A 44,851-nucleotide genomic window follows, 5' to 3' on the forward strand; every position below is an offset into this window, starting at 1 on the left:
GAAGGATGGTGTCGGTAATGGTGACGTTTTCGGCTGTGCTTGGGCCGTTATTGACTGTGGAAATTGTGTAAGTAACTATTTCACCCGGTGCTGCTGCCGTAGTCCCGGTTTTGGTGGTAACTACATCGGCACTAGCAGCAACAATTGTAGTTGGGGCTTGAGATATTAGTAGGGAACCGTTGTTGTTACCTAGTATGGGGTCATAAGTGCTGGAGTTGCTAAAGGCGGTGTTGGTTATGGTTGTGCCGATCGCTGTCGCTGCGGGGACAGTTGCGGTTATGGTGCGGGTAGTGCTAGCGCCGTTAGCCAGAGTCGGAATCGTCGGCCAGGTGACAATCTGCGTTTGAGGGTCGTATACGCCATTGCCAGCGGTATCGACAGCGCTGACGAAGGTTAAGTTTGCCGGCAGTTGATCTTGAATCTTAACGTCTGCGGCGCTACTGGTTCCGTTATTAGTGGAAATAATTGTATAGGTAATGGTGCTGCCGGGGGTGGCGAACGAGGGGCCTGTTTTAGCAACGGAAATGTCGGCTGAAAGTGCGGGAGGGTTGATAGTTTCGACAGCGAGATTAGCAATCTCATGAATGTTTGTAGACGCGCCTGTCGAACTAGCAAAACCAAATTTCAAAGTAGCCGGTATTGCTCCGTTTGCAGTGACCAAATCCGGTATGGTGATAAAAGTTTCGTTCGTCTCAAATACGCCGTTGCCGTTATCGTCTAGAGCAACTGAAAGACTGTTTGAACCCGGCAGTAATGTAATTTGGACTGTTTTTTTTACATTAGCAGCGGTGCGAGTGGTTGCCGAAAGATTATCTATGCCGCCGGGAACGGTAGCGGTACCTAAAAAGCTATATGTTGTGGCTGCGCTGCCTCGAATTGTTATTGAATCAGGTCGCGGCCCGGGGCCATCTTTGCCCGCTTGAGCCGGATTGGAAAAATTGCCAAACTCGTCTAATCCAATACCTAAATAACCTCCTACAATACCAGGCGTTATGGGGTCCGAATTTCTCCTTGCATAGCCGAGACCGCCGCCGTAGCCTCCCGCTGCTGTTGGCGTAGTTGTTCCGTCAATTAGGAAAAAACTAACGCCATCCGCACCACCTGCTCCGCCATAGGCAAATAAATTAAAGGTAACTTTTAGCCCCTCAGCGGAAGAGATGGGGCTGTTGTAGATGACAAAAGCTGCTTGGTTCCCATTTGCTGATGTTAATCTCAAAGCGCCGCTGCCTACTGGATCGATGCGCCCTCCCACTACACCGGGAATAATGCCGGGGCCGGTGCCTGCGGTTAAGCCAGGAGGGTTTGATGAAGCGTCGCTAGTTCCATAAATCCAAGGCCCTAGTGCTGTTGAACCTTCAAAGGTTTCGGCAACTAAGGTAGCCAGGACTGATGTGTAGGCTTCTAGGACTTCTTTTTCAAAGGCTAGTTCGGTATTTATTTGTCCTGTAGTAATTTCTAATTCCCAGTTGCCACCTAATGCTGCACTCCCTGTTAGGTTATTGGAAGCAGCAATATTTGCTCCTGTTATTTCACTGAGTTTTTGTATGAATTTAATGCCGGATTCGCCGGCGGCTATGTTACAGCCGTAAAGTAGAATGCTGCCGGATTCGTTAAGGCCTTTTCCCCACTGCTGCAATTGGTTGCTGTAGGTTTCTAGATTATCAATATTAAGTTCTGCCCGGCCGATTTCTACTGCTGCTTCTCTGCCGTGAGAAACTATGTGCAGGCTGGTGATGCTGCTGCGCTGACCCAGAATTTCGGTGATTTGCTCGATCGCCTCCCTAGTAGGATTGAGTACAAATACTTCCGTTCCTGCTTTAATACCACCGATCAATTGCTGGTAGTTTTCTACTCGGGGGTCAACAATCACTAGAGATTTTTTCGCGTCCGGTTCTGCTGTAGAGCTTGCTTTTTCAATAAAAAAGTTGTTCTTAGTGGCAATATTCGTAGATTTAGGTATTTTTACGGCAGACAAATTCGGCAGATTGGAGATCATTTTCATTATTCCCTGATTTAGTTATTAGTTATAACCTAATCAGCTTGACAAAATTCAATAAACACCCACATATAAATCTTAATAAATTATTTATAGAAAAATAATTTATTACTTATGTATTTTTTTGGTTGAGATTTTAGGAAAGAATGGGATGGGGACTGCAGCGGGCGATCGCGCGTGGCTAGGGCGAAAAATCACCGCAACTCTTACGCAAGCGTTTTCGGGCTTTGACTGCGCTAGTTAAGTCTTTTTGTTTGAGAAGGGGCTATCCCATAACTGGGAGATTGCGATCGCCAATTAATTATTGACGCCTTGCTGAAAAAAAGGCAATGGTTCCGGTACGGCGAGGATTCTCAGTACGGTTGTAGGGAGAATTTTTTGTTGAATCTTCACCGTAAGTCAACTTAAAGTCAACTTAGAAAATTGGTTTCCCAGAATAGGAAAATTTTTAATTTTCAATTCTATTTACTACTGTTACTCATGGACATCGCCGTCAAGTTTACCAAGAAATTGGGTCTAAAGCCCCGTCCTTCGCTCGACGGCTTTAATTAATTATCAACTTTTGTTAAGTGTTTTCTTGAACTTTCTTGCATTGTGTTCATTGTAGAGTATAGTAACTATACTACAGGTAGAATAACCGCCGATACACATGAGACACCACGCTCAAACGCCTGGTCCCAAAACAATAATGGTTAGTGGGTGGCGAAAACCACGAAAAACATAGCTGGGCTAACTAATGTAAGCCAAAATCAGAGACTAAACTTTTTATTTCTAAAATGTACTGTCTAAAATGTACTGTGGGGCACACAGAAAAAAGAGAAGCAATTCTCGAAAGCTTGGGGAGACAAACCCTCGCTCGGCTATCTAAATTAAGCTCGATATTTGGTTCCTTTGAACGGATACCTGGTTTAAACACTGCCGCAAGGATAGATAGTTTTAAGGTATGTCGCAGAACCAAGAATCCCCTCGCCTTCAGGCAGGGGAGTGTCAATTATCGTAAGATAATATCCAAAAAATCTTAGAAAGACCTCTAAAGTATACAAAAATTTACATAGCGTAAGGCAAGTTAACACCCCCTGGGAGTTGACAAGTTGCACTAATCTATGATTTAAATTTTCGGGTATCTGCCGCCAAAGGCAGTAGACCTCTTGCAAAAGTCCTTTTCATAAATTTATTGGACGGGCTCTGGGGCCCATTCCACAAGAAAAAATAACTCTTGTGGGATGGGCCGAAGAGCCCGTCCTAGTTATTTTTGCAAGAGCTCTAGTGAAGCGATCGCAGGATTTGAGAATTCAACGCGAGATAGGCGCAAAAAATTCCAACACTAGGGTGAGAGACGTTGTGCTGGGTGCGTACCCTACGGGAGATGCGGAAAAATTGAGGGTGGCGCGATCGCACTTTCTCGGACTCGGCAACCCCCAATTCCGCGCTTTTTCAACCTTAGTCAATATCGAGTTCCCGCACTAAAAAAGCCCATTCATCAGCCAATTCTTCAATCACTTTAGCAGTAGGTTTGCCGCCCCCGTGTCCCGCTTTAGTTTCAATGCGAATTAACACGGGTTTTTCTCCGGCGTGGGTTTCTTGCAAAGCAGAAGCAAACTTGAAACTGTGGGCCGGAACCACCCGATCGTCATGATCGGCAGTTGTAATCATTGTCGCCGGATAAGCGGTTCCCGGTTTGAGATTGTGCAACGGAGAATAGCCGTGAATTGTGGAAAATTCTTCGGGATTTTCCGGCGATCCGTATTCAGAAGTCCACGCCCAACCAATGGTAAATTTGTGGAAGCGCAACATATCCAAAACGCCGACTGCGGGCAATGCTGCACCGAACAATTCCGGCCGCTGAGTCATGCAAGCCCCTACTAATAAACCACCATTGCTACCGCCTGCGATCGCCAATTTTGCAGGTTTGGTATACTTGTTTTCGATCAACCATTCAGCGCCAGCTATAAAGTCATCAAACACGTTTTGCTTATTCAACTTTGTGCCTGCTTGGTGCCATGATTCGCCGTACTCGCCGCCTCCCCGCAAACAGGCTGTTGCGTAAACTCCGCCCATCTCTAACCACACTATCCTGCTAACAGAAAAACTCGGAGTTAGCGAGATGCCAAAACCACCGTATCCGTACAGGTATGTGGGGTTATTGCCATCCAAGTGCAAGCCTTTCTTGTGGGTGATAAACATGGGTACTTGCGTACCGTCTTTGCTTGGGTAAAAGACTTGTTTTGTCTCGTAATCGTCGGGATTAAAATCGACCTTTGGCTGCCGATAAATCGTACTTTCATCTGTCACCAGATTATACCGATAAATGGTGTTTGGCGCAGTGAAACTGGTGTAAGCATAAAAGGTTTCGGTGTCGTGGCGCTTGCCGCCGAATCCTCCCACCGAACCGATTCCCGGCAAAGCTATTTCTCGCGCGAAACAGCCGTCTAAGTTGAAGATTTTAATTTGGGTGTAGGCGTCTTTCAGATAAGAAGCCACAAATTGATTGTTGAGGATGCCAATACCTTGGAGGGTTTCGGCTGCTTCGGGGATAATTTCTGTGAACCCCCCCTGAATCCCCCCCTTACCAAGGGGGGGCGACGGGGGGGTTTCGTCACCAGCGAGGGATGAAGGAGGGGGGTTGTTGGTGTCGATCGCAATTACCCGGCCGCAAGGTGCATTTAAGTCAGTTTGAAACCAGAACAGAGGGCCTTCATTGTCGATGAAGCTGTACTCTGCCTCGAATTCGTTAATGAGTTCTACAACAGGCGATTCAGGGGCTGTTAAGTCTTTATAGAAAATCAGGTTTTTTGTTTCAGTTCCCTGCCAAACTGATATAATTAGATATTTGCCGTCTTCAGTGACGCCGCCGCTAAATCCCCATTCTTTTTGGTCTGGGCGATCGTAAATCAATACGTCTTCAGATTGGGCTGTTCCTAACTTGTGATAAAACAGTTTTTGGTAATAGTTAACGTCTTCGTGCTTGCTTTTTTCGTTGGGTTCGTCGTAGCGGCTGTAAAAAAAGCCTTTACCGTCGTGAGTCCAGGATGCGCCTGAGAATTTCACCCACTTTAAATGATCCGATAAATCTGCACCTGTTTCGATATCGCGGACTTTCCATTCTTGCCAGTCGGAACCGGAAGTTGACAAACCGTAAGCCATGTATTTGCCGTCTTCGCTGATAGCTATCCCACCCAAAGCAACAGTTCCATCTTCTGAGAGAGTGTTGGGGTCAATTAATACTTTGGGTTCGTCGTCGAGGGATGTTAACGTGTAGAGTACGGATTGATTTTGCAGGCCGTCATTCTTGTAGTAGAAATAGCGAGATCCTTCTTTGAAAGGTATGCCGTATTTCTCGTAATCCCAAAGTTGAGTCAGGCGCTGCTTAATTTTTTCCCGCGCCGGAATTTCGTTGAGGTAGGCAAAAGTGACTGCGTTTTGGGCTTCCACCCAAGCTTGGGTTTCCTCCGAGTCGGGATTTTCCAGCCACCTGTAGGGGTCAGATACTTTGACGCCGTGGTAGTCGTCTGTTTGGTCGATTTTGCGGGTTGTGGGGTAGCTTAAAGGTCGATCGAATTTGGTCATGATTTTTTACTACTCTCGGTAACTTTGTCCAGTTTACCCTTTCGCGGCAGTGACGACAGGGAACAACGACACCAAACACCAAATACCAAATACCAAATACTCGACAGGTTGAAACCTGTCGCTACACAGACAAAACCCGCGGACGCGGGTTTCATATCTTACAAATTAGTCATGGCGAGCCTCTACGAAGCAATCGCAAAAGCTTAGTATATAACTATCGTCACATCAATTGTGAACTCTTCCTCCTCTCTTCTCTTCCTTCGTGTCCTTCGCGTCTTCGCGGTTAGTTTCTCTTATTTTTAAATCAGGTATCACCACCCGTTTTCAACTAATCCAACTCCCTCCTTCCTTCCAAAGCACGAGCCAATGTAACTTCATCGGCATATTCCAAATCTCCCCCCATCGGCAAACCAAAAGCTATGCGCGTCACTAGGGTAAAAGGTTTTAATAAGTGACCGATATAAAGAGTAGTAGTTTCGCCTTCCACGCTGGGACTAATAGCAATAATTACTTCCTTAACCTTTTGCTGGCTGACGCGCCGCACTAACGGTTGAATGTTCAATTGTTCTGGGCCAATTCCATCCATCGGCGAGATAACGCCGCCAACAACGTGATATTTACCCATGTATTCCCGCGTTTTTTCTAAAGCGATTACATCGCGAGATTCTGACACTACACAAATGGTATGAGTGTCGCGGTTGGTATTACGGCAAATTTCGCAAACAGGGTCAGCAGATAAGTGAAAGCATACTTGACAGAAACCTACTTGCTGTTTGGCATCAATCAAAGATTTAGCTAGGGCTTGCACTTCTTCTTCCGGCCTCTTCAAAATATGTAAAGCGAGCCGCTGGGCTGTTTTTGGGCCGACTCCGGGCAAGCGCTGCAATTGTTCGATTAAACGAGCTAAAGGTCGAGTGTACATTAAAAATTAGCGGTAATTGGTAATATCATTTCTGGTTGATTCGCGACAATATAATTTGTGCGATGTAGGGGCGGGTTTTACCAACCATCTATGTTTTAAACTAAGTATATCATAAACTCGTCCCGCCCATACACTGAGGAATATTGACTAATTTACCCTCCACTAATTTTAGCTTTGTAGCCTAACTTTGTGATAATTTCTAGCAGCTTTTGCTTGTGTTCGCCTTGAATTTCGATTTCATTATCTTTGACTGTGCCGCCAGTACCGCATTGGGCTTTTAGCTGCTTGGCTAAAGTTGCTAATGTTTCGGGTTTTTCCTGAAAGCCGCTGATGACTGTAACTGTTTTGCCGCCGCGTCCTTTTCGGGATGCTTCGATTTTGAGGTTTTGTTGATTGGGGGGAACTTCGGCAACTCCCCGTTGGAGGGCGGCGGAGTTGTCAACGTTGCCAAATTCGGAGTAAACAATGCGTTTTCCTGATGGGGTATTGGTATCGGAGTCTTTGCGTTTTGATGTACTCATATTAGTTTATTGTTGGTCATTTTGAGTTTTTAAGTCTTTGACTAAAAAAATCTCAGTTGGGACTGGAAACTGGGAATTGATAATTGGTTGGGTTGGTTGTATTAACAAAAATGATGCTATCTGATATTATATCATATTAGTTGCCGATCGGCCGGGTTTCAACCCCTGCCTCAAAGTTAAAGTCCTCGCTATGAGGACTTTAGAATGTGTTTGAGAATGGTTTATTTAAGTGAATTTTAAGGGAATATAATCTATTGGCTTTGAGGTTGGTTTTTAATGTGGCAGGTGCGATAGCATCGATCGTACTTGATATTAGCAGTCAGTTTTAACTGACTTTAGCTATGAGACAGGGAATTAATTCTCTGCCGACCCAAAGGCGATCGCGACTTCCCCGAGTTCGATTGAATTAGTTGCAGCTCTAACTCAATCTAGCGAATCGCGTATGTTTTCTCGTGCCTGTGAAAGAATATTTATGTAGTCTTTATCAAAAGTTACTGATATAACTTTCTCCAACACTGCTTTTAGATCCCAAAGAACACGTTCTTCCGCTTGGTCTTGGAACAACGAAGGATGTTCTTCTTCAATAAAATTACATAACCATTCAAGCAATACAAGGGCTTCGTCATCGCTAAGGCTTACAGACACATTTTTATTTCCTTTTGTAGATTCCATGCTTGTAACCCTCCGTGTTCAAGAACATTTTGTAGTTTTGCAGAATTAAGTTTCCAGCCACTAATAAATTGACCCGACGGAGAAACCCTTACCCAGCAATATATCGAGGGGGTCAACGACCGAATCGACATTTCAGCGATTTGCCTACCCCCTCGCGAGATAGCCCGATCGCCCACAGCCCCATCGACTAGATATAATAAAATCTGTCCCATTATCCCAAGAAAGTCCGTGACTGTCACCCCCCTGCATCTCACCACCGAAACCAGCGCCCAACGCCCCGACTCCCTCGGCAGATTCGGCAAATTCGGCGGCAAATACGTCCCCGAAACCCTGATGCCCGCTTTATTTGAACTAGAAGCCGCTTTCCACAAATACCGCAGCGAACCCGAATTTCAACAGCAACTCCAACAATTGCTCAAAGATTATGTCGGCCGCCCCAGCCCTTTGTATTTCGCCGAACGCCTCACCGAACACTACGCTAAAGCAGACGGAACTGGCCCGCAAATTTACCTCAAACGCGAAGATTTAAACCACACCGGTGCTCACAAAATCAACAACGCTTTAGCTCAAGCATTGCTGGCAAAACGTATGGGCAAAAAGCGGGTAATTGCTGAAACTGGTGCCGGTCAACACGGCGTTGCTACTGCCACAGTTTGCGCTCGTTTTGGTATAGAATGCGTTGTCTACATGGGCGTTCACGACATGGAAAGACAGGCTTTAAATGTGTTTAGAATGCGCTTGATGGGAGCCGAAGTGCGGCCGGTGGCGGCGGGTACGGGAACGCTGAAAGATGCGACTTCGGAAGCGATTCGCGACTGGGTGACAAACGTGGAGACAACTCATTACATTCTCGGTTCCGTAGCGGGCCCGCATCCTTACCCGATGATGGTGCGCGATTTCCATGCGGTAATCGGTGAAGAAACGCGGGCTCAGTGTCAGGAAAAGTGGGGTGGTTTGCCGGATATTTTATTAGCTTGCGTCGGCGGCGGTTCTAATGCAATGGGTCTTTTTCACGAGTTTGTCGGGGAAGAAACTGTCAGATTGATTGGTATTGAAGCGGCGGGCGAAGGTGTGGATACGGATAAGCACGCTGCTACTTTGACTAAAGGAAGTGTGGGAGTTCTGCACGGGGCAATGAGTTATTTGCTGCAAGATAATGAAGGTCAAGTGATTGAGCCGCATTCGATTAGTGCGGGTTTGGATTATCCGGGTGTGGGGCCGGAACACAGTTATTTGAAGGATGCGGGCAGGGCTGAATATTATAGCGTAACTGATGCAGAAGCGCTGGAAGCATTTCAGCGGCTTTCGCAGTTGGAGGGGATTATTCCGGCTTTGGAAACTTCTCACGCGATCGCCTATTTGGAGACTCTGTGCCCGCAGCTAACAGGCAATCCGCGCATTGTGCTTAACTGTTCCGGACGCGGCGATAAAGACGTGAACACTGTGGCGAAGGTTCTGAATATCTAGGTTAGCGGAATGTGGGGCGATCGCCCTGTAGGAATTGGTAACAATTAATTGGTGTTAACTTAAGACTAAAATCCTTTGTATCTCTCGTTTGTATCGAAGTCTAGATCCCCCCTAGCCCCCCTTAATAAGGGGGGAACTGGAAGCGTTCTTTTGTCCCCCTTATTAAGGGGGAGTAGGGGGTATGCGAGGGGGATCTAGAGGCTTATCCTCAGACGGTATACTCATATTACTTTTGGCATTAAGTTGACACTAATGGTAACAATTAACTTTATTTTTCGTTTGATTTCATGTCCAAAGGTTTGATTTCGATTTGCTTGGGATTGTTGACAATCCTGCCAAAGTGTGATACCTCCATTCCTACGCGATCGCTGCCACAAACTCCCATGAATACTAATGTTGCTTCGAGTGCTATCACTGACTTAGAAAAAGCGGTTAACCAACAGATAAATCAATACCGAGCATCTAAGAAGTTGCCGCCGCTGAGTGTCGATCCGCGAATCAGTCAGATAGCAAGAATTCACAGCGAAAATATGGCTAACGGTAAAGTACGTTTCAGCCACGATGGATTTGAAGGGCGGGCGAAAGCAATTACGATTCCTTATCAAAGTGTAGCTGAAAATCTTGCTTACAATATGGGCTACAGCGACCCGGTACGCAATGCTGTTGAGGGTTGGATTAAAAGTGAGGGCCACCGTAAGAATATGGAGGGTCAGTTTAATGTGACCGGTATTGGGGTTGCGAAAAATGCCAAAGGCGAGTATTATTTTACTCAGCTTTTTGTTCGCAGTCGGTAAGCGGGAGGAAGGCACGACACGGATTCGGACACGGATACACGGATTAATTATCGAGTGTGACGTAGATGCTGAAGTTAGAAGGAAGAGGGAAGAGGGAAAAAGGCAGTCAACAGTCAACAGTCAACCGTCAACAGTCAACAGTCAACAATTACTAATAATGGAATTTGCAGATTTTCAAGTGTGCGATCGTGATATTCCCGATTCTCTCTTATCTTATTATTTGACTGCGCCGGCGATCGCCGTTGATACGGAAACAATGGGTTTGCTACCGTGGCGCGATCGCTTGTGTTTGGTGCAGTTGTGCAATCCAGAAGGTAAAGTTGCAGTGGTGCGGATTGCCAAAGATCAGACAGCAGCACCGAATTTAAAGAAGTTAATGGAAGCCGAAAATATTGAGAAAGTATTTCATTTTGCGCGCTTTGATATGGCAACAATGCGGTACAATTTAAATATTAATATTGCACCAGTTTTCTGCACCAAGCTAGCTAGTAAACTTGCTAGAACTTATACCCACAAACACGGATTGAAAGAATTAATTTTAGAACTTGAAAAGGTAGAATTAAATAAAACATCTCAAAGTTCCGACTGGGGAAATGCCACTAATCTTTCTGACGACCAACTAAATTATGCTGCTAACGATGTCCGCTATTTGCTGAGCGCTAAACAAAAGTTGACTGCTATGTTGCAGCGAGAAGAACGCTGGGAAATTGCACAGCAATGTTTTCAGTGTTTGCCCGTTTTTGTGAGTTTGGATTTATTGCAGTACAAGGATGTTTTTGAGCATGGCTAATAGCATTTTAGGTTTTAGATTTTAGATTTTAGATTTTAGATGGGGAATGACTGATGACTACCAGGGCTTAGAGTACAGGCATACAGTTCCATTCTTTTAGGGAACTGGTATAATCTTGTGTCATATTATGTCCGATCGATTGACCATAATATCCCGGCCGGGCGGGTTTTTGAGATTGTCAATTATTGGCAAATATTATTGGTGAACCCGCCCCTACCCGATTTCGGGTGAAGCGAAGCGGAGGGAATCGACCGGACTAGATATCACCTGGCAGAACTGCCATCAAATTGTTTTGTAGTGAAAACTTGAGTTATGATAAAACTCGCTTGGACTTGAGTCCTCACTACAAACGTAATTATTATTAATTGACCGGACTTGATGTGATATCAAATCCGGTAGCATCGGAAATATTCCTCTCTGTATTCTCTCCCTCTGCGTTCTCTGCGCCCTCTGCGGTTAAATCATTCCGATACAACCGGAAACGATATGAGTAAAAAAAAATTCAAAACAGTGATCTATTGCTGATTATGGCTGATCGGGATTATGTTCGTGCATCAAAGCTTCAATTTGGTCGTCAACATTTCTAATCACCTGTTCCAAAGCGGGCAACCCCTCTAAAGGCACAGGAGAAAGCCGAGTTCGATCGCGAATTTGATTCACTTTCCGCTGCAATTCTTCGGCCAGCCGCAGTGCGTCCCGACTCAAAGTAGACAACTGCTGCTGCTGGTAAAACCTCAAAGCTGCCCCCCGCAACACTTGCAGAGTGGCTTCTTCCTTGCCACCCACCGTCATTACCCGCAAGCGCAACAGCAAATGAGTGTTTTGATATATGCGCTCAACTTCGACTTGTTTGGGCTGTTCCACCGGGCAAACAGGCATATCTGTCAGCCGCTTCAACTCGTCGATGACCTCTTGGAAAAGGACGATATCGATACCTTCGAGCATCGATTTCAAAACGCCGTCTTGACTCCAAAGAATCCGGCCTTGGGACTGGTGCCGCTCAAAAAACAGGCGGCCGATACCCTCTCGCAACACTCTACCGAGCAATTCTTCCAGCAGTTGGGGCGCGGGCAAAGTTGCCAAAACTTCGACTGGGCTTGACAAGTGCAAGGCCTCGACATTCAAAACCGATAGCTGTGTCGGTGTCGGGGGAACCTCAGCGCCAGCAGGTTTAAACCGCTCAGGATGGGGCATCGAGGGTTGTGGCACAGACAGCAGCGTTGCTGCATTGGGGCCTGAAGTTGCTGAGGCGGGATTTTTGGCTGTTGGGGCTGCGGGGGTTTCTGTCTGGCTGGGTTCTCGAAGCTGGTTCCCGTGCAGCAAGTAAGCTGAGAGCATCGAGCGCTGAGTTTCCGAGGCAATTGGCTCTGTTGTGACTGAGCAATTCATGTAAGCTAAAATCCGCTGCACGTAGTCCAAGGCGGAGTCATCTTGGGCATCGACTACGCCCAATTTAAACAGATTACCTTCTAGAGATAAAGGCAAAACTTGATAATAAAGGCAAGCTTCAAAGGGGACAACTGTGTCGATTAGTTGAAATATTCGATCGGAGTCCATTGTAGCTGCCGAGCCTGTTGAAGATGTATGTACCATTAGCTGCTTTGTAGTTGGAAGCGCGATCGAGCACGACGCACCAACCTGATGCGATAAAATTAAACGCTGCAACTTCCCTGACGGAGGAATTGGCCTAACAACCGGAAGCTTTTATTAAAGAAAAATCCTTAGTCCCAGAATTTTCTCCCTTCTGTATTGCAGCCTTAAATTCTACCAAAAGATTGAGAACTAGATGATGACTAGCGCAGGCTAGACCCACTATGATCGATCGCCCGAGATTGATGCCCGTGGCTGGCAACAATAGAATTATGTCTTTAATGCACAAGTATTAGAGATGCACCACAACCGATGATTTACGGGCAACCGCTGAATTTAGGATTGATTAAAAAATCCTGAAAAGTCGATCGTGCTGCTAGTATCTTAGCCCAGAGAGTTGACTGCGATCGTCTCGGAGCGCGATCGTCATTCGATTTTAGATTTTAGATTTTAGATTTTAGATTTTGGATTGACTTGCGCGAGATAAATTCGGGGGCTTGAGGAGTTGAGATTTTCGATTTTGGATTGATTCCACGGATAAATCACGTAGCGGCTACGATCGAGAAACTCGCTTGTCACGGCAGCGCTACAATATCCCGATTGCTCTAACCTGATTTGATACAAGGGGCATCGCGCGATTTTCCACGGGGAAACTCGCAGAACTCTGTGGCTGTGAGGGAATTGATTTGTAGCGCGGATTCTGAAAAATGCTACCGCCAATTAACAATTAGCAATTGCCCGCCACCCATTACCAATCTACTCGTTGCGGAGGGATTGAGCTGCTAAATAGAGTTTGCTCCACTCGCCGATGACTTGATTGGTTTTCAGCTTTAATTCAGATGCGATCGTTTCTACACTTTTCCCTGCTTTCAGCGATTCTACCAACTGCCGCTGCACCGGCGTGAGGTTTTGTAAATATTGCTGCCACTGAGCCGGAGTCAAGCCCAAACTGTGTTCTTGGAGCGAAGTTTCCAGCCAGTTTGCGACTAATTCCGGTGCTTGTTTGACCGCAAAAACCCGAATCGCGTGGTAACTGACTTTTTCTCGCAAGCGGTAAATTTGCTTGATCGGAACCTTCAACTCCTCGGCAATTGCCTCTTGGGAACGACCTTGCAGGTAAAGCCGCAGCCACCGGGAAGCCAGCGGATCGACTTCAGCGGCCAAGTAATTCTCAAATTCTTGTTGGACAATCTGCCGCTGAGTTTGCTGCTCTTCCCAAGCTTGATTTTCTCGATACTCGGACATCGCCTGTTCGTCTAGCAGGCTGAGCGGTTCGTCTGTATCGTCGGGTAGAACCTGTTCCGACACCAGCCGCACCCAGTCTCCAGCAGGCACTTGGGTCAACCCGCCCCGCTGGGAACGCCGCAGGTAGTTGACAAAACGGTACACCAACAGCGGCTGGTTGCGGATCGGCCGCAAGCAGTATTCTTCTGTGCTCGCTAGCAGCAAAGCATTTCGCAGGCGTCTGTCTGAGGTGCATTCGGCAATCCAGGCGACTTGCTGCTGCAGGTAGCGATCGGAATTAAGCATTTCCTGAATCACTTCTTGTAGTACCTCCACCGCACTCCGCTGTCTGTCGCGACTCAGGGAAACCCACGCTTGGATTTTTTGCCGGAGCACAACCAAACCGCCCAGCCGCCCGATCAAGTTACGGTAAGCTTTTTCTGGCGGTACTCCCAGATACCGAGAAATCAAAATTCGATATAAAAAGTCGATCGCCCCAGAGGCGACAGACAATTGAGTTGGGCTAAGAGTGTCAAATCTTTCGGGCTTGTCTCCCAACAGCCAGCGGACAACACTCTCGCGGGTGCTAGAATTTTCGTCCGGGCAATCTTGTTCAAGTCGTGACTTCCAATCTTGTGCCAGTCTTTCCGCCAAGGTCATGAGCTGTTGAGCTATTTGTCTTTCACCCCCGATTTTACGTGGTATGCTGATCATTTGATTCTTTTTTGGATCTAATAGGACTTGCGCGTCGGTAAAATAATTCTGTCATTGGGTTATCGCGATCGGTAACTTTTGTAATGATTAAACGGGCAGATTAATTGCCTATTGACAAAAACACCTAACACTGTTATATGCCTAACTTTTTATTAGAACTCGGTACAGAAGAATTGCCCGCATCTTTTGTCAGAAGCAGCGCCCAGCAGTGGCAGCGACTTGTACCTGCAACTCTGGCAGAACAATCCTTGACAAATGACTCAATTAATGTATACGCTACTCCGAGGCGTTTGGCCGTTCTCGTGAAAGGACTGCCAGTTCAGCAATTAGACAGAGAAGAAGAGGTAAAAGGGCCACCCGCAAGTTCGGCTTTTAAAGATGGCAAACCGACGAAAGCAGCCGAAGGTTTTGCGAAAAAGCAGGGCGTAGAAATTGATGCTTTGGAAGTTCGCGCTACCGATAAAGGCGATTTTGTATTTGTGCTCAAAAAGATTCCGGGGCGGCTGAGTGCGGATATTTTGACAGAACTTGTGCCGCAGTGGATTAATAAGTTAGAAGGTAAAAGATTCATGCGGTGGGCTGACGGAGATTTGAAGTTTCCGCGCCCGATTCGATCGATGGTGGCACTGTTAGATGATACTGTACTGCCAATTACATTGGTGAGCGGTTCGGATACGGTCAAGAGCGATCGAATTTCCCAAGGACATCGGGTGTTATACACCCCCCCTACACCCCTGGGAGGGGTTTCGATTCCCCAAGCCGAGGATTATGTCGAGTGTCTGCGGGCTGCTTGCGTGGAGGTCGATCGCACCCAGCGCAAAAATCAAATTAAAGCACAAGTAGAAGCCGCAGCAACAAAACAAGGCGGTTACGCCGAAATTACCGAAGATTTGTTAGAAGAAGTCACCGACTTAGTAGAATGGCCGAATGCAGTTGTCGGCAAATTTGATGAGGAATTTTTGATATTGCCGCCGGAAGTAATCACCACAATTATTGTTACAAACCAGCGCTATTTTCCCATCCTCAAAAGCCCAGATTATCCCGAACTTCTGCCCTATTTTATTACAATTTCCAACGGAGATCCCGCTAAAGCCGCGATTATTGCCGCCGGTAACGAGCGAGTAGTGCGGGCAAGATTGGCAGACGGTCAGTTTTTCTACAAAGCAGACTTGGTAAAGCCTTTAGAGGATTATTTGCCCAAGTTGGAAACAGTTACTTTTCAGGAAGATTTAGGGACTGTGCGCGCAAAGGTCGATCGGCTGTGCAAGATTGCCAGTTTAATTGTCAATCAACTGCAAATCACAGAGGAAGAGCAAGCTGATGTAGCAAGAGCAGCCTTACTGTGCAAAGCCGACCTCGTAACCCAAATGGTTTACGAACTTCCAGAAATGCAAGGAATCATGGGGCAGAAATACGCCTTAGCAAGTGGCGAATCGGAAACAGTAGCCACAGCGATTTTTGAACATTATTTGCCCAAAGGTGCGGGCGACAATTTGCCCCAAACTCTGACAGGTCAAATTGTCGCAATAGCAGATAAATTAGATACATTAGTCAGCATCTTCGGCTTGGGAATGTTGCCGACTGGTTCATCCGATCCTTTTGCTTTGCGCCGCGCAGCCAATGCAATAACTAACATTATTTGGGCGGCTCAGTTGCAAGTCAACTTGCACAATTTGCTCGCAGAAATTGTTGCAGAATTTACGGCAGCCCGTCCGCAAACCTCGGCGGAGTTGCTGGATCAGTTATACGATTTTTTCTTGCAAAGAATTAGGAGTTTGTTGCAAGAAGAAAAAAATGTAGATTACGATTTGGTAAATGCAGTTTTGGGAGAAAACGACCCAGAATATACTGAACGAGCATTGCGAGATTTGTTGGACACTTTAGAAAGAGCGCTTTTCTTGCAACAAATCCGCAATGACAATACATTGGATAAAATCTACGAAACTGTGAATCGTTCAACTCGTTTGGCGGCTCAAGGTGATTTGGATAAAGTAGAATTGGAACCGAAAAATGCGGTGAAACCGGAGTTATTTCAAAAGTCGTCTGAACAAGCTTTCTATGATGCAGTCGTGCAGTTAGTGCCGCAAACCCTGCTATCCAAACAAACTCGGAATTACCAGCAGTTAGTAGATAGTTTGACGGAAATTGCTCCGACTGTCAGCAGCTTTTTCGACGGGCCAGAAAGCGTTTTAGTGATGGATTCTGACCCGGAAATTAAGCAAAATCGGTTGAATTTACTGGGTTTGCTGCGGAATCACGCGCGGGTGTTAGCTGACTTTGGGGCGATCGTCAATCGATTTTAGATTTTAGATTTTGGATTTTAGATTGCGACCAAAGGTTTTGATGTAATATCAAATCCATTGGTATCAGAATTATTCATTTCTATCTTCTCTCTTCTCCTCCTCTGTGCCCTCTGCGCCCTCTGCGGTTAAATCATCCCAAAAAAACCGTAACCGAAATCGATTTTAGATTTTAGATTTTGGATTTTAGATTGCGGCCAAAGGTTTTGGTGTAATATCAAATCCATTGGTATCGGAATTATTCATTTCTATCTTCTCTCTTCTCCTCCTCTGTGTCCTCTGCGCCCTCTGCGGTTAAACCATCCCCAAAAAACCGTAACATATAAGAGGAAAAAACCAAGAAAATTCGCTCCATCACACACACAACTTATGCCGATAGCTCATATCATTGGACTAGGAAAATCAGGAATTGCCGCCGCAAGACTGCTAAAACGCGAAGGATGGGAAGTAACGCTGAGCGATCGCTCATCTTCCCCAAGCTTGCTCGAACAGCAACAGGAATTCGCTAACGAAGGAATTCATGTGGAGTTAGGTAAATCTTTTGAACCAGTCGAATCTATAGAATTAATAGTAGTAAGTCCGGGCGTTCCCTGGGACAGCCCAGCATTAGTGCGCGCCAGAGAGTTAGGCATTGAAACAATCGGAGAAATGGCTCTCGCGTGGCGTTACCTCAAATCTCCTTGGGTGGGAATTACCGGCACTAACGGCAAAACTACTACTACTGCTTTAATTGCGGCTATTTTTGCAGAGGCCGGGCTTTACGCTCCCGCTTGCGGCAATATTGGCTATGCTGCGTGTGAATTAGCTTTAGCAGAAAAACAGCCGGATTGGGTAATCGCAGAGATCAGCAGCTATCAGATAGAATCCTCGCCGTTTGTAGCGCCACGCATCGGAGTTTTGACGACTTTGACGCCGGATCACCTCAGCCGCCACAAAACTTTAGAAAATTACTACAACATTAAAGCGCATTTGCTGAAAAAGTCGGAATTGCAAGTAATTAACGGCGACGATCCTTGTTTGCGGCAGCAAGGAGTTGACGTTTGGCCGGATGCGTGTTGGACGAGTGTCAAAGGTGAAAAAGATTTGTTGGGCGATCGCACTTTTGGCGCGTACATCGAAAACGGTTGGGTAATAGCTCAAAGCGAGAAAATTCTGCCTGCTGATTCTTTGCGGATGGTGGGAGAACACAATTTGCAGAATTTGTTAATGGCGGTGGCGGCGGCTAATTTGGCGGGGATAGATAAAAGTGCGATCGCCCGGGCGATCGCTAAATTCCCCGGAGTTTCGCACCGCCTAGAACACATCTGCACTTGGGAAGGCATAGATTTCATCAACGACAGCAAAGCTACTAATTATGACGCCGCCCAAGTCGGGTTGGCTTCTGTGAGTGCACCGGCGATTTTAATTGCGGGCGGCGATGCCAAAGAAGGGGACGATCGCGCATGGATTGATACAATCAAGGCAAAAGCTGCTGGGGTGTTGCTAATTGGGGATGCGGCAGGTATTTTTGCCGATCGGCTCGAACAAGCAAATTACAACGCTTGGGAAATAGTCGAAACAATGGAACGAGCCATCCCACGAGCAGCAGAATTAGGCAAACAAAATCATGCTAAAGTAGTGCTGCTTTCCCCAGCCTGTGCTAGCTTCGATCAATACCAAAACTTCGAGCAACGGGGCGATCATTTCCGCCAATTATGCCTCGAATCCCTGATTTAACGGACACCAATCGCGTAGGGGCGGGTTCACCAACAATTTATGCCTAAAACCAATAATCTCGTAAACCCGCCCCCACCCAACTGTCAATCACAATCTACCGCTTTCAAGATACAAGAGGCGGGTTCACCAACATCTTTAATTGGCTAACCATAATCTTCATAAACATCCCCCGTCCATACTGTCTTCCAAATATCCTTAATTCTAGCCTGCTGTTCCCATTCTAGCTCAGAAAAAACTATCATTATTTCCTCATGAGTATAATCAATAATGATTGCCGCCAAATGAGCAGCCGTTTCCGCTTCCAGCATGGCTATTTTTAACTTGGCCATTGCCTCCTTATTCATTCGCACTAAACTTTGAATATTGACCTCACTTTCATTTTAATTGTGTCTGCAAATGTCTTTTAATTGGCTCTGAAAATCAGCAATCTGAGCAGCACTTATTGTATCAGAATGCGACGACGATATTTTAAATTCTTGCCTACAAAGCTGAGAGCGCAATTTTTCATCAATCTCCAGAATCTGGTCTTCGGAAGCGACATTTTTTTGCAACAAGATTGCGATTTCTCTTTCCAGTTGGCGATTTCCTTGCTGAAAGAAATCTTGAGAGTTAGAACGAAACAAACCGCTATTGACTTGCTGAATTGGGCTAGGCGTCAGCGATTGAGCCGAGACAGCAGCCGGAAATCCCAAAGATGCAGCTAGCCAGCAGCTATAAATTATCTGTTTGAGAATGCTGTTCATGACGATTGGGAGGAGTTTTTACCTCAGTTGGTTTCTCGTTTTCTGACTCGCTTGCTAATTCATCTTCTCGTTCAAGTTTTTCTTGCCACTCGACAAGCTGGTGAAAAAGTTGCGGGTTAATTTCAAATACGGGTTTGTTGGTTTCTGACATATTTACTCCTGAAGGTGATTGAAAGACTTGGATTTAACTGGTTCCCAGGCTCTGCCTGGGAACCCCTGTGCAGAGGCTCTGCCTCGCTTTTTCAGCAGGAAAATTGGAGGCTGAGCCTCCGGGTCTGCGTTACCAGGCAGAGCCTGGAAACGAGTAGAGAAACAATTATGTCGATCGGAAGCTACGCTCAAACCTTCAGCAGCGACATAATTATGCCAGTTAAGGAACCACCAAGCAAAGCTAAAGTAGCTAAGGTACTAATCCCAAATCCTGCCGCTCTTTTTTCGGCAGCTTGATAGTAACCCCAAGCAAACAAAATGCGTCCAACTATCCAAACTGCGCCGATACCAGCGCCCCATATTGGGCTGATAAATTCCGAGAACAGCCACAGCGAGGGCAAAAATAGAATCATTTGCTCTAAGGTATTTTGCTGAACTCGCACCACTCGCTCAAAGTCTGGGTTTCCTGTCATCTGCGGGGGAGAAACTTGGTATTTGAATCTAGCTCTGCCGACGTTGATGGTAACAACGAAGTAGAGAATTAATGCTGAAACAGTAATTAGACTAGGCCAAAGTGTGGCGTTTGCTTCTGCGAGCATGATTCGGTATTATGGGGTGGAGTATATATCTTGATTATAAATCAATTATTGCCGATCGCGTTATTCATCGCCCTCCCGTCATTCAAGGCGGGGGATGTGATGCAACTGCTGGGTATTAGTGGCGCGGCAATTACTTTAAAGTTCCGGGACATCCTCGAAAACTTGCTGGCTGGGATTTTGATTCTTTTGCTCGCACCTGCACAGGGATACAAGCCCAGACTCTTGTCGTAAGCCGCCCAAATTTTAGACTCTTATTCAACCTCCCAGATTCATCGGTGGAGTAAATCTCAAATCTCAAATTTAAAATCTAGAATCTCAAATCTCAAATCTCAAATCTCACATCTCAAATCTCAAATCGACGGGTTGCACCTGCATAGGCTTGTTCCATCGCAACAAAAGTTAATTATTTAACTCAAATTCGTTGGCAGGATTAACAGAAATAAGTTCTACTAAAACGAGTACGGGTTTTGTGCTTTCGACTGAAAGCATTGTTTGCCATCAAAAACAGTCCGAATTGTTGAGGGGCGGACATGGTATAATTCCTGATATTGTAGGGTTCGTCACCCTACGAGAATTTGAATATGAGCTAGATCATAGAAAGATTTGAGAAAATTTGGCAAACTGAGAGTAAGGTTACATAGGAGGTCAATTCAATGACCAATACTGCTCTGAATTTTAAGACTGCACCGGGACATGAAGTGCTCGCGGCGGCTGGCAAGAAAATGCTGAGGCCGGGGGGGAAACTTGCTACGGAACAGTTATTTGAATGGGCGGATTTTCAGCCTGGGGACACTGTTTTGGAGTTGGCTGCTAGTTTTGGATATAGTTCGATCGCCCTTGTTGAACGTTTTGGCGTAAAAGTAGTGGGAGTTGAGAAAAATCCCGACAGTGTGGCCCGCGCTCGTGCTAATGTTGCAGCAGCCGGTTTGAGCGATCGAGTGGAAATTGTGGAAGGAGATATTTTTCACTTGGATCGGATTTCCCAACAGTTTGATTGGGTTTTGGCTGAAGCTATCCTGACAATGCAGTCGCCGTCGGGGAAAGCTAAAATTGTATCGGGAATTTGCGATCGTTTAAAACCAGGCGGCAAATTTCTTTCTCACGAACTTTTAGCGAGAAACCGAGAATCAGAAATTCACAAAGCTTTATCAGAAGTGACGCGGGCTAATTCAACGCCTTTGTCTGAGTCTGGCTGGATTGCTGTTTACCAAAACGCGGGCTTGCAAGTAGAAAAGTGTCAAAGTGGGGCGATGGGGCTCCTCAACTTGTCGCGAATGCTGCAAGATGAAGGGTTTGTGGGTACTGTGCGGATTTTGTGGAATATTTTAAGTCGATCGCAAATTCGCGATCGTATCTTAGCAATGCGTAGAGTTTTCCAGCATTACCAACAGGATCTAGGCTACATCGTTATGTCTGCCAAAAAACAATCTTAACCGACTCAATCGATTTTCGATTTTCGATTTTCGATTTTCGATTTTCGATGGAAGAAACTGAAGCCACTGATAAATTCGAGGCTTGTGACCAAATTAATTAATTGTCAAAAACTATGACTACTACTCTTTTACCGCTACAATCTTCAGCAATCCAACTCCGAGACGCAATTGAATATCCCGCCGCCGGAGTGCTGAACAAAATTTTAGTCAAAGACAATAATTGTCAGTACAGTTTATTTTGTCTGGCTGCAGGAACGGAAATTTCGGAACACTCCTCTGCACGGAATGCCACAGTTAATGTCATCGAAGGAAAGGGTATTTTGACTTTGGAAGGCAAGGATATTGTTTTGGAACCTGGGGTATTTATCTTCATGCCCGGTCAAGCTCTTCACGCTTTGAAAGCCGAAGAAAATTTGGCGTTTATTTTGACACTTTCCGAGCCTCATTAATCCCATAAATATTGCTGTAGGGGCGGGTTTTACCAACCATAATTGACTAAAATCAATAATCTCATAAACCCGCCCCCCACAACGCGTGAATCGGGGCGGGTTTATGTAGATAGTGAGTTGCAGTCAAATATGGTTTGTGAAATCATGTCCCGTAGCATCATCAGTTGGGGCGGGGCGGGTTTACGAGATTGTTAGTTTGAGACGTAAATTGTTTGTGAAACCGGCCCTACAATAATTGGGATTGTAACATTTAGTCTATTTCATCTCCAGAGGCGATATCCTCCAATTTTTCCCAATCCAATACAATAATTTTACCGCCTCGACTGTAGGAGACAAACGGCTTGAGTTTCTTAAATAACCGCACGCATTCTTCGTAGGTAATTCCAATACTGCGAGCAATTTGATAGTAGGGAAAACGTTTTTCTAAACATACACTATTATCCGCCATCTTCCTACCTTGCTCGACGCCAAAGTAATGAATAAATCGGGCCAGCCGCACGATCGCCCTTTCCGACACCAAACCGTGCACAGTCTCGTGCAGTTGCTGCAACCGCTGATTAAACACCGCCAATATTCGCAAGGCAATCTCAGGATTTTCCCGAATAGCTGCTAGCAAAAATTCCCGTTCTGTGGTAATAACTTGCACATCCGTTTCTGCAGTCACCGTTGCGGGGGCAATGCCGTTGCCTAGCAAAGCAGGTGCAGCAAAAATATCTCCCTGAAACAAAGTGCGGAGAATTGTTTCTTTGCCCGCCGTCGCTGTTTTTGCAACCCGCAGAGAACCGCTCAAAAGAGTGTATAATTTTTCGGGGATGCGATCGCCCTCATAAATCACAACTTCTCCCTGTCGGTAACTGCAAATTACTGTGTGTTCTTGCAATCGCTCTAATTCAGTTCGGTTTAAGCTGGCAAATATTCCAATTTTAGCCAGTTGCTCGACAGTTGCTTTCATGCAGTTAACTCTACTAGCTCGCAGTTCAATAAGAGTACAATAACGGTGAATCCAGAATACATCCAGCAAAGCAGAGCCATCTACGAAAATGCAGAACCAGAATATCGGCGGCATTATTTTGACGAGCTAGCTGGCGGATTTGTGCTCGTCCACCAACACCACAATCTTAATGATTCGGAAAGTTTTGTGGCTGAAGTTTTGGCTAAAATAGGAAAGAGAGTTAGACTTTTGAGCGAACAAGCACCGTCGGGAACTAAAACTCCAGACGCTGACGTTGACTGTCAAATTTGCGAATTTAAGGAATTAACAAAAGAGTCGAGTAATCTCAAAAATAGAGTACAAGAAGGGTTTGGAAAAGCCAAAAATCAAAGTGCAAATGCAGTCATTTTTCACGTAAATATAGAAATTTACGACATTCGAGAGATAGACGAAGGCATCAGGCAAGCCATATATTGGGATGTTAAGCATCTCATGCAAACTATCATTTTGGTTTTCAACAACCAATCTGTTCTAAAAATTACTAGAGAGGAATGGGAAAATGGGCAGCGTTTTTCAAGAATTTGAAGAAATTGTAAATAACGGTATAAAAAATAATATGCCGCGGGATGCAAGATTGATTATTGTTGGAGAGATCCTCTACGCAGTAACTCGGGACGAACTAACCAATAAAGAAGGTTGGCTGCTAGAAAATATGCTCGGAGGCAGAGAAGAATGGGAAAAGGGGCTAGAATATGCTATTTTTGGAGACCCAAAACACGGACACATAGCGCCACCCCTAACTATCTCCGATCAACCTCTGGTTATTGCCGGCAAAACTTTTCATTCTCGCTTGATGACGGGGACGGGAAAATATCGCAGCATCGCAGAAATGCAGCAAAGTGTCAACGCTAGCAGGTGCGAAATTGTGACTGTAGCTGTGCGGCGAGTGCAAACAAATGCTCCGGGGCATGAAGGATTGGCAGAGGCTCTCGATTGGACTAAAATTTGGATGCTGCCAAATACTGCCGGTTGTCAAACTGCGGATGAGGCAATTAGAGTAGCTCGTTTAGGGCGAGAAATGGCGAAACTTTTAGGGCAAGAAGACAATAATTTTGTCAAATTAGAAGTGATTCCCGATGCTAAATATTTGCTGCCAGATCCGATCGACACTTTGGAAGCGGCAGAACAATTAGTTAAAGAAGGTTTTGCCGTTTTGCCCTACATCAATGCCGATCCTCTGCTAGCCAAACGCCTAGAAGAAGTCGGTTGTGCGACAGTCATGCCTTTAGGTTCGCCCATCGGTTCAGGGCAAGGGATCAACAATGCGGCCAACATTCAAATAATTATTGACACGGTGAAGGTTCCTGTGGTTGTCGATGCGGGGATCGGAACCCCCAGCGAAGCAGCCCGAGCAATGGAAATGGGAGCCGATGCACTGTTGATTAATTCCGCGATCGCCAATGCCCAAAATTCCCCAGCGATGGCCAAAGCAATGGGAATGGCCGCAGAAGCGGGGCGGATGGCGTACTTAGCAGGCAGAATGCCGATCAAAGATTACGCGATCGCCTCTTCCCCCCAAACAGGCACTGTCACCTCAAAATAAATTCCTGAATTTTCCTGGGCGCTTTTTTGGTACAGTTGTAAACATCAAAAATATTAAGGATTGTGACTGATGCCTTACATCAAAGATGACGATGGACGCCTGAACAACTTTGCTAAAGAGCCGAAGGTGTATGAAGCCGTACCTCCTAACAAAAATCAGCAACGCAACTACATCATCCTGGGTATTGCAGCAGCCATGTTAGTCGCCGGTTTGGTGTACGTGGCTGCCTCCGTCTGAAAACTGGTCTGAGACTCAAAGCTGCTTCAAATCGCAATTTTAAATAATCCTTCGAGAAACCATGTTTTCCTTTCCCAAGGAAACATGGTTTTTGTGTTTCAATACAAAGCAGGGAGTTGCGACAATCCTGAAGCGTGCCGAGCGAGCTGGAAAGCTAAATAAGACCAGCATAAATTTGGTGTTTTCCTCTCGGCTGTCGGGTTCAGGGACTTGGGTTGCACTTAATCACACTGGTTTGCCACCCACATAAAATTGCCAATTGAAAATCTACACTCCTTTAGTCATCAACGGTGCGATTGACAATCAAGCATCCAGGATACAAGCTCCCGGATTCATTCCGAAAGCAGACTCAGGGCCCAGAAATAAAAAACCTGTATCCGATAAAGGAGCCCCCGAATTTATCCGTGCGGTCAAGGCTTCAATCTAAAATCTAAAATCTCAAATCTAAAATCGATTGACTGCCTTCGGGGCTTAGTTGTGAGTTATGAGCGATCGAGATTTCAACTCTCAACTCTACAATCTACAATCTACAATCCCAAACCTAAAATCTAAAATCTAAAATCTAAAATCGGCTGCTCCTGATGTCTATTCCTTCCCAAAAAGTTTCTAGCTCGAACAAGCTGATCTACCAACGCTTGAAACAGGCGATCGACCTCAATTTACGCCGTCAAATTTTTATTGCCGCCTGCGACGACTTGTGCTTGCGGGACTGTCTGGCAGCCCGCTTGCACACAGAATTAATCGCAGAGAGCGCAGGCTCCGATCCTCGGATCGACTACCCCCGATTTGTCAGTTTGGAACTCGACTTGAGCGATCCAAATCCTTGGGGTTCGATCGCCGCGTGGCTGACCCAACACCCACCGCCGCAAAACAGAGGCAGCTACAGCCCTTTGCCGGGATTTCAAATTATCGGGGCCGAACACCTGACCAGGCAGTCAGCAGCCGTGCAGTGGTCGTTCCTGAGCTATTTGAGAGACATCGAAGTAAACCTGCAATTGTGCGAGTCTACTCTGTTGCTGTGGGTGTCGCGGCCCTGGCTAAGTTCGATCGAGCAATCGGCCCCAGAATTTTGGCACTGGCGAACCGGAGTATTTGAGTTTGAAGGCGAACCAACTCCAGCTAAGGAAGACTTCGGGCACTTTGAGGACTTCGGGAACTCAGGAGACTTGCGAAACTTGCGGGACAGCGGAAACTTTGGCAACAAACTTTTAATATCTTCTTTGTCTGGACAATCCCCAATTCCCGATGAAAAATTCCCAATTTCCTATCCCCCGTCCCCAGCGCCAGATTCTAAATCCGTCCAACTGACAGATGAGGAACCATCCCCAATTTCCTATCCCCCGTCTCCAGCGCCAGATTCTAAATCCGTCCCATTGGCAGATGACGAACCATCCCCACCAATTTCCTATACCCCGTCCCCAGCGCCAGATTCTAAATCCGTCCAACTGGCAGATTTGGTGCTAGCAGCGGCTTCTGAGGATTTGGAAGCAGAAAATGATGCTGCATCAGAGGAGAATTTTCTGCCGCTGCAAACCCTGCAATACATCGAACTGCTGCAAGAACATCAGTGTTGTTCCGAAGCATTGGCTTTGGCTTATCACGGTTTGGGAAATTACTACCGCGATCGCATTCTGGGCGGAGACGTTTCAGAGCAAAACCTGACAATCGCCATTCGCGCGATCGAACAAGTGATTGCCTATCTCGACGTTGACAGTAACTCGCAGCAAAATCAACCACTAACTGAGGAATGCGCGCGGCTGATTGCCCAATTGACAGAAAATTTAACTCAGTACGCCCAGGAGTCCAACAGCCTACCGCCAATTTCCGATTTGCTCAACGATCTCGGTACTCTCTACTGGATGCTGTCGCGCGATCGCACCAATGCCCTCAACGCCTCAGATCCAGTATCCAGCCTTGAACGCAGCATCGCCCTCTACCTTGAAGGTTTGAACCGAACAGATGCCGAAACCGTACCACAAACCCGCGTTAGATTAAACAAAAATTTGGGAATCGCCTCGGCCGATTTAGCCCGCTATCGAGACAAGACAGAGAACTTGCAGCACGCAGTTGCAGCTTACCAACAAGCGCTGCTGGATCTAGACCCCGCCGTGGAGCCTCAGCAGTACGCTGCTGCTCAGAATAATTTGGCGACAGCATACTGGAATTTGGCTCAAGATGGTGAGCCGATCGTATATCTCCAAAGTGCGATCGCAGCTTACACCCAAGCCCTCTCCTGTTACAGTCCCGAACGAGAACCCCTCAACTATGCCGGAGTGCAAAACAACCTCGGTACCGCCTGCTGGAACCTCGCCCAGCACCAACCCTCAGAACCCCTGCTAGTCAGGGCGATTTCCGCCTACCGCGAAGCATTGAAATACCGCACCAGAGAATTAGTACCCGCAGCCGCCGCCGCCACCTACAACAATCTCGGTACCGCTTATTGGCATTTGGCGAACCACTTCCAGCAGAAACAGGCGCGGACGGAATCATTGCAGCAGGCGATTACCGCCTACGAAGCCGCCCTGGATATTGCCGGAGAGATCGATCGAACCAAACTCACTTTTGACGCCTTGGCCGCCCGCAACAATCTCGGACTAGCCCACTATCAACTAGCCACAGACCCAGATTTCGCCGCTAACAAAGTCGCACAGACAAGCCATCTAGAAGCAGCACTGCACCACCAGTTGCAAGTGTGCGCCGAATGGGGGCAACATCTCAATGACAAAGGGTTAACATATGGGGATAAACTCAACCTGCAAGCCCCGGCAAACTCCCAAGCTGCTGATTCGAGGCAAACAGCATTGAGCTATATTGTCAAAACGATTAGAGCTTTCTATAGTGAATGTGGGCTGCCAGGCCAAAATTTAGCCTTATCCAAAGTTCCTGGAGATTTATTGCCTGAAATTTTGCGTAGGTTATAAATAGGGCTATAACTATTAAAAGCTCAATTTTTTCGAGATTTGTATCCAGTTTTCTATTATTATGGCTGAATATTCTTGCCTAATTCTTCAAGCAAACTTGTGGTCATGGCCCCTGTAAAAATCCTTGTGGTTGATGACGACCCGGCAATCCGAAATTTAATTCACCGTTTTTTGAGCCAGCAAGGTTATCAAGTTGAGTCTGGCCAGGACGGTGAGACTGGTCTGGAATTATTTGAGCAACTCAATCCTGACTTAGTAGTTCTAGATGTAAATTTACCTGATACAACTGGTTACAAACTGTGTCAAGAAATGCAAAGACGCACGGGCGTGTTTGTGTTGATGCTGACTGCCCGAACCGATGAAGCTGACAAAATGAAAGGGTTTGCCGAAGGTGCTGACGACTACATTACTAAACCTTTTAGTCTTGTAGAGATTGGAGCTCGCGTTGCAGCAATTTTGAAGCGCAAACGCATTGTTACTCCCGCCGAACAACAAAGTCTTACTTTTGGAGAGCTACTAATAGATCCGGTTCGCCGCGAGGTAATTCTCGGCAGTCAGATAGTTGCTTTGACTGCTTTAGAATTCGATCTGCTGTACTGTTTGGCAAGCAAACCCGGTCGCGTTTGGAGGCGATCGGAATTGCTGCATGAAGTGTGGGACTACGAGTATGTAGGAGCCGATCGCGTGGTGGATGTCCATATAGGTCAAATTCGCCGCAAAATTGAACTAGATCCCAATCAAATGCCGATGATTCAAACCGTCCGAGGGGTGGGTTACAAGTTTGAGCCAACAACCTAGTAACATTCGCCGGCATGTCTGCCGGAACACCAGGCAGAAGGCTGTATAGGGGCGGGTTCACCAATATCTCTGATTCACATCCTCGATATTTGTAAACCCGCCCGACCCACGCCATAATTCAGATCGATCGACTATCTGATTGTTTGTTCTGCAAATAGTCGCCGACTTCTCGTGCACGATCGAAACCCCTTCGCACGCAATCTCCCAAAGCCACGCCGCCAACGTAGTTGCTGCACAAATACACCCCCGGCAAAGATTTTAAGCCTTCATCGATTTGTTGCAGGCGATCGAAATGCCCCAAATTGTATTGAGGAATCGCCCGCTTCCACACATTCACCGCTAAAACTTTGGGCTGTGGCACATCTGGTTTCAGCAAAATCCGAGACAAATCTCGGTGCACCTCCCGAACGATTTCTTCTGAGTCGAGATTGCCAATTTCCGAATCTGTAGCCCCGCCGATGAAACTGGTGAGAGTGTGCCAGCCCGCAGGCGTGCGATCGGCAAATAAACTTGATGTCCAAATCGTCCCCAGAGTGCGAATTCCCTGCCCCCTCGGAATTAAATTTCCAAAACCTACTAATTTCCCCTTGACATCCGAATGCGGATATGCTAGTACAACGCAGGCAACCGTAGGATACGTAAAAGCTTGTAAAGCACTGCTAACTTCCGGTTGCAGAGGCTGCAACAAATCGGCTGTAACGTAAGCCGGCGTTGTCAAAACCACGGTACGCGCCTCAACTTCCTGCTGTCCTTCGGGCGTCGAGAATACAGCAATGTAAGTTTCGCGTTGTGTACGATCGAGGCGAGTCAGATGCCAGTTGAGTTTCACTCGATCGCCCAATTCAGCAGCGATCGCCTCTGGCAAAGCCTTTAACCCCTGTTTGAACGAACCCAACTCCCCCGGCCTAGTAGACGGAACATTCGGGTCTGCAACAGTCTTTAGCCCCCCCTTGGTAAGGGGGGGTTGGGGGGGTCTTTTCCTAGCAGAAAGCAGCGCCCCCGCCACCAGCCCGCCACCGAGATCGGCCATCTTTGCTACCCGCCCAAAAGCCGCCGCCGCGCTAAGTTGTTGCGGATCGCCCGCATAAACCCCAGAAACAAAAGGTTCCACCAACCGCTGCATCACTTCCTGCCCCAGATGACGGCGGAAAAATTGAGAAACAGTTTCCTCGTTACCCTGCTGCGAAAGTCCAGCGCCCATTGCCGGCGCGACAAATCCCAAAGCCCCGAACAACGCCCGCAGTTTCCCCGGAAAACTCAGCAACTGAGACTGAATCATCGCCGGTGGAGTCATCGGCACCGGTTGCAGCTTTTTTTGCCAATACACAAAACGAGGCAATTTGCGATCGGCAAAAATCAACTCCTGCTTCAATCCCACATCCACAGCCAACTTCATCAATTCCGGCGTCGGCGAAAAACTGTTCGGGCCCTCCTCCCAGAGAAACCCCCCCGCTGTCACAGTGGTGATGTTCCCGCCCACACGTCCCTGACTCTCAGCGACTAAAATCTTTAGCGAGGATGGATTCGTTGCTTCCTTGTGAAGTGCGTGCGCCAAACTCAAACCGCTAATACCCGCACCCACAATCAAGGTATCTAATAGTTCCATATTACATAGAAAAATATCGCAATCTTTATGTTACATGGCTTTGCACGGCTTGCGTTCTTTGCTTCGCGTACTGCCAAACCGCTTTCAGATTACCGAATCGGGAATTGGAAATCGGGAATTGGGAATTGGGAATCACTAAGCTGTCGGGCATTTCTTAAGCATTTTTCTCGCAGGTTGTGGATTAACATCTGCCCACCTCCCCGTCTCCCCGTCTCTCGATCTCGCTTTTGTCTCCGCTGGGTCTGGTTTAAAAAAAGACCATCTGCTGTAATTAAGCTATATTTCCAAAAATACTATTTATTTAAAATTTTTGTATTATAGGGAACAGCGCCGAAAATTGCACCGGGAAACGCAGCAGTAAAGTGCCCAAAAAGATTTGAGTGGGTTAAACTAACTTTAGGAAAATTTTAGAGCTTAAGCAAGTCAGCACCCCGCTCTGAAGAGATGGGGCTTTATGCCCTAATCAAAAGACATAGTTGACCCGCTATCGTCTTAACTGATTAGGTTATCAAAAATATGGGTGTAAGCCCAAGCTGCTATGCGATCGCGCGTGAAATATTTGAAACGGTAATTGTTCCGTTGAAAGTAGATCGCCAAAGTACCAAGTGACCAAGTAGCCCCCTGTAGCAATAATCAATATTCAAGGCGGTTAAAACTGCCTGATGAGTGTTTCCCTCGATCGGTCTACTCACATCTTGCACCATTCTCAAGAACAGGCTTTTCGGCCTGTTCCACAAAAAGTTAATTTATTGTGGGCTGGGCATCCTGCCCGCCCATAAAAGCTTATTGAAAATGGTGCAACATATGAGTCTAAAGACACGAGGTTTCCACAATACTAAACTTTTCTCATGAAAAAATACCCATGCAGGAAGTTATCAACTCGTTTCAGTCTTTTTTCTCTAACTCTGTTGATGCTTTCCTAGAGTGCGATCGACAGCAAAAGTACCTATCGATCAATCCAGTCGCTGCTGCTTGGATGGGATTGGATCCTGCTGAAATAGTCAACAAAACTAATCAGGAATTATTAAAATTATATCCCAATAATGCTGCTGTCAAAAATATAATCTCGCAGATTGATTCTTGCCTGCAACAAGTGTTTATAACCGGGGAAACAAGGCTGGCAATTCATGAGGTGACGACGGCAGACGGCGGGATTAAAATTTACGAAACTGCTTACACGCCAGCGGTGGATGCCTCTAGCAAGCAGATGCGGGTTTTGGGCGTCGGTAGAGATATCACCAGGCATTACCGCTGGCAGCAGCAGAAAACTCAACAGTTACGCCGATCGAACCATTTACTGTGGTTGAATGCAGCTAACAGTCCCCTGGCAATGGTGGGCTGGGATGAAGATTTTCGGATAGTTCAGTGGTCGAAACGCGCCGAAGAAATCTTTGGCTGGACATCCGATGATATGATGGGCAAGCAGTTCGGCGATTTGGCTTTGATTTGCGAGGAAGATCGAGAGGCTGTAAGCGCGATCGAGCTTGAACTAGCCACTGGCAACGGCAATACTTCAATTAACCGCAACTATACTAAAAGCGGACAGGTAATTTGGTGTCGCTGGTTCAACTCGATTATTCGCAGTGGCGACACTTTTACCGTGCTTTCTTTGGTGGAAGATATCACCGATCGCAAACGGTTGGAAGCAGAAAAAGCCCAAGCTTCTCGCCTCACAGCAATGGTAGCCGATGTGGGTATTGCCCTCACCAAACACCCTGAAGATATCCTGCTTCCCTGCTGCGAGGCAATGGTGCGAAATCTCGATGTCGCTTCGGCTGAAATTTGGACTTTCAACTCTCAACATAATGTTTGGCAATTGCAAGCAGCATCGGGAATAGACAGTCGCACAGACGATCGGGCTAGGTTTATTGAAAGTAAGGTTAACTTTATAGCCAAACAGCAAAAACCGGAATTTGACTGCGGATTTGAACTGAACAATTTTGGACTGCCAGAGGAAGAATCCGCAAAATCAACAGAGGCGCCAAGTTCCGAAGTTGCAATTATCAACACCAGTCAAAAGCCGACAAATTGCCCAATCCCCAAGCAAATTCTCACCTTCGCCGGCTACCCTTTAATAGTCGAAGAACGGCTGGTGGGAGTAATGGTAATTATCAGCAGCCAGCCGCTGACAGCACCCTTTCAGGAAACTTTAGCATCGGTTGCTGATGTCATCGCTTTAGGCATCGAACGCAAGCGTGCAGAATCTGAATTAAAATCAGCTAGAGCTTTCCTCAATTCCGTAGTAGAAAATCTGCCGGTGGGAGTTTTTGCTAAAGATGCTTCTTCGCTGAAATTTGTGCTGTGGAATAAAGCGGGAGAAACGATCGCAGGTGTTACTTCTCAAGAGGCGATCGGCAAAAATGACTACGATATTTACCCTAAAGAACAAGCTGATGTTTTTACTGCTCAAGACAGAGAAATATTGACCAGCGATCGCAACCAATCTACTGTTCAAGACATAGCCCAAGAGCCGATCCAAACTCGCCACAAAGGTATGAGAATACTGCACACCCGCAAAGTGCCAATTCTCGACGCCGCAGGCCGTCCTCAGTACGTTTTGGGGATTACTGAAGATATTACCGAACGCAGGCAGGTAGACGAAAGCGTGCGCCTCTACGACCAAATTGTCGAGAATATGCAAATTGGTTTGTACGTCTACCATTTAGAAAATAAAGACGATGAGAGCACTCTCAGGGCGATCGCCTCGAATCCCGCTGCTACCCTATTTACCGGATTAGAAATGGCTGATGTTTTGGGAATGACAATCGACGAGATTTTTCCCCACCTGCGATCGAAAAACATTCCCCAAACATTTGCTTCGGTAATTCGCACCCAGAAAGCCGTAGAACTTGAAGATATTGAGTGCGATGAAGGTGGCCGAATAACTCGCGCTTTTTCTATTAAAGCTTTTCCATTACCCAACAACTGCGTCGGTGTTGCTTTTGAAAACATTACTACCCGCAAGTGCCTAGAACTAGAACTGCAGGCGTCTTTGGAAAAAACCGAACGTTCCGAACAACTCCTGCGTACAGTAATAGACAAAACTAGCGACTGGATTTTGGCAAAAGACAAAAATTTTCGCTGTATTTTGGCAAACAAGAGTTTCGCTCAAGCAATTGGTAAAACCGTCGAAGAAATTATTGGCAAATCTGATTTAGAATTAGGATTTTCAGAAGAACTCGTGTTTGGGAATTGGGCTAAAAATATCCGAGGCTTCCGCACAGACGACTCTGCTGTACTGGCCGGCGAAATCATCCACAATCCCTGCGATCCGGCAACTCTTGCTGACGGTTCAGTACATATTTTTGATACCCAAAAACTTCCCCTGCGCGACGCTGAAGGTAATGTATTTGCAGTGCTAGCTTTCGCTCACGATATTACAGAACGACATGAATCGGAAGCAGCATTGCGTAGAAGTGAATCAAGATTTAGGTCTTTGGTAGCTAATATTCCCGGAGTGGTTTATCGCTGGAAGTGCGATTTTTCTACTAATTTTATTAGCGATGCCGTTTACTTATTAACCGGCTATCCTGCGGCAGATTTTATTTGGCTTTTGGACAGGAGATGCCGGACTTTTGCTAGCATTATTTACCCGGAAGATTTGGCCAAAGTAGAAGCAACTATTCGGCAAGCCATAGAAAACAAAGAGTCTTATAACTTGGAATATCGCTTGCTAGCAGCAGACGGCACGGTTAAATGGGTGTGGGATAAGGGTTCTCCTGTGTTTGACGCAGAGGGAAACGTTTGCTATTTGGACGGGGTGATTTTTGATATTAGCGATCGGTACTACGCCGAGGAAGCATTGCGCCAAAAAACTTTAGAGTTAGAAGCAGTTTTTCGCGCTTTGCCTGATTTGTATTTTCGACTAGATGCTGACGGTATAATCGTGGATTATTTGTCAGGAACTTCTTCGAGTTTATACGTATCTCCCGAACATTTTATCGGCCAACGAATCACAGACATATTGCCACCCAATGTCGCCGAACAATTTGCCCAAGCAATCTTTGAAATTTCCGAAACAAGAAATTCAATCGATATAGAATACTCGCTTTCCATGTCGGAAAGAGAAAAAACTTATGAAGCCCGACTGTTGCCATTTAATTCAGATCAGATTATTATTCTCGCCCGTAATATTACCAAGCGCAAACAAGCCGAAGCTCAATTAAAACATAAAAATCGCCAGCTAGAGCAAACATTGAAACAATTAGGCCGGACTCAAGCTCAACTAATTCAAGCGGAAAAAATGTCTGGTTTGGGACAGCTAGTGGCGGGAATCGCTCACGAAATTAATAATCCTGTCAGTTTTATTTACGGTAATATCACTTACGCTAGTGAGTATGCCAAAAACTTGCTGGAACTGTGCAGTTTGTACCACGCACACTACCCGGAACCTGTTGCTGTCATCCAAGATTTGGTAGAAGAAATAGAACTAGAATTCATGAAAGAGGATTTCCCGCACCTGCTGACTTCAATTCAAACTGGAGCCGATCGAATTCGCCAAATAGTTCTGTCTTTGCGTAACTTTTCCCGCCTGGAAGAATCAGATATCAAGCGTGTTGATATCCACGAAGGAATAGAGAGTGCTCTGTTAATTTTGCAACATAAAATTAAAGAAAATGGCAGAAATCGTCCTATTCAAATAGTTAAAGAATATGGGAAATTGCCACAGATACAGTGCTACGTTGGACAGTTAAATCAAGTGTTTATGAATATTTTAAATAATGCTATTGATGCTTTAGCGAATGTCAGGCATAGGAAGTTGGAATTGGCGACTTATGTGGAAGAGGAAGGGCAAGATTTTGCTAGCTTACCTTTAAGTTGTGACACATTGCCTTGGATTCGGATTCGCACGGAGGTGTTGGAGAATAACCGGGTTGCGATCGTAATTTCAGATAACGGGTGTGGAATGGCAGAGTCTGTTAAATGTCGGGTATTTGACCCGTTTTTTACTACTAAACCAGTAGGCAAAGGTACAGGTTTGGGACTGTCTATCTCCTATCAGATTGTCGTGGAAAGACACGGAGGCACGCTGCAGTGCATTTCCGCACCGGGAGAGGGAACTGAATTTGCGATCGATATTCCAATTCGGCAGAGGTAATGAGTCATTGGTAATTGGTAGTTGCACGATAAAAATGATAATCTAATTAAAGGTTGTAAAAGTCAGGAATATTAGCATGGTATACAAAAGCATACATACTTCTAATGCCGTTGCAAAACCAATTAAAGATGATGAGGATGATGATGATTCCTACGTTGACTATTTTTATGACGATCAGGGGGCTCCGCCGGGAACTCTCGACTTAGAACCCGATGCGCCGCCTCCGGAGATTGTATTAATTGACTATTGCGAAACAGCAGCTACTCGCGCCCACTTGGCAAATCCTCAAGAAGGTGCTGCGTATTTAGATACAGCATCTGTTTCTTGGGTTGATATGTTGGGATTAGGAAACAAAGAAACTTGGCGGCAAATGGCCGAAGTATTTAATTTGCACGTAATGGCTCAGGAAGATGTAGTTAATGTTCCCCAGCGACCGAAAGTTGTAGATTATGAAGAACACATTTTAATCATTGCTTGGATGGTGATGCTTCATCCAGAATCAGATACTTTTCATAAAGAACAAGTAAGTTTTATTTTGGGCAAGCATTACCTGCTAACTGTTCAGGAAGAACCCGACTATGATTGTTTTGGGCCCGTGCGCGATCGCATTCGTAAAGGGCAAGGAATGATTCGCAAACACGGAGCAGATTATCTGGCTTATACTCTGTTGGATTCGATTATAGATGGATTCTTCCCTGTATTAGAAGTTTATGGAGAGCGCATTGAAGAACTAGAGGATGAAGTGGTGGTGAACCCCACCCGCAAAACCCTAGAAAAAATCTATAAAATCCGGCGAGAATTGCTGACTCTGCGCCGCGCGATTTGGCCGCAGCGGGATGCAATTAATGTTTTGATTCGAGATAGCAGTGATTTGATTAGTCCAGAGGTGCGAATTTACCTGCGCGACTGTTACGATCACACAGTGCAGGTGATGGATATGGTGGAAACCTATCGAGAGTTGTCTTCTGGTTTGATGGATGTTTACTTGTCTTCGGTGGGCAATAAAATGAATGAAATCATGAAGTTGCTGACGGTTATTTCGAGTATCTTTATTCCTCTAACTTTTGTTGCGGGAGTATACGGGATGAATTTTAATACCGAGAAATCGCCCTGGAATATGCCGGAACTGAATTGGTATTTTGGCTATCCGCTTTGTTGGGCAATTATGCTAGCGATAGCCTCTGGTTTAGTTTACTTCTTCTGGCGGCGCGGCTGGTTTGATAATTTTTCTACTGTGAAAGATGACTCATTAAAGTAACCGGATTGGAGATTTGAGATTGGGGATTGAAGATTGAAAAATCCAAAATCCTGTTATGTAAAAAGGTTTCCTGCCCCTAGTTGAATCCCTGCCATAAATCCTGGCATGATAATTCCCAACTTTTGGGCCTCCAGATTCATCCGTGAGTGATTTTAAGGGGAGTTGCAGGGAAATTTAATTGTTGGGCGGGCTTTCGGGCCCACCGTACAAGAGTTTGAATAAACTGAGATGTTGCACCATTCTCGCTTAACAGGCAAGATGCCTGTTCCACAAGAGATGAATTTTCTTGTGGAACAGGCATCTTGCCTGTTCATAAAAAGCTTATTGACAACAGTGCCAGATGTGAGAATAAACACAAATGTCCAAATTAAGTGGCCGACAAGTTAAAATATTCAATCTCAAATCCCAAATTGATTGACGAACGATCGCGTACAATAAATCTGGGGAAAAAGTAGGCGCAGGCGGTTGCGGATTAGCGAAAGCTTGTCTGAGGAAAGTCCGGGCTCCCGAAAAACCAAACTTGCTGGGTAACGCCCAGTGCGAGCGATCGTGAGGATAGTGCCACAGAAAGATACCGCCAATTAGTCATTAGTCAGCAGTCATTGGTCATTAGTAAGTAACTGAGGATTTTTGACTGGGAAGCAACAACTAATTTGGTAAGGGTGCAAAGGTGCGGTAAGAGCGCACCAGCAGCATCGAGAGGTGCTGGCTCGGTAAACCCCAGTTGGGAGCAAGGTCGGAGGAACTATGGTTGGTTTTTTACCAGTTCCGTTTTTTGGTACCGCTTGAGGCGTCTGGTAACAGACGCCCCAGATAGATAACTGCCCTCGAAAACTGCTTGCAGTTGAGAGAACAGAACCCGGCTTATGTCCGACTTTTTCCCCCCCCCCATTTAATTAAAATTACCGCTTGGGAATCAGGTCAACAAATCCTTTCGACCTGTTTTATGTTGGGAAAGGTGTGCACTGCACACCCGGAGGAAGATTTTGGGTAAGGTGCACCATAAGCACCCGGAGGAATATTTAGTTTTTCAACTAATTTTTTTTTATTAAGATGAATCTGATACCAGTTAAAAAAAATAATGCAACTTTTGAAAAGCTCCAAACCCGGATAGTCATCCGTGATTCCCACTTCTAAAATCTAAAATCTAAAATCTAAAATGGTATGATTTATCCGGGTCGCCAAAAGCAACTTGAAACATTAATTCAAAAATTGGGACTGACGAAGAATGCTTCGATAAAATGGCATCTCCTCGATTTAGCTTTGACTCATGCGAGCGCGTCAGCTAAGGCAAATTACGAGCAACTAGAGTTTGTCGGGGATGCAGTCGTGCGGCTGGCTGCGTCGGAATTGTTGTTTGAGATTTATCCTGACTGTACAGTGGGGGAATTTGCTGCTATTCGATCGATCTTGGTGAGCGATCGCATTCTTGCTAAAATCGCTGAAAGTTACGGGTTCGATCGCTATTTAATTGTTTCCACCAGCGCCGCCGCAGACAAAACAGGCGCTGAACCCCGGCTGGCAGATGCTTTGGAAGCGGTACTGGCTGCGCTTTATTTGAGTACCCAGACGTTAGAATTAATTCGCCCTTGGCTAGATTCTCACTTTCAACGCTTAGCAACAGAAATCCGCAGCGATCCGGCCCGCCAAAACTACAAAGCTGCTCTCCAAGAGTTGACTCAAGGCAAATACAAAACTTTGCCTAAATATAGCGTGCAAGAAACCGGGACACTGCAGGGCGGGGAGGATCGTTTTACCGCAGAAGTTCTCATTCAGGGAAAGTTGGTAGCAGAGGGAAAAGGTCGATCGATCAAAGCGGCCGAACAAGCAGCGGCTCAGGTAGCTTTCAATAAATTAGTTGACTGTTGACAGTTGGCTGTTGACAGTTGACAGTTGACAGTTGACAGTTGACAGTTGACAGTTGACAGTTATTGGTTAAGCTGTTGTGCATTTAAATTGTATATTTCGAGTCCAGATCAAAAATCGTCAAATCCTCTCCCTCGATCCCCATCGGACCCTCTCCCTCTCTAATACCATAGGCAATCTAAATGCAACACAGCTTATTTGTTAGCTGCTACCAATAACCCATAAGCAATAACCAATAACTACTGCCAACATTCAACAGTCAACAGTGATTTTTTTGAGTTAAAACATAGATAATAATAACAAAATATGCTATAATTACTGTGCGATTTTTGAAATTATAATTAATGAAAATCGGAATAGCTGTATTGGGTGCCGGTCGCTGGGGAGTTAACCTAGTTCGCAACTTTCTCGAACATCCCAATAGCCAAGTTTTAGCGGTGGTAGACCCGAATCGAGATTCATTGGCGGCCGTTCAAAAACAGTTTAATCTGGATGCCTCGGTGATTCTAGCTACCGATTGGTCTCAAGTGCAAGCCTTGCCGGGACTGCAAGCTGTGGCGATCGCCACTCCAGCTTCCACACACTACACCCTCGCAGCAGCAGCGCTGAAACAAGGCTACCACGTCTTAGCCGAAAAACCCCTCGCCCTCAACCTGACTGAAGCAATAGAACTCTGTCAATTAGCCGAAAAACAGCAGCGGCAACTCTTCGTTGACCACACTTATCTGTTTCATCCAGCAGTCGATCGAGGCCAAAGAATTATTCAACAGCATCAACTCGGAAAATTGCGCTACGGTTACGCCCAGCGCACCCATTTTGAACCGGTTCGCCATGACGTTGATGCCCTGTGGGACTTGGCGATTCACGATATCGCTATTTTCAATACTTTGTTGGAACAAACGCCAATTGAAGTAAGGGCGATCGGCACTGTTTTTCCCAAGGAAGAAGGAAGTTCGGCAACGGATTCTGTAACGGATGTAACGGATGTAACGGATGTAAAAGATAGAAGGAACAAGGAAGAAGGAAGAGCGAACCAGGAAGAAGGAATAAATCCAGAAGCAGCAGAAATTGAAAATCAATTTTCTCCTTCACTGCTGACTACTAATCCTGCAGAAAAACTAGCAGATTTAGTTTGGGTAACGCTCACTTATCCCGACGGATTTCAAGCATTTATTCATCTGTGCTGGCTAAATCCCGACAAACAACGGCGCTTAACAGTTGTTGGCAGTTTGGGAACCTTGATTTTTGACGAAATGTCGCCAGAAACTCCCCTGATTTTGCAGCGCGGCAATCCAGATTACGGGGGCGAAGAGAATAACTCTTTTGAAAGTGCGTTAGCGAAGCCCGCCCCTACGGGGGCTACGCCAACGAAGAGGATCGCGCCGCAGCCAACTAGCCTGAGACACCGCGAAGTGTTGACTTTAGAACAAGTAGAACCGCTGAGGCGAGTGTGCGATCGCTTCCTCAACTGCGTGCAAACTAATACCCCCTGTCTTACCTCTTCGGGCGCGGCCTCCGTCGAATTAATCCGCATTCTCAGCACTTTGAGCAAATCCCTCGAACTCGGCGGACAGCCCCTAATACCATTTTAGATTTGAGATTTTAGATTTGAGATTGGGAAAATCAGTCCTCAACTTTTGACATTTCCCTTTTCCGTTACTAAGTCCGGGCTGTGAAAATAAAAACTTGACTGCTGATTGACAGGCAAAGAAATCATCACCATAGTACCTTGATTCACGCCCGCACTGTGCAGGGTAATGCTTCCCATCATAGATTCCATTATCCTTCGCGAGATAGCCAAGCCCAAACCGTTACCGCCAAACCTGCGAGTTGTAGAACCATCAGCCATCACAAAAGGTTGAAACAATTTCTGCTGGTGCTCGGGATCGATACCAATTCCCGTATCTTTAATTGTCACCACCACCCAATCACTTTGACCGCTGGGACCCGTTTTACTTTCCCCACTGCCGTTAAAACTAGCAGAATTAGTCCTCGATTCTAGCCGCACAGATATACTAATGCTGCCCGACTCTGTAAACTTAACGGCATTGCTCAAAACATTTAAAAACACCTGTTTGAGCTTCTCTGGATCGGCATGAACAATAATCGGATCGTGAGGATCTGGCAAACTTAGCTTCAAGCCTTTTTCCTCAATTTGAGCCGCTTGCAAATCAATCGCGTCTTCAAGTACCTGAGTAATATCAACTACTTCTAACATCATGGAAAAGGTGCCGGCTTCTATTTTAGCAATGTCCAAAATATCATTAATAATATTGAGCAATTGCATGGACGAGTCGTGGGCGCGCTGTAAAAATTCCATTTCTTCATCTCGGTCATCGCAGTAGCCGTCCCGCACAATTTGAATAAAACCAATAATCCCGTTGAGCGGCGTTCTCAATTCGTGAGAAATATTGCCCAAAAATTCATTTTTTAATTGATTGGCAACTTGCGCTTCCTTGGTGGCGACTTCCAATGCTTTTGCCCTGGATCTGAGACCCTGCACCATGCTGTTTAGTGCTTCTGATAGTTGATTAAATTCCCTAATTTGGAAATCTTGGGGCACTGTCTGCGACGCTTCCGTATCTACTTTCATCGCGTAGTCTCTCAGTTTTTCCACAGGACGCGCCAAGTCGCGAGACAGATATAAAGTCGCGATGATACTAGCAGCAACCAAACCTACAATTAAATTAAATAAAACTTGCTGAATTTCTTCCAAACCTGAGAGAGCGTAATCTAAACGAGAGACAGCTAAAATAATCCACTTGCTGTTCTCATGTGTAGTTGAAGGACTCGGGATAGCGGCGTATCCTGCTAGCAACTCTACACCATTTCTTTCAAAGGAAAATAGGTGGAGAAAAGCTGTTCCGCCGGCGATCGCCCTTTTGACAATACTTTTTAGTCGATCGGCATCTGCCTCTTGGTCGATATTGCGGCCCACGCGGTTGACATTAGGGTGCGCCAAAATTGTCCCATCTTGGTCGATCGCCACCGTATAGCCGGCTAGAGAACCCTTGGGAGCGCTGGTTTGCACAGGCAAGGCCGACTGCAAACTCAAAGCATAACTCAACTGCAGGGTATTGCCCCGACGAATGTAAACAGGAGCGCTCAACACCAAACTCGCTTGGCTATCGGAGCCTTCTTTACCCGCATCGGGAAAATCATCAGCCCCCAAAGCCACCTTCTGATCGTTTGCTGTCGCCTGGCGCTGGGGAGGTAAGGACAGACTGATGTAAACGCTCTTGTCGTCCAGCAGCGTTTGCTGCTGCTGTACGGGTGGCCAAAATTTTGCCGGCAACGACTGAATCCGCTGCTGCCCGCAAGTGCTTGCTATCACTTGATTTGTCTTTAAATTAGTCAATTGCAAGCAATCAACCTGCGCTGGCAACCGCTGCCCTAATTGGGCGATAAACTTTTGATAATCCTTCGGATCTACCGACTGCAACATCGAGCTTTCGGAAGCGCCGATCAGATTTGACTTCAGCGATTTCGCCCACTGTTCAATAGTGTCTGCTTTTCTGACTGCACTTTCTGTCAAGTTTTGACGAGCAGTTTCCAGAAGCGTCGAGCGTGCCTTGCGATAGGTAACATACTCCCCCACCAGTAGAACAGGTACGCTGAGCAACAAAATCCGCGACAGTAAAATACGGCGAAAGGAGGATTGACCTAACTTAACCATAGGAAATATCTAAATTAAGGTGCAACACCCAACAGCGACCATTACAGTGAAATAAACCAGACCGAAAGCATGAATCTGTCTAGGGGGCTCTGCTGACTGGACAACACAGCTTCAGAACAACATTTAAACACAATTATAGAAGCCACTGTAGTAATCTCGATTCTAAGTGTGTGGACTTAAAGATACTCAGCAATTTGTTGGGCAACTGCCTGTGATCTAGGTCACACTTCCCTCTTCAATTCTCGGCTCGACTTGCGCCCCATCGCCCCGGTGTCAATTTTTCAGGCTGCAAAAAGCGTCGGGTGGACATACCGCAGTTGCTTGAAGCTAGAATCGCATAGATGCACTCTGACACCTAAATTAACGGGCAAAAAGTTCTGTCTCCGGGTAGTACACAGAGAGAATTCTGCTCGATCGGACTTTTTCTTTCCGAATGCCTTCGAGAGATGGGCCAGAGATGGGCGATGCGAGATTTGGCATCCTGTCAAAGATTTCTTTTGCCATCCGATTGATTCGGTGACAGTAATTCACCGGTCAAACAAAAAGAATGAGACGATCGAGCTGCCGATCGACTCTGACAACCCTAATGTGGGGAACCTTGGCCCAAACAGTGCACCCACGCTCCGTAAATTTGCGGTCTCGGCAATAATCTCCATAGCTTAATCGATGAAAAAAAACTTTAGCAATTATACGTATTATTACACAAACAACCGTCCGAGATATCATCACGCATATTTGATATCTCCCCTTTTAGAAATGCTGGCGACACTTCAGCAGACCAGCAAGACAAAACTCCGAGTTTTGGATCTCGGCTGTGGCAATGGCAGCCTCAGTCACGTTATCGCAGAGCATGGCTGCGAAGTTGTCGGCGTTGACACTTCTGCACCCGGAATTGCCATCTCCCGTCAAAGTTTCCCAGAGTGTCAGTTTATCCAAGCAGATATTTACGACCTTCCAGATACCGATATTCTGAACTCATTTGATGTTGTCTTAGCTATTGAAGTAATCGAACACTTGCTTTATCCTAAAGAACTAGCAAAAACTGCAAAAAAATGCCTCATTCCTGGAGGAACATTAATTATTTCCACACCCTATCACGGCTATTTAAAAAATCTGGCTTTAGCTATTTCTGGCAAACTCGATCAACATTTTACCGTTCTTTGGGATAACGGTCACATTAAATTTTTTTCAGTAGAGACGCTGACCAAGTTATTAAGATCCGAAGGATACACAGAGATAAAATTTCAATTTGCTGGCCGGTGTCCCTATCTTTGGAAATCAATGTTATGCTCTAGTAAGTTTGCAGGACAACCTAAAAACTTATGAGTTGTGAGTTGTCAATAAATTAAGTTTCTTGACTAGACCGCCAGACCTCATAAAAAGTAAAAAATAAGTTTCACTAACAAAAAGTAAAATGACTGTTGGCGTTTGGATATTAGGCGATCAACTGTGGCAGAACCAAGCTGCTCTCAACCGCACAGATGATAAACCCTCCCTACCGATAATTTTAATTGAATCTTGGCAGCACGTTCAACACCGGCGCTACCACCAACAAAAATTAGTATTAATTTGGTCAGCCATGCGGCACTTCGCTAAAGAATTGCGCGGCAGTGGATGGCAAGTTACTTACACAAAATCGGAGGACTTTGAAGCACCTCTCAAAGCTTGGATAGAAGCTCACAATATCACCGAAGTGCGGGTGATGGCTCCGAACGATCGACCTTTTTTACAGCTCGTTCAAAACTTGCAACTCCCCTGTAAAATAACCCTAATTCCCAACAATCAATTCCTCTGGACAGAAACAGAATTCAAAGATTGGGCGTCAAGCCGCAAACGTTTGTTAATGGAAGACTTCTATCGAGCCAGCCGCCAGCGTTTCCAAATTTTAATGGATGGCAATAAACCTGTCGGAGGAAAGTGGAATTTTGACAAAGAAAATCGTCAGCCACCAAAAGGAAAACTGGAGACCCCGAAACCTCTCTGGTTTGAACCGGACGCCATAACTCAAGAAGTTATCGCACAAGTTAAATCTCTATCTTTCCCAACTTACGGAAGTATTGAACCTTTTCGCTGGGGGGTTACACGAGAGCAAGCATTGCAAGTATTAGATAATTTCATCGAACAGGGTCTCCCCACTTTTGGCCCTTATCAAGACGCGATGATAACGGGGGAGGAAACAATGTGGCATTCCCTAATTTCTCCGTATCTCAATATTGGCTTACTGCATCCTTTAGAAGTTATTCAAGCGGCGGAAACAGCCTACCTCGAAAAAAACTTAAATTTAAACGGCGTCGAAGGTTTTATCCGCCAAATTCTGGGCTGGCGAGAATACATTCGCGGTATGTATTTTTACGTGGATGCTGATTATTTTGAGAAGAATTGGTTCAACCACACTCAGCCGCTGCCGGAGTTTTTTTGGGACGCGAGTAAAACAGATATGAACTGTTTGTGCCAAGTTTTAACTCAAGTCGAAGGCAGCGGTTACGCGCACCATATCCAGCGGTTGATGATTTTAAGCAATTTTGGTCTAATTGCGGGAATCTCCCCCCAGGAGCTAGAAAAATGGTTCCACAGTGCGTTTGTGGATGCCTACGACTGGGTAATGCAGACTAATGTGCTGGGCATGGGTTTGTTTGCTGACGGCGGTGTGTTGGCCTCGAAGCCCTATGCTGCTTCTGCCAATTACATTAATAAAATGAGCGATTATTGTCGGGGGTGCAAATTCGATCGCACAGTGCGATCGGGCGAAAATGCCTGTCCCTTCAACTTCTTCTACTGGGATTTCCTAGCGCGCCACCGGGACAAACTTCAGTCGATCGGTCGCATGAGCTTTATCTTAGCCAATCTCGACAAAATGCCGCCGGCAGAATTGGCAACCATCCGCCAAAAAGCGGCAGAGTGGCACTTAGGAAGTTGACTGTTGTCAGTTGTCAGTTGTCAGTTGACTGTTCACTGTTGTCAGTTGTCAGTTGTTAATCCTTTGCAGTGGCTAATAACAAATAACCAATAAAATTAATCAACAGTCAACAGTCAACAGTGAACAGTCAACAATGCCCCATGCCCCATGCCCCATGCCCCATGCCCCATGCCCTTAACATTAATCAACAGTCAACAGTCAGCAGTCAACAGTCAACAATGCCCCATGCCCCATGCCCCATGCCCCATGCCCCATGCCCCATGCCCCATGCCCCATGCCCCATGCCCCATGCC

The 44,851-nt window shown here is 46.0% G+C and carries 37 protein-coding genes and 1 other RNA gene; 21 read left to right on the top strand and 17 right to left on the bottom strand.

What is annotated here, in order from left to right:
- A partial coding sequence (locus QUA16_RS17405; RefSeq protein ID WP_333181269.1) for a DUF4347 domain-containing protein occupies window positions 1-2,002 on the bottom strand: 2,002 nt, incomplete at its 3' end.
- Between the two features lie 1,212 nt (window positions 2,003-3,214).
- Between QUA16_RS17405 and QUA16_RS17410 the strand changes: the two genes are divergently transcribed.
- Window positions 3,215-3,463 carry a hypothetical protein gene (locus QUA16_RS17410; protein ID WP_333103858.1) on the top strand — a complete coding sequence of 83 codons (249 nt, stop codon included), beginning with the start codon at window positions 3,215-3,217 and terminating at the stop codon, window positions 3,461-3,463.
- Here the strand turns inward: QUA16_RS17410 and QUA16_RS17415 are convergent.
- The 4 genes from QUA16_RS17415 to QUA16_RS17430 form a co-directional block, all read right to left on the bottom strand.
- Window positions 3,437-5,563, bottom strand: a complete 2,127-nt coding sequence (locus QUA16_RS17415; protein ID WP_333103857.1) for a prolyl oligopeptidase family serine peptidase — start codon at window positions 5,561-5,563, stop codon at window positions 3,437-3,439. The genes QUA16_RS17410 and QUA16_RS17415 overlap by 27 nt on opposite strands.
- 328 nt (window positions 5,564-5,891) lie before the next feature.
- Window positions 5,892-6,485 carry a recombination mediator RecR gene (recR, locus tag QUA16_RS17420; protein ID WP_333036394.1) on the bottom strand — a complete coding sequence of 198 codons (594 nt, stop codon included), beginning with the start codon at window positions 6,483-6,485 and terminating at the stop codon, window positions 5,892-5,894.
- A 152-nt stretch (window positions 6,486-6,637) separates the two neighbouring features.
- Entirely contained in the window at window positions 6,638-7,006 is a 369-nt protein-coding gene (locus tag QUA16_RS17425; RefSeq protein WP_333103856.1) for a translation initiation factor, read from the bottom strand.
- Window positions 7,007-7,429: 423 nt separating this feature from the next.
- The gene (locus QUA16_RS17430) at window positions 7,430-7,678 is read right to left on the bottom strand and encodes a hypothetical protein (protein WP_333103855.1); all 249 of its coding nucleotides are present in this window, start codon (window positions 7,676-7,678) and stop codon (window positions 7,430-7,432) included.
- A gap of 228 nt (window positions 7,679-7,906) precedes the next feature.
- On the opposite strand from QUA16_RS17430, the gene trpB reads away from it, so the two are divergent.
- The 3 genes from trpB to QUA16_RS17445 all read left to right on the top strand — a co-directional run bounded on the left by trpB (window position 7,907) and on the right by QUA16_RS17445 (window position 10,729).
- The gene (gene trpB, locus QUA16_RS17435) at window positions 7,907-9,145 is read left to right on the top strand and encodes a tryptophan synthase subunit beta (RefSeq protein ID WP_333103854.1); all 1,239 of its coding nucleotides are present in this window, start codon (window positions 7,907-7,909) and stop codon (window positions 9,143-9,145) included.
- Between the two features lie 287 nt (window positions 9,146-9,432).
- Window positions 9,433-9,939, top strand: coding sequence for a CAP domain-containing protein (locus tag QUA16_RS17440; protein WP_333103853.1), 507 nt, complete (start codon window positions 9,433-9,435; stop codon window positions 9,937-9,939).
- A gap of 157 nt (window positions 9,940-10,096) precedes the next feature.
- Entirely contained in the window at window positions 10,097-10,729 is a 633-nt protein-coding gene (locus tag QUA16_RS17445; RefSeq protein ID WP_333103862.1) for a ribonuclease D, read from the top strand.
- 525 nt (window positions 10,730-11,254) lie between these two features.
- Here QUA16_RS17445 and QUA16_RS17450 read toward each other — a convergent pair.
- On the bottom strand, window positions 11,255-12,322 hold the full coding sequence (locus QUA16_RS17450; protein WP_333103852.1) for a hypothetical protein: 1,068 nt from the start codon (window positions 12,320-12,322) through the stop codon (window positions 11,255-11,257).
- Window positions 12,323-13,075: 753 nt separating this feature from the next.
- Window positions 13,076-14,257 carry a HetZ-related protein 2 gene (locus QUA16_RS17455; RefSeq protein WP_333103851.1) on the bottom strand — a complete coding sequence of 394 codons (1,182 nt, stop codon included), beginning with the start codon at window positions 14,255-14,257 and terminating at the stop codon, window positions 13,076-13,078.
- A 137-nt stretch (window positions 14,258-14,394) separates the two neighbouring features.
- Between QUA16_RS17455 and glyS the strand changes: the two genes are divergently transcribed.
- Both glyS and murD read left to right on the top strand, forming a co-directional pair.
- Window positions 14,395-16,560 (top strand): glycine--tRNA ligase subunit beta, encoded by a 2,166-nt coding sequence (gene glyS / locus QUA16_RS17460; RefSeq protein ID WP_333103850.1) that lies wholly within the window; start codon window positions 14,395-14,397, stop codon window positions 16,558-16,560.
- 366 nt (window positions 16,561-16,926) lie between these two features.
- On the top strand, window positions 16,927-18,273 hold the full coding sequence (gene murD / locus QUA16_RS17465; RefSeq protein ID WP_333103849.1) for a UDP-N-acetylmuramoyl-L-alanine--D-glutamate ligase: 1,347 nt from the start codon (window positions 16,927-16,929) through the stop codon (window positions 18,271-18,273).
- Window positions 18,274-18,416: 143 nt separating this feature from the next.
- Here murD and QUA16_RS17470 read toward each other — a convergent pair whose 3' ends face one another.
- The 4 genes from QUA16_RS17470 to QUA16_RS17485 form a co-directional block, all read right to left on the bottom strand.
- Window positions 18,417-18,617 (bottom strand): hypothetical protein, encoded by a 201-nt coding sequence (locus QUA16_RS17470; RefSeq protein WP_333103848.1) that lies wholly within the window; start codon window positions 18,615-18,617, stop codon window positions 18,417-18,419.
- Window positions 18,618-18,653: 36 nt separating this feature from the next.
- On the bottom strand, window positions 18,654-19,016 hold the full coding sequence (locus tag QUA16_RS17475) for a hypothetical protein (protein WP_333103847.1): 363 nt from the start codon (window positions 19,014-19,016) through the stop codon (window positions 18,654-18,656).
- Entirely contained in the window at window positions 18,985-19,167 is a 183-nt protein-coding gene (locus tag QUA16_RS17480; protein WP_333103846.1) for a hypothetical protein, read from the bottom strand. The genes QUA16_RS17475 and QUA16_RS17480 overlap by 32 nt, the downstream gene beginning before the upstream one ends.
- Before the next feature lie 187 nt (window positions 19,168-19,354).
- Window positions 19,355-19,765: an MAPEG family protein gene (locus tag QUA16_RS17485; RefSeq protein ID WP_333103845.1), complete on the bottom strand. Its 411-nt coding sequence runs from the start codon at window positions 19,763-19,765 to the stop codon at window positions 19,355-19,357.
- A gap of 30 nt (window positions 19,766-19,795) precedes the next feature.
- On the opposite strand from QUA16_RS17485, the gene QUA16_RS17490 reads away from it, so the two are divergent.
- The 3 genes from QUA16_RS17490 to QUA16_RS17500 all read left to right on the top strand — a co-directional run bounded on the left by QUA16_RS17490 (window position 19,796) and on the right by QUA16_RS17500 (window position 21,647).
- A complete protein-coding gene (locus QUA16_RS17490) occupies window positions 19,796-19,996 on the top strand; it encodes a hypothetical protein (protein WP_333103844.1) in 201 nt (66 codons plus the stop codon).
- Between the two features lie 422 nt (window positions 19,997-20,418).
- A complete protein-coding gene (locus tag QUA16_RS17495) occupies window positions 20,419-21,198 on the top strand; it encodes a methyltransferase domain-containing protein (RefSeq protein ID WP_333103843.1) in 780 nt (259 codons plus the stop codon).
- 113 nt (window positions 21,199-21,311) lie between these two features.
- Entirely contained in the window at window positions 21,312-21,647 is a 336-nt protein-coding gene (locus QUA16_RS17500) for a cupin domain-containing protein (protein ID WP_333103842.1), read from the top strand.
- 250 nt (window positions 21,648-21,897) lie between these two features.
- Here QUA16_RS17500 and QUA16_RS17505 read toward each other — a convergent pair whose 3' ends face one another.
- The gene (locus QUA16_RS17505) at window positions 21,898-22,599 is read right to left on the bottom strand and encodes a Crp/Fnr family transcriptional regulator (RefSeq protein WP_333103841.1); all 702 of its coding nucleotides are present in this window, start codon (window positions 22,597-22,599) and stop codon (window positions 21,898-21,900) included.
- A gap of 45 nt (window positions 22,600-22,644) precedes the next feature.
- On the opposite strand from QUA16_RS17505, the gene QUA16_RS17510 reads away from it, so the two are divergent.
- The 5 genes from QUA16_RS17510 (at window position 22,645) to QUA16_RS17530 (ending at window position 28,137) form a co-directional block, all read left to right on the top strand.
- Entirely contained in the window at window positions 22,645-23,163 is a 519-nt protein-coding gene (locus QUA16_RS17510) for a CdiA C-terminal domain-containing protein (RefSeq protein WP_333103840.1), read from the top strand.
- On the top strand, window positions 23,138-24,181 hold the full coding sequence (locus QUA16_RS17515) for a thiazole synthase (protein WP_333103839.1): 1,044 nt from the start codon (window positions 23,138-23,140) through the stop codon (window positions 24,179-24,181). Before QUA16_RS17510 ends, QUA16_RS17515 begins: the two co-directional genes overlap by 26 nt.
- Before the next feature lie 69 nt (window positions 24,182-24,250).
- Entirely contained in the window at window positions 24,251-24,418 is a 168-nt protein-coding gene (gene psb34, locus QUA16_RS17520; protein WP_333103838.1) for a photosystem II assembly protein Psb34, read from the top strand.
- A gap of 581 nt (window positions 24,419-24,999) precedes the next feature.
- Entirely contained in the window at window positions 25,000-27,339 is a 2,340-nt protein-coding gene (locus QUA16_RS17525; RefSeq protein ID WP_333103837.1) for a tetratricopeptide repeat protein, read from the top strand.
- Between the two features lie 105 nt (window positions 27,340-27,444).
- Window positions 27,445-28,137 (top strand): response regulator transcription factor, encoded by a 693-nt coding sequence (locus QUA16_RS17530; RefSeq protein ID WP_333103836.1) that lies wholly within the window; start codon window positions 27,445-27,447, stop codon window positions 28,135-28,137.
- A gap of 118 nt (window positions 28,138-28,255) precedes the next feature.
- Here QUA16_RS17530 and hemG read toward each other — a convergent pair whose 3' ends face one another.
- Window positions 28,256-29,743, bottom strand: a complete 1,488-nt coding sequence (hemG, locus tag QUA16_RS17535) for a protoporphyrinogen oxidase (RefSeq protein WP_333103835.1) — start codon at window positions 29,741-29,743, stop codon at window positions 28,256-28,258.
- 25 nt (window positions 29,744-29,768) lie between these two features.
- On the bottom strand, window positions 29,769-29,894 hold the full coding sequence (locus QUA16_RS17540) for a hypothetical protein (RefSeq protein WP_333181270.1): 126 nt from the start codon (window positions 29,892-29,894) through the stop codon (window positions 29,769-29,771).
- Window positions 29,895-30,605: 711 nt separating this feature from the next.
- On the opposite strand from QUA16_RS17540, the gene QUA16_RS17545 reads away from it, so the two are divergent.
- Window positions 30,606-34,841, top strand: a complete 4,236-nt coding sequence (locus tag QUA16_RS17545) for a PAS domain-containing protein (protein WP_333103834.1) — start codon at window positions 30,606-30,608, stop codon at window positions 34,839-34,841.
- A gap of 76 nt (window positions 34,842-34,917) precedes the next feature.
- Window positions 34,918-36,099 carry a magnesium/cobalt transporter CorA gene (corA, locus tag QUA16_RS17550; protein WP_333103833.1) on the top strand — a complete coding sequence of 394 codons (1,182 nt, stop codon included), beginning with the start codon at window positions 34,918-34,920 and terminating at the stop codon, window positions 36,097-36,099.
- 136 nt (window positions 36,100-36,235) lie between these two features.
- On the opposite strand, the gene QUA16_RS17555 is transcribed toward corA, so the two are convergent.
- A complete protein-coding gene (locus QUA16_RS17555; RefSeq protein ID WP_333181271.1) occupies window positions 36,236-36,400 on the bottom strand; it encodes a hypothetical protein in 165 nt (54 codons plus the stop codon).
- Window positions 36,401-36,547: 147 nt separating this feature from the next.
- Between QUA16_RS17555 and rnpB the strand changes: the two genes are divergently transcribed.
- From rnpB to QUA16_RS17570, 3 genes are all read left to right on the top strand, one after another.
- An RNA gene (rnpB, locus tag QUA16_RS17560) (RNase P RNA component class A) lies at window positions 36,548-36,981 on the top strand.
- A gap of 282 nt (window positions 36,982-37,263) precedes the next feature.
- On the top strand, window positions 37,264-37,968 hold the full coding sequence (gene rnc / locus QUA16_RS17565; protein ID WP_333103832.1) for a ribonuclease III: 705 nt from the start codon (window positions 37,264-37,266) through the stop codon (window positions 37,966-37,968).
- A 341-nt stretch (window positions 37,969-38,309) separates the two neighbouring features.
- On the top strand, window positions 38,310-39,557 hold the full coding sequence (locus tag QUA16_RS17570; RefSeq protein WP_333103831.1) for a Gfo/Idh/MocA family oxidoreductase: 1,248 nt from the start codon (window positions 38,310-38,312) through the stop codon (window positions 39,555-39,557).
- Between the two features lie 38 nt (window positions 39,558-39,595).
- On the opposite strand, the gene QUA16_RS17575 is transcribed toward QUA16_RS17570, so the two are convergent.
- The gene (locus QUA16_RS17575; RefSeq protein WP_333103830.1) at window positions 39,596-41,641 is read right to left on the bottom strand and encodes a sensor histidine kinase; all 2,046 of its coding nucleotides are present in this window, start codon (window positions 41,639-41,641) and stop codon (window positions 39,596-39,598) included.
- A 360-nt stretch (window positions 41,642-42,001) separates the two neighbouring features.
- Window positions 42,002-42,145 carry a hypothetical protein gene (locus QUA16_RS17580; protein ID WP_333103829.1) on the bottom strand — a complete coding sequence of 48 codons (144 nt, stop codon included), beginning with the start codon at window positions 42,143-42,145 and terminating at the stop codon, window positions 42,002-42,004.
- 162 nt (window positions 42,146-42,307) lie between these two features.
- Here QUA16_RS17580 and QUA16_RS17585 point away from each other — a divergent pair, with 162 nt between their 5' ends.
- Together QUA16_RS17585 and QUA16_RS17590 are read left to right on the top strand one after the other, a co-directional pair.
- Window positions 42,308-42,967 carry a class I SAM-dependent methyltransferase gene (locus tag QUA16_RS17585; RefSeq protein WP_333181272.1) on the top strand — a complete coding sequence of 220 codons (660 nt, stop codon included), beginning with the start codon at window positions 42,308-42,310 and terminating at the stop codon, window positions 42,965-42,967.
- Between the two features lie 88 nt (window positions 42,968-43,055).
- Window positions 43,056-44,558 (top strand): cryptochrome/photolyase family protein, encoded by a 1,503-nt coding sequence (locus tag QUA16_RS17590; protein ID WP_333103827.1) that lies wholly within the window; start codon window positions 43,056-43,058, stop codon window positions 44,556-44,558.
- Window positions 44,559-44,851: the final 293 nt, after the last annotated feature.

The sequence above is a fragment of the Microcoleus sp. S13_C3 genome (assembly GCF_036700905.1).
Classification (GTDB): Bacteria; Cyanobacteriota; Cyanobacteriia; order Cyanobacteriales; family Microcoleaceae; genus Microcoleus.

What these genes read in the sequence shown, in the direction of transcription:
- QUA16_RS17415 (WP_333103857.1), bottom strand. Translation starts at nt 5,563, where the DNA reads ATGACCAAATTCGATCGACCTTTAAGCTACCCCACAACCCGCAAAATC.
- recR (WP_333036394.1), bottom strand. Translation starts at nt 6,485, where the DNA reads ATGTACACTCGACCTTTAGCTCGTTTAATCGAACAATTGCAGCGCTTG.
- QUA16_RS17425 (WP_333103856.1), bottom strand. Translation starts at nt 7,006, where the DNA reads ATGAGTACATCAAAACGCAAAGACTCCGATACCAATACCCCATCAGGA.
- QUA16_RS17430 (WP_333103855.1), bottom strand. Translation starts at nt 7,678, where the DNA reads ATGGAATCTACAAAAGGAAATAAAAATGTGTCTGTAAGCCTTAGCGAT.
- QUA16_RS17440 (WP_333103853.1), top strand. Translation starts at nt 9,433, where the DNA reads ATGTCCAAAGGTTTGATTTCGATTTGCTTGGGATTGTTGACAATCCTG.
- QUA16_RS17445 (WP_333103862.1), top strand. Translation starts at nt 10,097, where the DNA reads ATGGAATTTGCAGATTTTCAAGTGTGCGATCGTGATATTCCCGATTCT.
- QUA16_RS17450 (WP_333103852.1), bottom strand. Translation starts at nt 12,322, where the DNA reads ATGGTACATACATCTTCAACAGGCTCGGCAGCTACAATGGACTCCGAT.
- QUA16_RS17455 (WP_333103851.1), bottom strand. Translation starts at nt 14,257, where the DNA reads ATGATCAGCATACCACGTAAAATCGGGGGTGAAAGACAAATAGCTCAA.
- glyS (WP_333103850.1), top strand. Translation starts at nt 14,395, where the DNA reads ATGCCTAACTTTTTATTAGAACTCGGTACAGAAGAATTGCCCGCATCT.
- murD (WP_333103849.1), top strand. Translation starts at nt 16,927, where the DNA reads ATGCCGATAGCTCATATCATTGGACTAGGAAAATCAGGAATTGCCGCC.
- QUA16_RS17470 (WP_333103848.1), bottom strand. Translation starts at nt 18,617, where the DNA reads ATGAATAAGGAGGCAATGGCCAAGTTAAAAATAGCCATGCTGGAAGCG.
- QUA16_RS17475 (WP_333103847.1), bottom strand. Translation starts at nt 19,016, where the DNA reads ATGAACAGCATTCTCAAACAGATAATTTATAGCTGCTGGCTAGCTGCA.
- QUA16_RS17480 (WP_333103846.1), bottom strand. Translation starts at nt 19,167, where the DNA reads ATGTCAGAAACCAACAAACCCGTATTTGAAATTAACCCGCAACTTTTT.
- QUA16_RS17485 (WP_333103845.1), bottom strand. Translation starts at nt 19,765, where the DNA reads ATGCTCGCAGAAGCAAACGCCACACTTTGGCCTAGTCTAATTACTGTT.
- QUA16_RS17495 (WP_333103843.1), top strand. Translation starts at nt 20,419, where the DNA reads ATGACCAATACTGCTCTGAATTTTAAGACTGCACCGGGACATGAAGTG.
- QUA16_RS17500 (WP_333103842.1), top strand. Translation starts at nt 21,312, where the DNA reads ATGACTACTACTCTTTTACCGCTACAATCTTCAGCAATCCAACTCCGA.
- QUA16_RS17505 (WP_333103841.1), bottom strand. Translation starts at nt 22,599, where the DNA reads ATGAAAGCAACTGTCGAGCAACTGGCTAAAATTGGAATATTTGCCAGC.
- QUA16_RS17515 (WP_333103839.1), top strand. Translation starts at nt 23,138, where the DNA reads ATGGGCAGCGTTTTTCAAGAATTTGAAGAAATTGTAAATAACGGTATA.
- psb34 (WP_333103838.1), top strand. Translation starts at nt 24,251, where the DNA reads ATGCCTTACATCAAAGATGACGATGGACGCCTGAACAACTTTGCTAAA.
- QUA16_RS17525 (WP_333103837.1), top strand. Translation starts at nt 25,000, where the DNA reads ATGTCTATTCCTTCCCAAAAAGTTTCTAGCTCGAACAAGCTGATCTAC.
- QUA16_RS17530 (WP_333103836.1), top strand. Translation starts at nt 27,445, where the DNA reads ATGGCCCCTGTAAAAATCCTTGTGGTTGATGACGACCCGGCAATCCGA.
- hemG (WP_333103835.1), bottom strand. Translation starts at nt 29,743, where the DNA reads ATGGAACTATTAGATACCTTGATTGTGGGTGCGGGTATTAGCGGTTTG.
- QUA16_RS17540 (WP_333181270.1), bottom strand. Translation starts at nt 29,894, where the DNA reads ATGCCCGACAGCTTAGTGATTCCCAATTCCCAATTCCCGATTTCCAAT.
- QUA16_RS17545 (WP_333103834.1), top strand. Translation starts at nt 30,606, where the DNA reads ATGCAGGAAGTTATCAACTCGTTTCAGTCTTTTTTCTCTAACTCTGTT.
- corA (WP_333103833.1), top strand. Translation starts at nt 34,918, where the DNA reads ATGGTATACAAAAGCATACATACTTCTAATGCCGTTGCAAAACCAATT.
- QUA16_RS17555 (WP_333181271.1), bottom strand. Translation starts at nt 36,400, where the DNA reads ATGCCTGTTCCACAAGAAAATTCATCTCTTGTGGAACAGGCATCTTGC.
- rnc (WP_333103832.1), top strand. Translation starts at nt 37,264, where the DNA reads ATGATTTATCCGGGTCGCCAAAAGCAACTTGAAACATTAATTCAAAAA.
- QUA16_RS17570 (WP_333103831.1), top strand. Translation starts at nt 38,310, where the DNA reads ATGAAAATCGGAATAGCTGTATTGGGTGCCGGTCGCTGGGGAGTTAAC.
- QUA16_RS17575 (WP_333103830.1), bottom strand. Translation starts at nt 41,641, where the DNA reads ATGGTTAAGTTAGGTCAATCCTCCTTTCGCCGTATTTTACTGTCGCGG.
- QUA16_RS17580 (WP_333103829.1), bottom strand. Translation starts at nt 42,145, where the DNA reads ATGGCAAAAGAAATCTTTGACAGGATGCCAAATCTCGCATCGCCCATC.
- QUA16_RS17585 (WP_333181272.1), top strand. Translation starts at nt 42,308, where the DNA reads ATGAAAAAAAACTTTAGCAATTATACGTATTATTACACAAACAACCGT.
- QUA16_RS17590 (WP_333103827.1), top strand. Translation starts at nt 43,056, where the DNA reads ATGACTGTTGGCGTTTGGATATTAGGCGATCAACTGTGGCAGAACCAA.